Here is a 57,671-nt window from a genome sequence, read left to right on the forward strand (position 1 = left end):
TCAGAATTCCTAATTGTTTCATTTCCAATCTTCCAGTTCTTTGTTAAGCAAGCGCTGGCATGTTAAAGATTGGAAATAGCGGGGTACAACTGCGAATCACTCCTTTTTGTTATAGTTCAAGTCATAGTCGTGTAAAAATGATATACTAACTCTACAAATAGATTAAAAGGTGAACAGCGGATGAATCAGATAAACGTGAGAGTTTCGGTACGAAATTTAGTAGAGTTTGTGATGATGAGCGGTAGTATTGAAATGGGTGCTGGTGGTGCACATATTTTAGAAGAAGGCACAAAAACGCACCAGCGTTTACAACAAAATCGAGAAGACAATTACCAAAAGGAAGTAACGTTATCACAAGAGTTTGAACGAAATGGTTTTATTGTTACTGTTCATGGCAGATGTGACGGCATTATTAGAACTGAAAATGGGGTCACAATTGAGGAGATCAAATCAACATCTAGACCTCTAGTTACTATAAAGAAGAGGATCGACCGACGTACTGGGCTCAAGCGAAAGTGTATGCCTACATCTATGCCGCACAACATAACTTGGATCAGATCGATATCCATCTTGTTTATGCTAGTAGGCAAAACACAGATACTGTTACGTTTAAACAATCGTATACAAAAGAGGACTTAGATTTTTTTATTGAAGAACTTTTAGCGGATTACCTTAAATTTCAGGAAATTTTGTTCGACCAAAGAACCGCCCGCCAAGTAAGCATTCCGGCCTTATCCTTTCCTTTTTCTTCGTACCGTAACAGACAGCGTGATCTTGTGAAAGCAGTATACAAAACAATTTCTGAAAAAAAGCGCTTGTTTGCGAAGGCTTCTACTGGGATTGGGAAAACAATCTCAACCATTTTTCCGGCTGTAAAAGCTGTGGGGGAAGGGAAGGCAGAACGGATCCTCTATGTAACAGCAAAAACGATTACAAGACAAGTAGCTGAAGAGGCTTTTCAATTATTAAATACGAAGGGTCTAGTTTGGCGAACGGTGACAATCACTGCGAAGGAAAAAGTTTGCTTTCAAGATGAAGTCAACTGTTCTAAAGACCATTGTTCTTATTCAGACGGTTATTATGATCGATTAAAGGAAGGGTTAAAAGACATTTTAACGAAAGAACAAATCGTTGACCGACAAACCATCGAGTCCTATGCGAAAAAGCATTCACTCTGCCCATTTGAATTTTCATTAGATGTTGCGTTACATGCAGACGCAGTGATCTGTGATTATAATTACTTTTTTGATCCAAGAGTGAAAATGCAGCGTTGGAGCGAGCTCCATAAAGATACGGTGTTACTAATCGATGAAGCTCATAATTTAGTTGATCGGGCTAGAGCCATGTACTCTGCTTCGGTTGCGAAATCTAGCTTTTTAGAGGTAAGTAGGCTGGTAAAAGGAAAAAATCAGGAACTTTACCAACAGACAAAAAAAGTGAATGATCTGCTTTTGGAGTGGAAGAAGGAATTACTGGAGAAGAATCAATTCGATTTTCTCGAGTTACCAGAACATGTAGTTTCAGTCGTAGAGGACTTTTTAGATTTAGGTGATCGGTGGCTATCTACTTCGGGCAATCACCTCGAAGACTATTACGGAAGTGTGAAAGATCTTTTTTACGAGGCACAGGCTTTTTGTAGGGTGGCTAGTTTATATGATGATCATTTCCGCACGATGGTTACGGTTCAAAAAAGTGAAGTTCAAGTTAAGCTATTATGCTTAGATCCTTCTAGACTAATTCGTAGCGCGACAAAAAAGACGAAAGCGACGATCTTTTTTTCGGCTACGTTACATCCACTCGGATATTTTCAAACCGTGTTAGGTGGAGAAGATGTTGATTATTTTCAAGATATCCCTTCACCGTTTGATGAAAAAAACGTCGAGGTTTTAGTTAGTCCAATATCCACGAAGTATAACGACCGTCCTTCATCGGTTGAAAAAATTATTTCAGTCATAAAAGAGCAGCTACATCAGCGTACAGGTAATTTTCTTGTTTTTTTTCCGTCTTATGAATACTTATCACAAGTGCTTGCAGAGTATCAAGATGACGCTATGGATGCGAACGTTGAGTTGTTTGTTCAAGAACAAATGATGACGGAGGAAGAAAGGGAAGGATTTTTAGCTAAGTTCCAACCCTTATTAACAGGGGTGAGAATTGGTTTCGCCGTTTTAGGTGGTATTTTCGCTGAGGGAGTAGACCTACGCGGTGATCGGTTGAATGGTGTTTGTATTGTCGGAGTAGGTTTGCCTAGGATTTCAGATGAACAAGATATTATGAAGCAGTTCTATTCTTCGCAAGGCTACAATGGATTTGATTTTGCGTATGTTTATCCTGGTATGAATAAAGTTCAGCAGGCTGGTGGAAGGTTGATCCGTTCGGAAGAAGATGAAGGAGTGATCATCCTCATGGACGACCGCTATTTGTCACCAAAATATCGAAACCTATTACCAAGCGAGTGGCGTAATTTTAGAAGGATTTGAGAGAGGGGGGTCTGACCCCCAGTGCTTTAAAGCTTTAAAGGAGCGGGGGTCAGACCCCCAATAAAGAAGAGATGGTGCGTTATGAAATTTGAAATTGAAGGTAACATCATCGATTGTGATGTTCAATATGGAAAGAGAAAGAAGATTGCGATTCAAATCAGTTCGACGGGATTTATAACTGTGAAAGCGCCTAGAGAGACAAGTGAAGAAATGCTTAGAAGTGCTATTGAAAAGCAAGGGAAATGGATCCTAGACAAATTGCAGAAAATTAAGGATGCACGTGAAGCTCCAAAAACAAGGGAGTATCATGATCAAGGGAAGTTTTTGTATCTTGGTAAAGAGTACCTTCTTCATCAGTTAATTGATCATAGTGATTTGGGAGAAAAAGATCTAAAAAAAGCTCTTAAAAAATTCTATATTTCTAGCTGTAAGAAGATTGTCGGTGAACGGATCAAGATCTATCAAAAACAACTAGGAGTAAAGCCGAAATCTGTTGAAATCATAGAGTCGAAAGTCAAATGGGGCAGCTGTAGTTGGGATAAAAAAATAAGTATTAATTATCAATTAGCCATGGCGCCAATCGATGTAATAGATTATGTCATCATCCATGAACTATGTCATATTCTTCATATGAACCATGATCGCTCGTTTTGGAGGCGTGTGGGAAGTCTTGTTCCAGATTATAAAAAGAAGGAAGAATATTTAGCAAGACATGGGCAGTCTATGACGGTGTGATAATTAGCATAATTTAGGGAAAAGATTAAGGAACTAAACGCTACTAAGCTTTAGTTCTTTTTTTCTACACTTTTTAGTAAGCTTTTTTTGATACTAGCTTCAAAATGAGGCTTGGTAGATAAAATAGTAGGGAATGTTATCTTAGCCAACACAATCGAATAACAGTTCGTGAAATAAAAGTATTAATATCAGTGGTATTAAAATTAAGATCCGAAACCAAAAAAGAAATAGAATTAGTAGAATTCATGGGACAAACCAATAACAAAATTCAATTTGTTATTGGTTACTTATTTGTAATTTAAGAAAAATGTGGATTCTATTATTAAACATTGATGTTGATCTACAGGCAGTTGTTATGATGTGGCTTGCATTATCGCGGAGTCGACAAACAAGAAACTCTCTTATAGAAAATTATTTTACTATAAAACTATTTGTGATAAATGTCTTTAATAGATATAATAACTAGGTAACTTTTTTGTATTTTCACTTAAGGGAGTGAGATTTTGAATATATTAATTACAGGAGCATCCGGATTTTTAGGCTCTACACTAGCAAAACAATTACTTGAAGACAAACATAATGTCTATTTACTAGTCCGAAATAATAAGAAGTTAAACAATTTCATTAATATAAATCAAGATCATAAACAACGGATCACAATCCTTGAAGGCGAGTTAACAGAAGCGGAATTGGGTTTAAATTCTAAAATGTTAAATAGTTTAGTTGGAAAGATTGATGTCGTTTATCATACAGCTGCCTTTTTATCATTTGATGAAGGTAAAAGAGAACAAATTTTTCAAGTAAATGTTAACGGTACAAGAAATGTTCTTGAGGTAGCAGAAAAGATCGGTGTAAATAAATTCGTCCATGTAAGTACTGCCTATACCTTAGGGGTTCAAGAGAATGGACTCGAACAACTGTACCCGATAGATGGTACCTTTACTAATGATTATGAAGAAAGTAAATGTAAGGCTGAACACCTAGTTATGTCTTATCAAGATAAGTTCGCAGTCACTATTATGAGACCTGCTATTATTATCGGTGATTCGAAAACTGGAGAAGCGAGCACAACCTTTGGATTATATGGGATCCTTAGAGCTATTGAACTACTAAAGAAAAAAGTATAAAAGCTGGTCATCAAAACAAAACGTACCGATTATTAGTAAATAAGGATGCTGTTTCAAACCTTGTTCCAATAGATTACGTTGTAAAAGTACTCACTTTAGCTCTAAAATATGGTCAGAAAAGTACTGTATACAATATAACGAATCCAAATCCACCATCAAACGGGTTGGTTTTTGAAACTATCACGAAGAGTTTAGAGTTTCAGATGGTGAAGATCGCACCGTATAAACACTTGGATTTATTAACAGATGAAGAATTGATTTTCAACAAACCGCTTCAAGTATTCTCTCAATACCTAAATTGTTCTAAGTCATTTCAAGATGAAAATACAACCAGATTGTTGTTAGAAGGAAACGAAAGCTTATTAAACATGAATGCTGAAATGCTTTCAAGGATTATTACTGGGTTTTTAGAACGAAATATGATCAAGGTGTAGTTCTTTCCCACCGTGTGAAGAAATTATGCCCCGAGAATTTGGTGTTACAGGTTTAGAGGACCTATTTGTAAATCAACACTCAATACGAAAACTTTCTTATGAAAAAGGACCATTTACGTGGAAACTATCGCGTAATGAGTCCTTTTTTGTATACCTCATTGGGGTCTTACCCCCGAGGCTTTAAAGCTTTAAAGCGCTGGGGGTCAAAGCGCTGGGGGTCAGACCCCCAATCCGTTAAAGCTTTAAAGCGTCGATGGAACCTGAATATAGATCTGACTACGAAGATTCACTTTCATCAACATGAAAATAGTATAGTTTTCTTAGTAATCTATAGGAACACCTCAAATATTTTTGAATTATGTACTAGATGATTTATCGCTTAATTTTTTTGGATTTTTTTAAAGAAATATTATGAAACTACTCTAGCATCCGTCCAATTTACAATGAGAATATACTTTTGTCGTTTCAATTTCTCTTTAGCAGCATTTACTAGTAATAGTTCGATAGAAAGGGAATTGGAGGTTTTTATGAAAACGGACAAAAAGCTTTTTACTATTCTAGCAAAAAATCAGTCGAGTGCTATCCCAGTTGTCATTGTATTAAAAGATAGTGCGAGGTCATGTAAGGTTGAAGATTATTGCCGCCTTCATCCACATGACCAATTTGGTCATTCTTTATCTTCCATTAAAATGATCACGGGTAGATACTCAAAAGCAACAATACAAAGTTTACAACGCCATCAACAAGTTAAATTTATTTGTTATGATCACTCAGTGCAAGCACTATTAGACAAAGCGACTCCAGCCATTGGCGCGCACAATGTCCATCGACAACAAGGGATAACTGGGAAGGGTGTAGGGATAGCAGTTCTTGATACTGGTGTTTATCCTCATGTAGATCTAACAAGACCCACAAATCGAATTGTCGCCTTTAAGGATTTAATTAATAATAGGTTGCAACCTTATGATGATAATGGACATGGCACACATGTTGCAGGTTGTGCAGCAGGGAATGGTATTAGTTCAGGTGGGACTTATCTAGGACCGGCCCCTGACGCTAATATTATTGGTGTTAAAGTGTTAAATGACCAAGGGTCGGGGAGTATATCTACCGTTATAGCAGGTATAGATTGGGTTATTGAAAATCGTGACCGCTATCGAATTAGGATTATAAATTTGTCGCTCGGAACACGACCAACAACCTCTTATCGAAATGACCCTCTAACCCAAGCGTGTAGAAAAGCTTGGAGAAACGGTATCGTTGTTGTTGCGTCTGCAGGAAATACGGGTCCTAATGGATCGATTGTAACTCCAGGAATAGAACCATCCATTATCACGGTTGGTGCTTCGGATAATAATTCTAATGATATTAGTGACCATCGTTTAGCTAGTTTTAGTAGTCGGCCGCCTACGGTCGATACCTTAATAAAGCCTGATGTAATTGTACCCGGACAAAATATCACTAGTCTATTAGCACCAAATTCAACACTTTCCGATCGTGATTTACAGGCAAATAACTATTTGCAATTATCTGGTACATCAATGTCAGCTGGAATATGTTCGGGAGCAATTGCCCTCCTTAATGAAGCATACCCGTCCTTAAGTCCAGAAGTGATTAAAACATTGCTAAAAGAAACCTCCCGCTACTTTAACGGTAGCAATGCAGGATTACTACAAATTAATCAAGCTTTCGAGCTGGCAAGATTAAAGTTAAATGAGTGAGTACAGTTTGCTTGAGGGATCTGCCTTTTATTGGGGTCTGACCCCCGCCGCGCTAAAGCTTTAAAGCGCTGGGGGTCAGACCCCCTATTTTTCCTTTTTTTCTTCTAAAACCGATTGATCCGTTGTATGATAAATTTATTGTTATCGGCGGGGATTTAGATGCATTATGGATGGGTGGTTGTATGGCTTACATTTATTGCTGTACTTGTTGCTGCAGGGGTTCGATCGATTACTGGCGTCATTATGGTACCTCTCGAGCAGGAGTTTGAATGGAGTCGCTCGGCAGTTTCATTTGCATTTGCCATTAATCTAATTCTTTATGGATTTTCAGGTCCGTTTATTGCCGTGGGTATGAATCGTTTAGGAATTCGAAAAATGATGGCTTACGCTATGGGACTTTTGGTTATCGCGATGCTAATCAGCTTATTCATGACACAAATTTGGCAGTTACATATTATTTGGGGAGTTTTTATTGGAATTGGCTGCGGGGTATTTCTTACCGTTCTCTCAGCTCATGTGGCCAACAATTGGTTTGAGAAACGAAGAGGTTTTGTTCTGGGGTTACTGATGGCGAGCACCGCTGCAGGTCAAGTAATATTCCTACCCTTGCTTTCTTACTTAACAGAAACTTATACTTGGAGAATTGGGATGTCAGTTTTTATCGTATTAGGCATCGTGATGATTCCACTAATTCTTTTATGGATAAAAGATACACCTGCAGAAAAGGGACTGCTACCTTTTGGGGCGGTACAAAAAGAAGCAAAGCCCGCTTTAAATCAAAAAAATCCTATTGTGACAAGCTTTGAGGTTCTTTGGGTCGGGTTACGTTCTACACCTTTTTGGTTATTGTCGATTAGTTTTTTTATATGCGGTTTGTCAACAGTTGGATTAATTAGCACTCATTTTATTCCTGCCTCGGCTCACCATGGAATACCTGAGGTTCATGCTGCGAGCTTGCTGGCATTTATGGGGATCTTTAATATAATAGGAACGATGCTATCAGGATGGCTTTCCGATCGTTTCGATAATCGCTGGCTTTTATTCTGGTATTACGGCTTACGCGGACTGTCTTTGTTAATCTTGCCTTATGCCTTAGAGACCAATTCGTATGCGATGCTCATCGGTTTCGCTGTATTTTACGGATTAGATTGGATCGCCACTGTACCGCCAACGATTCGTTTGGCATCGGATTATTTCGGTAAAGACCGTGGGGTGATTATTTACGGATGGGTTTTTGCCGCTCATCAAGTAGGTGCTGGTGTGGCTGCATTTCTTGGAGGCTATTTCTATGAAGTATTTCATAGCTATACGCTTACATTTCTCTCAGCAGGGATCCTCTGTATCCTAGCGACTCTGTTTGTATTGAGGGTTAAGAAGATTGAAAAAATTGTTCCTACTACAGAAGAAAATGCAGGTTGACTATTGGTAAAAAGCTAGTGTCTACATTCGAAGTAATTCTATACTTTTTCAATTTGACTTAGAACTATGAAAACGAAAGGGGTTGTTAGAAGTGAGTAAACGAAAGGTTTTTCAGAAAAGCCACTACCAGTAGATGTGCAAGAATATCTTGAGGAACATGTAAACTTGAAAGTATGGGATAAGACTGTACCGATAACAAGAGAACAACTTTTTAAAGAACTAGAGGATGTAGAGGGTTTTATTACTAGTGGCGTTAAAGTTAATGAAGAGCTACTTAGGCAAGCTCCTAAGCTTCGAGTTGTTAGTACGATTTCAGTTGGATACAATCACTTCGATCTAGAGGCAATGAACACGTATGGTGTAATTGGTACACACACTCCATACGTGTTAGACGATACCGTCGCTGACCTAGTAATTAGTTTGATGCTTTCAGCAGCCAGACGCATTCCTGAATTGGACGCAATGACGAAGCGCGGTGACTGGAAAAAAGGGAATGCAGAACAATCGTTTGGTGTCGATGTCCACCATCAAAAATTAGGAATTATCGGTATGGGACGAATTGGTGAAAAAATTGCTCAGAGAGCGTTGTTTGGTTTCGACATGGAGGTTTCCTACTTTAATCGGAACCGCAAATATGAGGTTGAAAAAAAGTTAAATATAAAAGCTTTACCTATGGATGATTTGCTAAAGGAATCCGATTTTATCGTTTTATTGGTACCACTTACTAGTGAAACAAAACAATTAATTGGTGAAAGAGAATTTATACTAATGAAAAAGTCTGCGATTTTTATTAATGCATCAAGGGGACAAACAGTCGATGAACAAGCATTGATAAATGCTCTTAAAACAAATGAAATTCTTGCTGCAGGTTTAGATGTTTATGAACAAGAACCGATTGATCCGAATAACCCTTTGCTAAAGATGGAAAATGTCGTGACCCTTCCTCATATTGGGTCGGCAACATTGAAAACGAGAAATGCAATGGCGATGGTTGCAGCAAAAAATATCGTTGCGGCACTTTTAGGGGAAGGTTCTTTTTATCAAGTCAAGTAGTTAGACCGCAATGAAAGTTCACTTTCACCAATATGATGGAACAACCCCTATTAGATAATAGAAAGTGAACTTTCGAAGTCAAAACAATTTACAAGGTAGACCAAAGAAATCGGGAGGTGAGTTATGTCCAATATCATTTTTTCGGGGAAAGTTACCGACAAGATAGGTAATCAATTTTCTTATGAGAGACTTCGTGAAGTTTTTATGAGGGCTAGAGACATACATACCAAACTCGTATCAAGTAATAAAAAAATAGCCTATTTTTTTATTGATCCCTTACTTAATAGTTTTGAAGGAGCAAACCAATTTTATTTTGCTGTATTTGAATGTGAGAGAATTGATAAGATAAATACCTACAAAAGTGGTGCAAGTCCAGTCCAGGCGTTAGCAGATGCTAAAGAACTGATTGAATGTGGTTTATGCGATGCTGCCTTTATTTTCGGCTATGAGCCGTTACTTACAAATAGGCTGAAATACGGAAAAGAAGAGATAACAAAAGCGATGAGTATTTTTGAAAATCAAAGCATTATCAAATGTTATAACGAAATGGCGCGACTACTTTGTGTTGAATTGGGTATTTCTAAAGATCAGTTTGGTGAAATTGCTGATCAATTGTATATGAACTATTTAAGAACATTTGAACGTGAAGATAATTCAGTAGTTTTAAAAGATAGAGGAAGACGACTAGTCGATCATGGAGCGGATTTATTTAAGTTAACTGACTGCGCGAATCCGAATATTGATTTTGCAGGCGGAGTTATCCTGGCAAATGATAGCACAGCTAATCTTTTCCAAATTGCTAAAAACGAGAGAGTAAAAGTATCAGGAGTCAAATACTCAATGGTTGAAGGGGCACCTGAAAAAATAGGTGGGATTGTAGGGAAGCAGGGAAATCTATTTCCTCATCTGCGACATGCCTTTTTACAAGCGCAAAATCAGTCAAAAATTAATGTAGTAGAGCAATTAAGGAATAAGAATCTGTACTTAGACGTTTACACATGTTACCCACCAGTTCCAATCGGATTTTTAATGGCAACAGGAATGATTGATTCTATTGATCAGCTGCCGGATTTATTAGAACGACATGAAATTACTGTTTCAGGGGGGATGAATTTAGCCAGAGCCCCATGGAATAATCCTGCCTTAAATGGGGTTATCGATATGTATCATAAATTGAAAGAGGGTACTGTATCCTACGGCTTAATTCATGGTAACGGAGGTATTGGTGAAATACAAGGCGTAGTGATATTAGAGGTTATTTAAAAGAGTTCTATACTGAGGGGCGAGCGATCAACACTGATGAAAGTTCCCTTCCACCAATAAGTGATGCAATAACAGTTGAAGAAGTAGTTGGTATCGACGAAAGTGAACTTTCGAAGGGAAATCTATTTACAGGATAGAGTGCACTACTTTAAAGCTTTAACGCGGTGGGGGTCAGACCCCCAATAATAAGTCTTAAGAAATTTCAGAAAACTTATGGCATATATATTGATAATTCAAATTACTTTATGCTAATATAATATGAACTAGCAAACTATGAGTCTACTTTTTACATAAGGGACGTTTTTTGTCCAAGGTGGGACAAAAACGTTTTTAGGTAGAGACAGTCGAAGGTTAAAATGCCTGACTGATAGTTAGAAAAATAATTGGAGGGTGAAGAGATGCTAAATGTTACTGTTAATAACAATTCCCTCTTGCGGAATGATGTAAAAAAACTCGGAAATATTCTTGGTGAAATTCTCGTTCATCATGGTGGAGTTCCGCTTTTGGAAAAAGTCGAAGCCATTAGAGAGAAAACGAAAAACTTAAGAGAAAACTACAATGAGGAATTATATCAGAATTTAAAGGATGAAATTAGTAGTCTAAAGCCACCTGTACGCCAACAGGTGATCCGGGCGTTTTCGATATATTTTCACTTAGTCAATATTGCTGAACAAAATCACAGAATTCGTCGCCAACGGCAGTACCAGCTGCAAGATGAAGGTACGGTACAACCTGTTTCAATTGAAAGTGCAGTTGTTTCGTTAAAAGAAAATGAGTTCTCTGAAGATGCCATTCAACATGTGCTGAATGATTTATCACTTGAACTTATCATTACCGCACATCCGACAGAAGCAACAAAGCGGACGGTGCTAGAAACACAAAAACGAATTTCAACGTTGCTCCAACAATTTGATAACCCAATGGTAACTAAGAAACAAAGAAAAGATTTGGATGAAAGTTTATTTAATGAGGTTACAGCTCTTTGGCAAACAGATGAATTACGCGAAAGAAAGCCAACCGTTTTAGATGAGGTAAAAAACGGTCTGTATTATTTTGATCAAACATTATTTGAGGTTCTACCTGGCATTCATCAAGAATTAGAAAATCAACTACAAAGCTATTATCCTGAACATGATTGGAACGTACCGAACTTCCTTTCCTTTGGATCGTGGATTGGTGGAGACCGTGATGGAAACCCTAACGTCAATCCAGAGGTTACGTGGGAAACGTTAATCCTTCAAAGGAAATTAGTTTTAAAGAAATATAAAGCAGCGATTACGGACTTAATGAGACGTTTTAGCCAGTCGACAACTCGGGTATCGGTTAGTGCGGATTTCATTCATTCAGTTGACGAAGATGAAAAATTATACCTCGAACAAGGAGAAGTTTGGCCAATTGAAGCTGAAATCTATCGCCGAAAATTCGCGGTTATTTTAAAACGTTTACGAAACGTTGGACAATCTGAACATGGTTATCATGCGGCTGAGGAGTTGCTAGCCGATTTACGTAGTATTCTTGCAAGTGCCGAGAAACACCAACCTGCGAATAATAAGCTAAAATCTATTAGGAAACTGGTTCGCCAAGTTGAGTTATTTGGTTTTCATTTAGCTACTCTAGATATTAGGAACCATAGTGGTGAACACGAAGCAGCGGTAACTGAAATTTTAAAAGCTGTTAATATCACCGAAAACTATGCTGCTCTTGCTGAGGCTGAAAAAGTAGAAATCCTTGAAAAAATCCTGAACGAGCCAAGACCGCTTTTATTATCACAAGAAGACTATTCTAAAGAGACACAAGCAATCATAAATGTTTTTCAAATGATTAAAAAGGCTCATTCTGAATTCGGTAGCCGTTCAATTGAAGTTTACCTAATTAGTATGACACAATCAGCAAGTGATTTACTTGAGGTACTTGTGTTAGCAAAAGAGGCAGGTATCTATCGCTTGCATGCTGATGGCACCGTCGAAAGTCATTTACATGTTGCCCCATTACTTGAAACAGTCGATGATTTAATCGCAGGTCCTCGTATCATGAAAAAATTGTTTGAGATGGACGTTTATCGTAATCACATTCGTGAACGTGGAAACCATCAAGAAATCATGCTTGGTTACTCAGATGGCAGTAAAGATGGTGGAACGTTAACTGCCAATTGGGAACTTTTTAAAGCGCAAAAAGAAATTCACAATATGGCAAAGAACTTCGAGATCAGATTGAAATTTTTCCATGGTCGTGGAGGTTCATTAGGACGAGGGGGCGGCCCTCTAAATCGTAGTATTTTATCGCAACCAGCGGAAACGCTGGGGGATGGTGTAAAGATAACAGAGCAAGGTGAAGTGTTGTCGTCACGCTACTTACTTGAGGATATTGCTTATCGAAACTTAGAGCAGGCAGCATCAGCCTTACTAGAAGCTTCTGCAAATGCTTCGAAAAATTTACTTCAGGGATATGTACGAGAAAAAGCCTGGGAAGATGCGATGGAAGCGATCTCCAGACAATCATTATTAAAATATCAATCTCTAGTTTTTAAAGATCCAGATTTCTTAACGTACTTTAAGGAAGCTACACCTCTACGAGAATTAGGAGCCTTAAATATTGGTTCGAGACCAATGAGCCGTAAGGGAAGTGAGCGTTTTGAAGATCTTCGCGCGATACCATGGGTGTTCGCTTGGACACAGTCAAGACAGATGATTCCAGCTTGGTATGCAGCTGGTACAGGTTTACATTCTTTCGCAACACTTGGTGAGGAGAATTTGCAATTGCTTCAGAATATGTACGCGAAATGGCCGTTTTTTCAATCGACCATTAATAACTTGCAAATGGCTCTTTTGAAAGCTGATCTGCAGACTGCAAGGGAATACATTCATTTGGTAGAAGATAAGACGATAGCAAATCGTATTTTTCAAGATATCTCAGATGAGTACAACAGAACCAAAGAAGTGCTATTACAAATTACTGGTAACCAGGAACTCCTTGACCATTCACCAAATATAAAAGAGTCAGTAAAAAGACGTAATCCATATGTCGATCCACTAAATTTCTTACAGGTAAATTTAATACAAAATATGCGCTCCACAGATGAAGAGTCTGAAGAACTACTAACAGAAGTTCTCTTAACAATCAGTGGTGTCGCTGCCGGGTTAGTAAATACAGGTTGATGGTTCATTGGGGCTGCGTTCAGTAAACGTTCTTTTTCGCAAATGAAAATACAGTTGAATAAACTTCAAACCAAAATATTGAAAGATTCGGCCTCCAGTATATTAATACCTTACTGGAGGTAACTTTTTGTAACGACCTAATTGATCAGATGATAAGGGGAATACTGCTTGAAGGTAAAGGAACTTATAGAGAAGCTACAACAGCTAGATGGAAATTGTGAGATAAGAGTAGCCTAACGCAAAGGTTGGAGGCCTATATCTAATACAAAAGGGATCAGCGATATTATGGAAGTCATTGAGCAGGATTCTAATAAAATATTCTACTGTATTGATATTGACCTGGATAAAGACTAGTTTGCATTTAATTGTTTAATAGAGTGTTAGGTGTTCTGAATACTCTGTAAATTTCACGTACCGTACTAAAAAAGATTTGTTAAGTATAAAAAAGAGATAGTTAAGAGGGGTCTGACCCCCGCTGCACTAAAGCTTTAACGCAGTGGGGGTCAGACCCCTTTTCATGGTAGCAACCTTTCCAGCTATTCAGAAATTAAAGCAATCTTTTTTGCGGTGTTTTGAATTAAGGTGTTTATCTCTGCATAGCCATAATAGCGAACGTGGATGACTGCTTTGCCTTTAGAGGCGAACAGTTCTTTAGTCTCATCTTCTTCATAAACGATCAAAGAGTCAAAGTCAGTATGTTCGAGTTCTAGGAAAGTAGCGCCCCGATATGCAAAACTATATCTTTTAACTAAATCTGATATCAAACTATTTGCCATCGATGGAAAACGCAACTGATAAACTCTAGTATCAATACTTGGCGAATATTCACCACTGTCATCCTGCCACATCTGATTAGGGACGAGACCTTCTTCGTTCGTATCATATTGAATTGGGGCTAGTAAACTCCAACTATAACTATAGCGGTTACTCCAATCAACGTTGTTCACTATATAGGGTGAGTGGTTTAAAACAAGATGAGGATTTTGTTCAACATCTGCTAATCGGACAATAGGTAAGTCGGTAGTAACTGGTAATGTTTTTGTATCCATTTTAATAAGTTGCACAAAAGGAAGTATACTTACAAATAGTAGTACGATTATATAGAGAATTGAAATGATAGAAGCTCTTTTCTGATGCTTTCGCCATGGTGCATGATGGTCAAGCGGCTTACCTTCTAAAAGTTTTTTTCGTAATGAGCGTATTGAAACTGCCGCTTGTAAGGAAGTATAGGCCAAATAAATCATAAAAAAGGTAATAATGGTTTGTTGGACAATCATACCATCTACAAAAGCTAAAGTTGGTGTAGCATCAAGGAACCATATACTTGAATGCATGCCGACTATTAAAATAGTAGCGAAAATAGTGAGTAGGGCATTTAAGGTAAACTTTTTGTCAAGTTCCTTTAACGTATAAGCTTGCTCTGCTGGATCAGTATGTAGTTCAGGTGCGTTTAGCTCAGCCGGAGATGAGAATACATTGAATAGACCATAACTTGTAACGAAATTCCAGCCACATTCGGCGTACATTAGTTTTTGTTCAGTTGTGATTTTTTTGGTTTTTGACACATCAATACGATACTTTGTTTTTTTGGGTTCTCCTTTTACAAACTGAGCAAAATGGATCCCCATTTTTTTAAGATGCAAGCCCTCTGCAGCCATATCCGAAAACCAACACTCATGCTCACCGATTCGCCAATAATTTCTGGGGCGAAGTTTGCGAACGAATTTACCCAATGTCATCACGCTCCTCTAAAATCCTTCCATCACGTACCAAAGCAATTAATCGCTTGTACTCAGTTCGTAGAGCTTCTTCGCCATCTTTTGTAATACGATAGGTTTTTTTTCTGCCATCATCTTCCTTTAATGAAATAAGTCCGTCTTTTTGCATTCGTGAGAGGACACCGTAAAGAGTGCCAGGTCCCATTGCTAATCTACCATTTGAAACTTCTGTAATTGCTGTCATCAGTTGATAGCCGTGATTCGGATTCATAAGCGCTAATAACACATAGTACATTGCTTCTGTCATTGGACCGCCGTTATACGCCATTGCAAACATCCTTTCTATTATGTGAAGCGATATATCGTATGGCATAATAGTAACGTTTAAGGGCTACTTAGTCAATGAGAATATTAATTGAAGGGGCTTATTCTGAAGGAACCAAAATAGGACTTAGTGAAGTTACCTAAAAGAATGTGAACTGTTATATTTCCATGTCGGTTCTTCGCTACTTTAAAGCTTTAGCTCACTGGGGGTCAGACCCCCCTAATACCCTATTAGACCCTTTTTATAGGTATTTCTTTAGGTTGCTGCGCATAAAATTCATGAAAGAATGCAATTAATTGGATGGTGATTCTCGTGCATGAGATGTCTCTTATGTCGGAGATTTTAAACATAGTTTCTGAGGATGCGAAACAAAGGCGGTTTACGAAAGTCGAACGTATCGATGTGATTGTAGGGGATTTGTCAAATGTCTTGCCAGATGCTTTAGAAATGGCCTTTTTTTACATGCAAAAACAAGGGATGTGTTTAATTGACGATCAAACAGAGTTACGTATCATTCGAGAAGTGGCTAAAGCTAATTGTCAAACCTGTCAGCTGGAATTTGTTCCTGATTATCGAATAGCGCTTTGCCCAATCTGTCAACTTCCTAATGGTGTCCTCGTGTCAGGTGAAACATTTAAAGTGGAATCATATGAAGGTAAGGATGAGCATTTTTAAATAAATTTTACTTTAGATTATATGGCGCTGTCCAAGGTGACGTGTTTCGCCCTCTAGGTTTGTGCATAGGATATTGGGAATATGCCTTAAGGAGAGAAATATATGCAAAACATCGAGATGATCAGACTTCAATTGAATCACCTTATTACTCAAGCGCGTCATGATATTTATAGTCTTTCGTCTATAGATGATTTATCTAAAAAGCAACTAATTCTTCAACAGTTATGGGATACGCTATCAAGTATTCATTTTTTAAGTGAACTATTGGCAAATCAAGCTGCTAGTATACAGCAAACACTTCCTTCTGAAATACCAATTTCACCCCCACAACCCAATCAGCGGACCTTTACAATTCAAGAATTAGCTAGCTACGATGGAAAAAATGGGAGACCTGCATATGTAGCTGTTAACGAAGTTGTATATGATGTGACCAACAATAGAGCATGGGCAGCAGCAACACATTTGGATTAGTAGCTGGAAAAGATTATACAAAAGAGTTTGCGTCGTGTCATGAAGGGCAGCAATCTATTTTGGCCACACTGCCAATCGTAGGGAGGGTAACTTAATGGAACCTATTTTACCCCCAGAGGCTATGACCAACGAAGCGATAACTGCGAGATTAACGAATCAAACAAAGAAGAACATCGATAATGGCATTATTGAAAAAAGGAATCTTGTGTACTTAGAACTAAATGGTTGTTCCGGTAATATTATCTCTTTATTAAATGGGCAAAACCCTGATTTTGAGTATACGTTACAATCGATGGTCAATCTTCGCTATAGTAACAGTTTAATGGCTTCTGAGGGAGAAAAGGCGATTGAGAAACTGATGGCAGCTTTGGACGAAGATTATATCTTAGCCGTTGAAGGCGCAGTTGCACTAAAAAACAATGGTTTATACAATGTCATTGGTCGTTTGAATGGGATACCGCTTACTGGACTTCAAGCAGCAAAGATGTTAGGGGAAAAAGCATCACATATTTTAGCAGTAGGGGCCTGTGCATCACACGGAGGAGTATCAGCGGCGAAACCGAACCCATCGGAATCAGTTGGACTGCAACAAGTGCTACCTGATAAAAAGATGATCAAACTCCCAGGATGTCCTGTCCATCCAGACTGGTTTTTAGGAACTCTAGCACACCTTTTACTTTATGGTGAACCAGAAACAGACAATTTAGGTCGGCCATTAATGTTTTATAGTACACTGATTCATGACCGTTGTCCACGAAGGCCATTTTTCGATCGGGGCATTTTGCTGAAAAATTAGGGGATAAAACCTGTTTATTTAAGTTAGGTTGTCGAGGCCCAGTGACTAGAGTGGATTGTCCAACAAGACAGTGGAATGGTCATGTGAATTGGCCAATCGGAGATGATACCCCATGTATTGGCTGTTCTCAATTTGGTTTTCCTGATGCAATGGCGCCATTTATTAGCTACGATACGACGAGGGTGGTTGAGGATGAGTAAACGAAGAATTGTCATAAATCCGTTAACTCGAATTAGCGGCTTCATGGAAATCGATGTCATCGTCGATCAAAATAAAGTTGTTGATGCGAAAACAAAAGGAAACCTGTTTCGTGGATTCGAAAAAATGTTAGTTGGTAGGAGTCCGTTCGATGCGGTTTATTTCACACAACGAATTTGTGGAATTTGTTCAGCAGCACACTCGATGGCATCATCACTTGCTTTAGAGGATGCTCTCAAGATTGAACCTATTGAACAAGGGAGATATCTTCGAGACATTATTCATTGCTGTGAGTTTTTACAAAATCATATCCGTCATTTTTATCAGTATACGGTTCCTGATTTTGTAAAAATTGAACAAAACCCGCTTTTTGATTCTGATCACGATGATTTCCGATTACCCAAGGCAATAAACGAAAGAATATCTCGTCATTTTTTTGAGTCACTTGAAATAAGTCGATCAGCACATCAAATGCTTGCAGTTTTAGGAGGGAAAGCACCTCATAATCATGGTGTGTTTATCGGTGGAATTACCACCCAAGCAACAGCTGAAAAAGTGGTCCATCTCGACTCTACCTTGCAAAAAATTACTTCGTTTATTGATGAAAAAATGATTCCAGATGTATATGACATTGCCAATTATTATCAAGACTATTTCAGATTGGGTGGTGGATATGGAAATTTACTTACTTATGGATCATTTAACAATTATAAAGAGCTAGGTACGCTATATGTTGACCCACTTGTCTCAACGCCTTTGGCTGTTGAGACGTTTGACGAAACGAAAATACAAGAAAAAATTGATTACTCTTATTACTCATCAAACGAAAATGTATATCATCCTGAAACAACAGTACCAGAGCCTGATATGAATAAAAAAAGGCGTATTCATGGGTGAAGGCACCAAGGTATAATAACCTACCTTTTGAGGTTGGTCCTTTAGCTAGATTAATATTAAGTGGAAGCTATAATCATGGAATTTCTGCTATGGATCGGACCATAGCTAGAGCATTAGAAGCAAAGAAGATTGCCGAAATCATGAAGGTACTATTGCAGCAAATCATTCCAGATATAAACTTACAAAAAAAATATGAAATTCCCGGTACAGCTAGTGGTAGAGGCTTAGTTGATACAACTAGAGGAGCACTTGGACACTGGCTAAAAATTAATGAGAAAAAACTATCATTCTATCAGATTATCACTCCGTCCACGTGGGATTTTTCGACTAGAGATAATAATGGATTTAGAGGAGTCGCTGAAGAGGCTTTAATAGGCACACCGATCGAAGACCCTGACAATCCTGCAGAAATCGGTAGAATTCTGCGATCTTTTGATCCATGTATGTCATGTGCTACACATGTCTATAGTCCAGGAAAACAAGTGAAAACAATAAAGGTGTTTTAATGGAAAGGATTATTGTGCTAGGAATTGGCAATCAATTAATGATGGATGACGGGATTGGAATTTATCTTGTAGATGAGCTAAGCAAAGTAAACGTAAATACAAGTATTTCATATGTAGTTGGCGAAGCAGATATTGACTACTGTTTGAAACAAATAGAAGGAGCAACTTTTATTATTATTGTTGATGCTGTTTGTTCAGGCGGAGAACCTGGAGACTTGAAGGTTTTTTCTCTTGCCAACTTGCACGAGAGCAAACCACTTGATATATCTCCTCATAATCTTCATTTATTTCAAGTTTTATATCATCAAAGAGAAACTCTAAAAGGGTTCCTTATCGGCATAGAACCTTATCGGATTGAATTTCATATCGGCCTTAGCGAACCGTTAAAAGAAAAATGGGATCAAATCTTGAGTACCGTTCAACAGACGATAGAATGCCTAATTGATGGTTATTAATAAAGGGGTCTGACCCCCGCTGCACTAAAGCATTAACGCAGTGGGGGTCAGACCCCTTTTATTGGGTACCCTACGTTACTTTTTTCGACGCAATTCACCAAAAATACAATGTAATTGTTTCATTATATGGTAAACTAAACATAGTAAAACGATTTAAAACTAGATTAGTTCATGCTACCAACTGCTATTAAACTAAGAAATTTGTAATGTTTAGATATAGTTTCATATAAAGAGCAAACTCACTGAAAAGGGAGGACGCAAAGCTTCAGACCTAAAGGTTGAAATACCTAAGGTGGCTGGGTTACCAAGGGATAACCGGGCTAAAGTTATTTCTCTAAGAGATAGCTTTTTGTTTTGATTTTGGAAAACTGTGGGGGATTACGATGATTACAACAGGACGAATCGCGGTACTTATTCCTATTATTAATGTCCTAGTATTTTTCGGTTGGAGCTTTCTCTTTAAAGAAGATGAATGGCTGAGAACAATTGGAGCTGTTGTGTTTCCGGTGATTGGGAGTATAATCAGTTTTTTTTGGATTGCAAGAGCGTTTCAAAAGTCAACTGGTGAAAAAAGGACTTTTTGGTTACTTCTTGGCTTGGGAATCCTTTTTAATGTTAGTGCAAACTTACTTTGGTTTTATTCACTAATGATAAACGGAATTACGTTTTTCTCTAATACCTCTTACTTGTTATGGGTCCTAGGTTATATTTTCTTTTTACTTGGCTTAACGTATAAAACAAAAACAATTAGTACCTCCGTTTCCAATAGTCCCTATCTATTTAATTTGGTCGTGTTTATGACAGTGGCTATCGGTATTAGTATTCATTACCTGATTAAGCCGATTTGGCTTCTTTGGGATAATTCCTTTCTTGCTAGGATTTTAACGATATCCTATCCAGTTACTGACCTGAGTATCTTGTTTCTAATTACATATTTATATTACCTTTCTAAGTATACTAAAGAAAGAAAACTCGTATTTTTTCTTGTTGTTGCATTCTTCTTTCAGATTTTGGCTGATTCTTCTTTTCTGTATTTATTAGTTACAGATAGTTACAGAGCAGGAAGTTATATTGACTCTTTTTGGGTAATAGCGATAATGTTTATTGGATTCGCTGCTCTATATGCTCAGAAAAACACGACTGAAGATACATGGAAGTTTCAAAATAAGATTGAAAACCATGAGTCGCTTTTCCCTTATGGTAGTGCAATTATATTATTATTTTTTGTCCTTCATAGCTATCTAGGAAACTTAAATGCTTTAATCATCGGCCTAAGTCTAGCTTTCCTGATGATCATTATCCGTCAACTATTTATTATGAAGAAAAATAAAAATTTAATGAGTGAATTTGAGTATTTGGCTTATCACGACTCTTTAACTGGATTAAAAAATCGCGCAAAGTTCAATGACGATTTGTCTAAGTTAATGGAGAGAGCTAAACGATCTAATGATAGCGTCGGTTTAATACTATTTGACTTGGATCGTTTTAAATATGTGAATGACACCCTTGGTCATTATACAGGAGATATGTTACTAATAGCTGTTTCGGAGCGTTTGAAATTAAGTATTGAGGGAAATAATTGGTTTTATAGAATAGGTGGGGACGAGTTTGTTATTATCCTCCCAGGTAAGACTGAAAAACATTGTATGGTTGTTGCAGAAACCATTCTTAAACAATTCACGAGGTCTTTTATCATTGACAACCATGATATTACAATCACACCAAGTATTGGGATAAGCTTATTTCCTGACAACGGTAAGAGTAGTGAACAATTATTTAAAATGGCTGATACAGCGATGTATTTGGCAAAAGAGAATGGTAGTAATGATTATTGTTTCTATAATAAAGAACTAAATGAAACACTCTCAAGGAAAGTGAAAATTGAAAATGATTTACGAAAAGCGATCGAAAAAAACCAATTATTGCTTCATTATCAGCCGATTGTGGATTTACAGACAAGTAAAATGATTGGGATAGAAGCGTTGATACGTTGGCAGCATCCAGAAATCGGTTCAATTTCTCCAACAGAATTTATTCCAATTGCAGAAGAAACAGGGCAAATTGTTTCAATTGGTGAGTGGGTATTAAAGACGGCTTGTACTCAAAACTTGGCTTGGCAAAAAGCGGGTCACCCTTCTGTTTTTGTTTCAGTAAATGTTTCCGTTCGCCAATTCCAACATAGTAATTTTATAAAAACTGTGAAAAATGTTTTATTGGAAACTGGTCTCGATCCTTCATACTTAGAACTGGAAATTACCGAGAGTATTTTGCAAAATGTCAAAGAGTCGATAAAAGTATTAAAAGAATTAAGAGACCTTGGCGTCAAAACTGGAATTGATGATTTTGGTACTGGTTATTCTTCTTTGCATATTCTTAAAGAATTACCGATTGATACGATAAAGATTGATAAAATATTTATTGATGATGTTTCGAATACTGCAGATCACTCTATAGTGAAAGCAATCATTGATATAGGGTTAAACTTAAACCTTAGAGTAATTGCGGAAGGAATTGAACAAGAAAAACAAGCCAGCAAATTAACCCAGTTTAATTGCACTTTTGGACAAGGTTACTTATTTTTAAAACCTGTAAATGCGATGGAATTTGAAAAAATCTTGTCTTTGGAGAACTCAGAAAGTCTTTCATAATCTTTTAGGTTAATAACACTGTAGAAGGCAGTGTCAGTAAAAAACTAGCTATTGAGCTAGTTTTTTTCGATTTTTAATAGTTGATTAAGACCACTCCACCTCAAAAAACAATTTTCTACTCAACTGGTAGTAAATTAATGTATAAACATTGACAGTCTATTTGTGCTTCTTCTTTGGGATATTTTATAAATTTTATAATAAAAACAATCTTGAGGTGAACTATGACTAGCATCATATATGCTGAAAAAATAACTGAATTAGGAAGGGGTGCAACTCTCTAATCAAATCTAGAAAAAAAACGAGTCAATCGATATCCATAGAAAACTCATTTTACATAACAAAAAGGTGCTTACTCTTTATTGATTTTTTGCTAAACAGCTTTAAGTAGTTAATGAATTTTACTTTCGTGTATTTGAATGTGAATCATTTGAGAAACTTAATACTTAAAATGATAAATAATTGCATTCAAATAGCTGAATTTCTAGACTACTATGGAATAACCATTACAGGTGTTATGAGTTTGACGAGAGCAAATCCAGCCTTAAAGGGAATGATTGATATGTATCATAAGCTAAAAGATAGGCCTGTAGCATTTGTCTTAGTTCTTGGTAATGGTGGTATTGGCGAAGTACAAGGCGTACCTATTTTTGAGAAAAGGTGAAAATTATGGGAGTTGGACATTCTCCATATGTCTAATCAAAGAAAAGCTATGTATCCCCACCTAAGTGTTCGTTAAAACTAGATATTGTGAAAATCTAGAAAGATGATAAGGAGACCATACAGTGAACCCTATTACTAAGCCGATTATTGGCATATCAAGTTCTATCGAACGACATAAAAACATCCCTAGTGTTCATGTACATGAAAAGTATGCTCGTGCTGTTATTCAAGGTGGTGGGTTACCCGTGATTTTACCAATTGGTCCAATTGAGTTGGCTAAGAACTGGATATCTATGTGTGATGGTTTAATTTTGAGTAGTGGGGAAGATATTGATCCACATTCTTATCACAGAGATCCATCACCACAATTACAAAAGATAAATGGGAAACGGGACAAACTCGAAATCGAACTAATCCATCAAGCACAAAAACAACGAAAACCAATTCTCGCTATTTGCCGCGGGATTACGATGTTAAATGCTGCTTTAGGAGGAACGGTTATTCAAGATATTCCATCCATCCTCCCTAATGCAATTAACCATTTTCAGCAAGCAGAAAGGCCGGAAGCTACCCATTCCATTAAAATTGAGGTTAGTAGTCGTTTATATCAAATTTTACATAGATCAAGCATTCGCGTGAACAGCTTGCATCATCAGTGTATCGAACTTCTCGCTCCGTCTTTAAAAATAGTCGCAACAGCACCAGACGGGGTGATTGAAGCAGTTGAAGGAATTAATCATTCACCAGTTGTTTTGGGTTTTCAGTGGCATCCAGAAGAGATGGCAGTAGAAGAACCAAGCATGATGGATATTTTTAAAGAGTTTATAGCTGAGTGTAAAAAGTCATAGAAAGGTTGTATGGAAATGAGCGAGAAACAATATGTATGGTATGCAAGTTATGGATCAAATCTAAATCGCGATCGTTTTTTATGTTACATACTAGGAGGTAGACCTGAGGGGTCAGAAATTGTAGAAGAAGGCTGTAGAGATAAATCGCTACCACTCAAAGAAGGAACGTTAATTATGAACTACCCTTTGTACTTTGCCAAAGATTCTGATCGCTGGCAAAATCAAGGAGTTGGTTTTATTGGATTAAAAAAGGATTTAAGAATTATGACTTACAGTAGAAAATATTTAATTACAGCGGAACAATTTTTAGATGTGGTCAAACAAGAAAATAACGGCGCTGAATTTGAGATTGATTTGATTGAAGTAGTAAAAAAAGGTTCAAATACCTTCAAAGATTCATGGTACGGAACTATCCTGCATATAGGTGAAGAGGATGGTTGGCCTATTTTTACATTTACAGGAGATTGGGATTTAGATGTACCATTAAATTCACCATCAAAACATTATTTAAAGATGATCATCGAAGGCTTAAAGAAGTCGGTAAAACTTAATGACACGGAAATTATCAATTATTTATCTTCCAAGCCAGGAATAGAGGGTAGTTACAGTAGTGATGATATTAAAAATCTAATTTAAAGTCATTTTTCCATCATAGAATAGATTATCAATAACCTTTAATTTAGGAGTGATAATTAATGGAAGATGATAAATTGAAGCAAAAGGTAAAAACTGTATTTGGACAGAATGCAGAAAAGTATGTTTCAAGTGAGATTCATGCAAAGGGTGATGATCTACCATTGCTAGTGGAATGGTTGCACCCACAATCTGAGTGGGTTGTTTTGGATATCGCAACCGGTGGTGGTCATGTAACGAAAACTCTAGCACCTTATGTTTCTACTGTTTTTTCAACTGATTTAACAGAAAAAATGCTAGCTAACACTGCACGACATTTAAATAAGCATAAAAATATTTGGTATGTCATTGCAGATGCAGAAGCTTTACCTTTTTTAGAAGGTACATTCGATTTAGTTACATGTCGAATTGCACCACATCATTTCCCGAACCCGAACGCCTTTATTCAAGAGGTTGAAAGAGTCTTAAAACCTGGAGGAAAGTTTGTTCTAATCGATAATGTTGCACCAGAGGACAAACGTTTAGATGAATTTATGAATATGGTAGAAAAACTAAGAGATGAGAGCCATGTACGCTGCTTAACGATCGAGGAATGGAGGGAATTATTTAGCTTTTACGGCTTAAAGGAAATGCAGTCTTTGAACCGAAAAAAGACCTTTCAATTTCCTAGTTGGGTAGCACGAACAGCTACTACGAAGGAACAAATCGAAAATGTTCAACAATACATGTTAAGCGCTAACGAGGATATTAAAAATTACTTCTCAGTTATTATCGAGAATAATCAAATTTCTTCCCACCAAATCGATGAGTGGATAGTACTCTGTGAAAAAGGACGTTAAGCAGTGCCGTACAATAGAACAATAGGGGTCTGACCCCCGCTGCGTTAAAGCTTTAACGCACTGGGTCAGACCCCTATGATATAATGGAATTTAAGTAAGGGATTACCATTTTTGATTGTTAGTCTCTTAGTATTATAGAATAATGTATAAGTCTCATTGTTTTTGTATAAATAATCCTTATCTCTATTGATGTATAGCGAGGTGTTTACGATGAAAATTATTAGAGTTTATATGAACAGTTTAACCGTAAAAGAAGAACAGGCAAAAGAATATAGGCGACTCGGAGGAAGGGCACTCACTTCAAAAATCATTCATGATGAAGTCCCGCCTACATGTCACCCACTAGGATCACATAACAAACTAGTGTTTGCTACAGGTTTATTAACCGGTTCAGGTGCTTCTAGCGCTGATCGATACTCTGTTGGTGCGAAAAGTCCGTTAACCGGCGGGATTAAAGAAGCAAATGCTGGGGGAATTACGGGATTGACGATGGGAAAATTAGGCATTAAATCCCTTATTTTTGAAGGAATCCGCAATGATTTTCAAATTATTCACCTTTCACAAAACGGAGTTAAATTCATAGATGCAACTCCTATCCTTGGTAAAGATTTAAGTGAAGCTGCGAACTGGCTTCGTGACACCTTCGGAAAACATGTGGCCGTTTGGTTAATTGGTGTAGCCGGAGAACAAAAAATGAACTTAGCAGCGATTGCAGGCCAGGATAAAGATGGCGACCCCACTAGATATAATGGTCGGGGTGGACTTGGTGCTGTTGCTGGTTCAAAGGGAGTGAAAGCAATTGTTCTAGATGCCAGTGGAACAGAGAAAAATCGACCTCAAAACAAAGAAGTTTTTCGATACGCACTAAAACAATATCATAGTTGGTTAATGGAAACGCCTGGTACTGCAAAAGTTTTACCAGAGTTAGGAACCTCATCTCTAGTAGAAACAACAAATGCGTTAGGGGCGCTGCCAACTAGAAATTTTTCAGTAGGATCTATGGAAAATTATAAAAATATTACGGGTGAAACGTTGCGACAAACCATCTTAGAACGAGGTGGAGAAGGTACTCCAACTCATGCTTGTATGCCTGGATGCATCATTCGTTGTTCCAATGTGTTTGTAGACAAAGCGGGTAAAAAGGTTACTGGTCCAATAGAATATGAGAATATAGGTTTATTAGGTTCAAACCTCGATATTAGTAGTCTAGACGATATCGCAGAACTTAATCGCCTTTGTAATGAGTTAGGCATTGATACGATTGAAACAGGTGGTGCTTTAGGAGTATTAATGGCCCAAAACGTGATTGCCTTTGGTGACGCTCAAGGGGCAATGAATGCTTTAAAAGAAATTAAAACAGGTAGTCCTCTTGGACGGATAATTGGAAGTGGAGCTGACATTATTGGAAAAATATACGGCGAGCCTCACGTACCAACAGTAAAAGGGCAAACAATGCCTGCGTACGACCCAAGAGGTGTTAAAGGATTAGGTGTTACCTATGCGACTTCACCGATGGGGGCAGACCACACAGCAGGACAAACGGTAAGGGTCCAAATTGACCATCACTCACCAGAAGGGCAAGTTGAGGTTTCTAAAAAGGCGCAAACTGTTAATACAATTTGGGATCACCTCGGTATGTGTATGTTTAGTTCAGGTGCTGTTCAAAATCGTTGGGATATTTTAGGTGACTTAGTTTCTTCCTACATTGGAGAACCGATTAGTGGGGAAGATATTGTTACTATCGCTAACGAAACGTTAAAGGTAGAACACGCTTTTAATAAAAAAGCTGGTTTTACTAAGGCAAATGATAAACTACCAGACTATTTTTATGAGGAAGAAAACGCAGCTAGTAAAACTGTCTTTGACGTACCGCATGATGAATTAGAAACAATTGGCGTCGATCGTGACGATTTATAAGGAGAAGATCAATGATTATTAGGGTGCAATCCTTTATTCCTTACCTAGAGAATATTAAGAATGAGTATCATATCGAAAAACAAGTATCAATTAAACAATTCACCGATTCTCTAGGAGTAAAATGGGATGAAGACGCTTTAGTCGTTGTCAATCGAACTATTTGTTTGGATCATTCATTCATGCTGAATGATGGCGATCTTGTCGAATTACTAATACCACTATCAGGTGGGTAGATTTAAGGCGCTTGATGAACAACAAGGAAAAACCAAGGGGTCTGCCCCCCAGTGCGTTAATGCTTTAACGCGCCGGGGGTCAGACCCCTTAAGAATCCCTTACGAATCTCAAGGTATTCTATTATTAATAATCCTATAAGCAAAATCATCAATTTCATAACAAAGTAAGTCCCTTTGAATATACTAGTAAAAACAATAAAAGCTTTCTAGGAAGGGGAATTGAATATGAAAAAACAACCAGATAGAAATCTTCAAGAAATATTAAGACTACTTGGGTTACAGTCTGATACAAAAGTGCGATGCTTACTCGAGTCATTAATTGATGATTCCAGATTACTTCCAGGGTTAGAAAATAACCTAAACATTGAGTCTTTATTGAGATTCGATAGAGACAAAGCTTCTCCAAATTTCATAGATCTTGATAATCTTAGATGTATCCGTAAACAAATAGAAGAAAAAATTGAGGCTTTAATAGAGAAATTAGTATGTTTATTAGAACGGCTTCGAAAACAACGTAAATTATGCAAAGATCTAAGAAAGCACGATCCTCTAGAAAGAAAGCGTCTTCTAAAATTGGTTATTACTTTAATTAATCTGATTAATCTTAGAAGTCTCATCGATAGATTGGTATCCCTTGGTGAATAAGTAGATTGAAAAATATCTATTATAATAGTACTGTTTCAGTTTTAACTTATGTTTGTACCAGGCTTAGGTTGGACAACCGCCCAAGAAAATTCAAGAAGAGTGGAACTTTCATAGGAGTCCACACTAAAATTGTTTTTACTTCGAAAGTTCACTTTTCTTTATCAAATGGGTTGTTCCATTATATTTAGATTGTGAACTTTCTTTGGGGTCTGACCCCCAGTGCGTTAAAGCTTTAACGCGCCGGGGGTCAGACCCAATGTCATTAACTTAACTTTACAAAAAATGTAAGGGATTAAAAATAAAACATTATGTTCTCTTGACTTTTTAAAATCACCACAATAATCGATTTGAATACCAATTACTAGGTATATCTTTCGATTAAGTGGTGATTTTTTTGCGAAAAAGTAGGTTTTTAGAAGCGGTTAAATTAACTCAGGAAGTGTTGGATGATTTTATTTTCATGTGTGAAGCAAGGGCTAAACCGGGTTATTTTACTCGTGAGGGGAAAAACAAGTTAAGTTTCAAGACTACGATCCTGTTTATGTTAAATTTCGTTAGGAAAAGCCTTCAATATGAGTTGGACAACTTCTTCGAAGTAATTGATAAGGAGAAGGTTGCAATAAGCAAGCAAGGTTTTTCAGCGGCAAGAAGGAAGATTAAGCCTGAGGCATTTATGTATTTATTCAATATGATAGCAGATTGGTTTTATGAACAGGGAGGACATAAAACCTATATGGGATATCGATTATGTGCAATAGACGCTGCTATTTTAGAGATAAATAACTCAAAAAAATTAAGGGATGTCTATAACTCAGCGAAAGGCACGTCGGTCGAGCTTGCACGAGGAATGACATCCTGTATATATGATATCGAAAATAACATAATAGTTAAAGCATTAATTACAAAATGTACAGCACCAGAACGAGAAGTGGCTATACAATTGATAGAAATGTTAAGAGATAGTGGATTTAAAAACGATTTACTTCTCTTTGATCGTGGATATCCTTCCATTGATTTTTTCTTTTATTTGATGAGTGTAAACACCAAATTCGTCATTAGAATTCCTAATAAGTATTACAAAAATAAGATAGACTCATCATTATCCGATCAAACCATTAGGTTTGAGAAACAAGGAAGGGAGATTACTTTAAGGGTCATAAAGTTTGAGTTGGATTCAGGAATCGAAGAAATTTTAGTAACTAATTTAATGGACACATCGATAGATGTAAAACAATTTAAGTCACTATATTTTAAACGTTGGGGGATTGAAGTTAAATACGATGAGTTAAAGAACAAGCTAGAAATACAGAAATTCACAGGAGATTCCCAGGATACTATTGAACAAGATTTTTATGCTTCAATGTTTCTAGCAAATATGGTCTCATTGGTTAAACAAGAGGCAGATGAGTTAATAGCAATAGAACATTCGACTAAGAAGCTCAAGCATCAATATACTGTAAATATCAACATTCTAATTGGGAAAATCAAGGACAAATTACTAGAAATACTTCTAGAAAAGTTTGAGGAATTACGGTTAGTAATGTATCGAAAGATATTGGGAGAAATTATTCGAAACAAGGTCCCCCCAGGGAGATGAAAAAAATTAATTATCATCGCCCGGGCATCCTATTGTCTTTTTTAGTAATTTAATTACCGAAATAGAAACAAATATACCGTTCTGTTTCTAGAGAAATACTATTTGTAAATTTCTGTAACACTAACTTGATGACATTGGGGTCAGACCCCAATGTCATTAACTTAAGTTTACAAAAAATGTAAAGGTAAAATAAATAAAATCTTATGTTCTCTTGACTTTTTAAAATCACCACAATAATCGATTTGAATACCAATTACTAGGTATATCTTTCGATTAAGTGGTGATTTTTTTGCGAAAAAGTAGGTTTTTAGAAGCAGTTAAATTAACTCAGGAAGTGTTGGATGATTTTATTTTCATGTGTGAAGCAAGGGCTAAACCGGGTTATTTTACTCGTGTGGGGAAAAATAAGTTAAGTTTTAAGACTACGATTCTGTTTATGTTAAATTTCGTTAGGAAAAGCCTTCAATATGAGTTGGATAACTTCTTCGAAGTGATTGATAAGGAGAAGGTGGCAATAAGCAAGCAAGGTTTTACTGCGGCAAGGAAGAAGATTAAACCTGAAGCATTTATGTATTTATTCAATATGATAGCGGATTGGTTTTACGAACAGGGTAGCTATAAAACCTATATGGGATATCGATTATGTGCAATAGACGCTGCTATTTTGGAGATAAATAACTCTAAAAAATTAAGGGATGTCTATAACTCAGCGAAAGGCACGTCGGTCGAGCTTGCACGAGGAATGACATCCTGTATATATGATATCGAAAATAACATAATAGTTAAAGCATTAATTACAAAATGTACAGCACCAGAACGAGAAGTAGCCACACAACTGATAGAAATGTTAAGAAAAAGTGGATCTAAGAATGATTTACTTCTCTTCGACCGTGGATATCCTTCCATTGACTTTTTCTTTTATTTGATGAGTGTTCATACCAAATTTGTCATTAGAATTCCTAATAATTACTACAAAAATAAGATAGATTCAACATTAGCTGATCAAACCATTAGGTTTGAAAAACAAGGAAGCGAGATTACTTTAAGAGTCATAAAGTTTGAGTTAGATTCTGGGATCGAGGAAATATTAGTAACCAATTTGATGGACACATCGTTAGATGTGAAGCACTTTAAGTCACTATACTTTAAACGTTGGGGAATTGAAGTAAAATACGATGAGTTAAAGAACAAGTTAGAAATACAGAAATTCACAGGCGATTCCAAGGAGACTATTGAACAAGATTTTTATGCTTCAATGTTCCTAGCAAATATGGTCTCATTGGTTAAACAAGAGGCAGACGAGCTAATAGAAATAGAACATTCGATGAAGAAGCTCAAGCATCAATATACTGTAAATATCAACATACTTATTGGGAAACTCAAGGACAAATTACTCGTAATACTTCTAGAAACACTTGAGGAGCTTCGGCTAATAATGTATCAAAAAATTTTAAAAGAAGTTATCCGAAATAAGGTTCCGAAAAGGCCTGGAAGGAAATTTATACGTCGAAAAAGCTTAAAAGCGAACAAAAATTGTATGAACAGAAAGACTTGCATCTAACTAAAAAATAACAAAAAATAAAAGCCAGGGAGATGAAAAAAATTTAAATATCATCGCCCGGGCATCCTATTGTCTTTTTTAGTAGTTTTATACCAAATTCTTAACTAATTATCTTACTACATCTAGAGCAGCTTCTATTTGTAAATTTCTGTAACACTAAGTTGATGACATTGGGTCAGACCCCCTTTCTTTCTTTTCTTTCCCCTTTCTTTCCCTTTTTCCTATGCATGATTTGTCCAAGTTCTGAATAACTATTAGAAAGAAGTTTGAGGAAACAAGCTACGAGCTTATTATTCTCGTATCGTTTTTCGGACTCTGTTAATAGGGGGAATGTGTAGTGGTTGAAGCTATTTTAAAAATATTTACAAGTGAACAGCAGGCACAAGCGATTTTATCTAATTCGTTGATTGAGTTTATTTTCTTTGTTTTGTTTGTGACCTTTGCTGTAGCGGTAATCGTTCATTTTGTTTTGTATAGTCGATTAAATCGAATCAGAAGTTTTTTAAACACCTCAAATTCACTGGAAATTAGTCCATTAAATAGGTTTCAAGCGGAATTTGAACATAAGAATAGTCAGGAATCGCTAAAAGTAGAAACTTTTGTTCAAAAGAAGTTCTCGAGTTGGAAGATGTTTAACATTCCGGTGATTAGCCTAATAAAAATGATTCAGATGACGGTATCTGTTTTTATCTTAGTGGGGGTTTTGGGAACTTTCATTGGACTTGCGATGTCATTAGAAAGTATTGATGGCACGGGAGATCAACTTGTGGAAAATATCGTGCCCGTACTTGCTGGACTTTCTACGGCATTTTATACGAGTATTGCTGGTATGGGATTTTCGTTAATTATGACTGTGATTACTAGAGTGGCGAATACCGAATATTTGTTAACTGATATTATGTTGAAAGTTGAGTCTTACCTTGAAGAAAACGAACCTAACGACATGGCTCGTCTCATTAATGTTTCTGAATCGATCAATACATCGATTACTCAGCTACGGGATTCGTTTAGTGGATTTCAGGAGTATACCGTCGGCTTGCAGCAATCTGCTAGAGATCTAGCCTTATTTAATGAAGGGCTCTCGAAAAATCTGAAAGACTTTACAGTACTTTTTGATGGAATAAGAGAGGTAACTGCAGGCTTCGATAGCGGTGTATCAAAGTTAAATAAAAGTTTTGATCAATTATTCACGTATTTTCACAGTATGGATAAGCGAAATGATCTACTTGCCAATACATTTACTGAAACCTATAAAAAAATAAAAGAACTATCAACTTCTCAGACAGATACAATGAATCAATTCCAAGAAGCTGTCGTAGATTGGAAGGAATATATCTCCACGATTGCCGATAGACAGGAAGCGATCCATAGTTCGTTCGAACGGATGACCGTGCAGAGTGATAATCTTGTAAAAATAATGAAGGAAAACAATCACCAGTTTAAGAGTATTTTTGGAAACGATGTTAGCACGAAGCTATCAGGAATTCATGCTTCGTTACGAGATTTAAAAGGTGACTTTGATAAATTAGGTCATTCGATCGTCCGTTTACCTGAGGCACTTGATATGATTAACATTGCACAAGTAGAGTATAAAAATCTATTAAAAGACCGTTTAGATGATTTAAAACAATTCAATCAGGATTTTAATAATCATTTAAAATCGCATACAAGAGACACCCAAACTTTTGAAAAACATCTGAGTGATGCTTCACGTTCCTATGAGCAAATGGGAATAAAAAATAATCAATTGTTAAGTGAAATCAATCGTACGGTTATGCAAGTTACAGACTCGATGAATCATAGAGAAAGTCAGATTGAATCTAGTGTGGGTGTTCTCAAAGATACTCTATCTAGATATGTAGCAAATTTAGAGGGGACACTCGGGGAAAAGCTTGATAAGGTTGGTAGAAATCTTGGTGAATATGTAGTCGATATGAATGATGCAATTAAAAAAGAATTTAAGCAAATCGGTCAAATTGCAGAAGAAAACCAATTAAGAAGTGCTCGCGCTACTCAGCAAACGATAAATGACCTTAATCAAGAGTTTCAAAATCTAAATCGATTGCTTCAATCCTTCTCACAAGAGTCAGTTAGACAAACTCATCGAATAAGGGTTGGTAGCAATGATTAATAAGTATAAAAAGCTATTCAAAGGCGAGCAGGAGGAAAGTCATTTTTGGCCGTCATTTACCGATTTACTAACAGCGATTTTACTATTTTTTATTCTCATCTTTATCGTGATGATGGTGATCAAATCGTTTCAAATTGAAGAAATGAAGCGAACCATTGATCAAATCATGGGAGTTCGCGTTGATTTAATTAATGAACTTAATGCAGAATTTAGTGACTCAACGTTAGGTATTGAAATTGATGAAAAAACGGGGGCATTGATCTTTAACACCGATATTTTATTTGAGTTTGATGACTCGATCTTAAAACCAGAGGCGTTTGTGTTTTTGGATGAATTTGTTCCTGCCTATTTAGATGTGTTACTTGAAAGAGGCTACGAAGACTATATTTCAGAAATCATTATCGAAGGTCATGCCGATCAAATAGGCGGATATCTGTATAACCTAGAACTTTCGCAACAACGGGCATTTAGTGTTGCACAATATATCCTTAGCGATTCTTTTCCATATAAGAACATTCAGGCCCACTTGCAGGAAAAATTAACAGTCAACGGAAGGTCCTATACTGATGGACGTACCGATGCAGCAGGGAACTATAGTCACAAAGATTCCCGCCGAGTCGAATTCAAATTCCGCTTAAAAGACCAAGAGATCCTGGAGAAAACAAGAGAATTGTTAGGGAAGAACTAAAATAAGTAAAATAAGGGGTCTGACCCCCACTGCGTTAAAGCTTTAAAGCGGTGGAGGTCAGACCCCTTTTTTTCCTTTTTTTTACCCCTTTTTATACATACTGTCCATTTTCTGTACAATTCTTTGTGTGTTTCTGGACAGTTTAGTGTAATTACCTGTTTGAAAGTGTGATAACCTCCTAGTTCTATGCATGGTAAGCTGGCATGGAAATTGCATATCTAAAGATGTGGAATTAGCAAATGGTAGGAGGAGACTATATGAAGATACAAGATACGATTGCAGTAGTTACTGGTGGTGCTTCTGGATTAGGAGAGGCTGTAGTTAGAAACATCGTGAAGGGTGGAGGGAAATCCGTCATTTTGGACCTAGATGTTGAAAGAGGAGAAGCTCTATCAAAAGAACTTGGGGAGCAATCCTTGTTTGTTCTAACCGATGTGGCCGATGAAACGAGTGTTCAACTTGCGTTAGAGAAGGCAATTGAAAAGTTCGGGGAGATAAATGCTGCTGTAAACTGTGCAGGAATTGGGGTAGCTAAAAAGGTTTTAAGTAAAAAAGGTGTCCATGATCTTGGTATATTTTCAAAAGTCCTTCAAGTCAACTTAGTTGGAACCTTTAATGTGATAAGACTTGCTGCTGAAAAAATGACAGCAAATGAGCCAAATGAAAATGGTGAGCGAGGAGTTATTATTAACACGGCTTCTGTTGCTGCTTTTGAAGGACAAATTGGGCAAGCTGCCTATAGTGCTTCTAAGGGCGGTGTCGTCGGTTTAACGTTGCCGATTGCACGTGAACTTGCCTCTTACGGAATTAGAGTTATGACAATTGCTCCTGGCCTATTTGATACACCAATGTTTTCTTCGTTGCCAACTGAGGTTCGAGATGCGTTAGGAGCCATGACACCATTTCCATCACGCCTTGGAAAACCTAGTGAATATGCGCTTTTAGCCCAATCGATCATCGAGAATCCTATGCTGAATGGAGAAGTTATACGGTTGGACGGAGCTATACGCATGCAACCCAAGTAAATATCATTATCTTAAACAGAGAAGCAATCGATGCTTCTCTGTTTTTTGTAGGAAGAAATTTCAAAATATTCTAAAAAACAATTCCTTTTTATTGTAAAATAGAGGAAAGGGGGTAGATTAGGTGATTAACCTAAAAGAAATAATGACTCCGATAGACTGTACGATAAATGTAGAAACAACGATGCGTGAAGCTATTATGATAATGAAACAAACAAAGTGGAATGTACTTCCGGTTACTGATGAAGAAGGAAAACTGAAAGGGATTTTTACTAGAAGTGAACTATACCAAATGATGCTTGAGGAAAAAAACCTAACAGCACCGATCACTGCCTACATTAAAAAAGAAGCTGTAACGATAGATTTCAATACTTCTTATGAGACTATTACAGAAAATGTTCAAAAAAGTCGTGTCGGTACTGGAGTGGTACTCGATGAAAGAAAACGTGTGATTGGGTTGTTACAAAAAACAGATATGGTAAATGCTTTGCTGCAGTCATCAAACATGCTGAAGAAGCAGCTAGAAACAATTTTAGAAAACTCACAACTAGGTGTTCTTATGACAGATGGTGAGAAGAAACTCATCTATAGCAATGATCAATTTTTAGGGATGATCAATAAAACGAGAGAAGAGCTTCTAGGGCAGTCATTTCACGAGCTGTTTCCTCAAGTGAAAACTACTAGTAGACCATCTTTTTATGTTCCAAAAGTAACTGTCGGTAAAGAACAAACGATGCTAAGGGTTTCTTATTACCGTACAGTTGGTGGGACAGAAGGAATTATCGCTATGTTCCAAGGAGTTACTGAATTAGAACATATGGCCCAAGAATTGCAGACGGTTAAGAATTTAAAACAAACGTTGGATACTGCGATTGATCACGCGTATGATGGCATTTTAATGATTGATCAGAATCGGAAAGTGACAATGGTTAGCCAACTACTATTGGATTTATTTGACTTAAAAAAAGCTCAAGTTTTACATAAATCGATTGAACACATTTTACCGCAATTACATTTAGAAACGGTCTTTGAAACAGGTGAGGCTGAGTTAAGTGATTTTATGGAGATTAATGGAATTAAATATATTATTAATCGAATACCTATCAAACAGGACCAAGAGGTGATCGGAGCTCTAGGCAAAGTTACGTTTCGTCAATTAAATCAAGTAAGTGAATTGTATAAAAAGCTAGAAAAAGCAGAAAAGAAGGCGGCTTATTTTGAAAAGCAACTGCAGCAATCGAAAACCTCGCGTTTTAGTTGGGAACAAATTATAAGTCGAGACCCATACGTAGATAAATTGAAAAGGAGTGCAGCAAAAGCTGCCAAAGGACGTTCAACAATCTTAATTCGTGGCGAAAGTGGAACTGGAAAAGAACTGTTTGCTCATGCAATCCATAGTAGTAGTGCTCGAAACGATGGCAATTTCGTTGTCGTTAACTGTGCAGCGATACCTGAACATCTGCTTGAATCGGAATTTTTTGGCTATGAAGATGGAGCCTTTACAGGAGCAAGACAAAAAGGCAAAATTGGTAAATTCGATCTCGCCCATGGTGGCACACTTTTTTTAGACGAGATTGGAGACATGTCCTTAACTCTTCAGGCGAAATTACTTAGAGTCCTTCAAGAACGTGAATTTTATCGTGTCGGCGGTACAGAGCGAGTGCAAGTTGATGTTCGGATCATTGCGGCTACAAACCGTCATCTAGAAACAATGGTTGAAAGCGGCGATTTCCGGGAGGATTTGTATTATCGATTAAATGTGATTACGCTTCAAATACCACCTTTACGTGAGCGAAAGCATGATATTCAGCTATTAATTGAAGTTTTAATGGAAAACTTAAACCGTATTTTAGGCACGAGTATTATTGGTATACAAGACCAAGTGAAAATAGCATTGGAGAATTATGATTGGCCTGGCAATGTCCGAGAATTAAGAAATGTGCTAGAAAGAGCGATGACATTTGCAGAACATGGAAAAATTCAAATTGAGGATTTACCTGAATACATCGTTGAAAAAACACGTAAGAGTTCAACAGTTAAAATGGCAGAGTCTGCAGAACGATCAGCGATAGACAAAGCTTTATATGCAGCAAATGGGAATAAAACGAAGGCAGCAGAATTATTAGGAATTAGTCGATCAGGTCTTTATGAAAAACTAAAAAAATTCCAACTTTAAAAAGGGAAGTGTCTATTTTTTGGACACTTTCTTACATGTTGCCTACCTATTATGCAAGGTGTTTTGCTGATCAATTTCGAAGCATCTTTACTAAAGGCTCTTTTTGTAAACATTGCTCCTGCGGTTACTCGTCGCACAAAAAAACTTGTTGCTTTTTACTAAAATAAAATACCTTAGGCTGAAGATAAGATATCACTCAATAAATTAATAAGAAAAGAGCAATCTTTACTAAATTAGTGGTGAATTCTTAGTATTTTGTGTAAAAATCCGGCATTTGTGATTTTTACGAAAGCAACAAACTGTGCGAAACCAGCCTTATTAAAAAGCAATTCTATATAAATTTCGCATCACAAATCTTTTGGCACGGTACTTGCATCTAAAAAAATAGGCGAGAAGGAGGTAGTAAAAATGAATCATCCCTATTTAAATGAAGACCATGACATATATCGTAAGGCATTACGTAAATTTTTAGAGAAGGAGGCCCTCCCTTATTTTGAAAAATGGGAGGAAGATCGAATCATTCCTAGATCGTTTTGGGAGAAGATGGGGAAACAAGGCTTTCTTTGTCCAAATGTTGAGGAAAAGTACGGTGGTTCTGAGGTGGACTGGGGCTTTTCTGTCGTTATAAACGAAGAACTTGAGCGAGTCGGAACGAGTTTAGTAGGAATTGGACTTCATAATGATATTTGTGTTCCCTATATTACTTCTTACGGAACAGTGGAGCAAAAACAACGCTGGCTACCAAAATGTGTGACAGGTGAAACGATAACGGCGATTGCGATGACCGAACCCGGCGCAGGCTCTGACCTTGCGAATCTTAAAACTACAGCGGTTTTAGATGGAGATCATTATGTACTAAACGGGCAAAAAACCTTTATTACGAATGGAATTCATTCAGACTTAGTGATCGTTGCCTGTAAAACCGATGTGAAAGTAGTACCAAAGCACAAAGGGATTAGCTTGCTTGTTGTTGAACGTGGGACAACAGGTTTTACTCGGGGGAAAAAGTTAAATAAAATCGGTCTGCACAGTCAAGACACAGCTGAATTAATCTTTGAGGATTGTCTTGTCCCAAAAGAAAATTTATTAGGCCAAGAAGGAAAAGGCTTTTTATATTTAATGGATAAGCTCCAGCAAGAGCGTTTAGTTGTAGCGATTGCTGCCCAAGTGGCTGCAGAAGACATGCTTGAAATGACGCTGGATTATGTAAAAACAAGAGAGGCTTTTGGAAAACCAATATCCAAGTTTCAACATATCCAATTTAAACTAGCGGAGATGGCTACAGATATTGAAATGGGAAGAACATTTATTGATCAACTAATCGCAAAACATATGGCAGGCCAAGAAGTGGTTACTCAAGTATCAATGGCCAAATGGAAGCTTACAGAAATGGCAAAGCAAGTGGCTTCTGATTGCATGCAACTCTATGGTGGCTATGGTTATATGGAAGAATACAAGATTGCAAGACGTTTTCGAGATACACCAGTATCGGCGATTTATGCAGGTACCAACGAAATCATGAAAGTTATCATTGCAAAAAATATGGGCTTATAGCCTGTAAAACTTAATGAATTTCATAATTCACTATTTTCGTAACTACATTTAGATTGATATAGCTTGGTTAAGGGAATTGTGAAATTCACTCAAATAAATGAAGAAGGTGATTTTTAAATGAGAGAAGCTGTCATAGTTGAAGCGGTCAGGACCCCAATGGGGAAACGAAAAGGTTTGCTGCAACATATTCGTCCAGATGATTTAGCAGCAATTGTTTTAAAAGAGGTGGTCAATCGCGCAAATATATCAGCAGATTTAGTAGAGGATGTAATCATGGGGTGTGTTACGCAATCTGGTGAGCAGGCAGGGGATATTGCTAGAGTCGCAGCGCTTATTGCTGGTTTTCCAGATACTGTTCCAGGGACAACGATCGATCGTCAATGCGGATCAAGTCAGCAAGCAATCCATTTTGCTGCGCAAGCAATTTTAAGTGGTGATATGGATATTGTTATTGCCGGTGGTGTTGAAAGTATGTCCCGGGTTCAAATGGGTTCAAATTATCAAGGTGCATCACTAAGTGAGAACTTAACGAAACAATATGAGATCATTCACCAAGGCTTATCAGCCGAACGAATTGTAGATAAATGGGAGATGAGCCGTGAAGAGCTTGATCAATTTTCGTTAGAGAGCCATTTGAAAGCGGTTCAAGCACAAAAAGAGGGAAGATTTAAAAGAGAAATAGTCAAAGTTGAAGTAACCTTACCTGATGGCTCTGTAGTAACCGTTCATGATGATGAAGGGCCAAGACCAGATACGACTATTGAAAAGTTGAGTAGTTTAAATCCGGTATTTAAGAAGGATGGTAGTATTCACGCCGGGAACTCAAGCCAAATTAGTGATGGGGCCGGGGCCGTGTTAATCATGTCGAGAGAACGTGCCGAACAACTTGGATTGAAACCGAAGTTTAAGATTTTGACAAGAGTGGTCGTTGGTTCAGATCCAACACTTATGCTAACCGCCCCAATTCCGGCGACGGTAAAAGCATTAGAAAAGTCAGGATTAGCCATTGACGAGATTGATATTTTCGAAGTCAACGAAGCGTTCTCTTCAGTTCCGCTCGCTTGGTTAAAGGAGACAGGTGCCGATGCCAGCAAGTTAAATCCCAATGGTGGAGCAATCGCATTAGGACATCCTCTTGGTGCAAGTGGTGTTCGGTTAATGATTACGATGATGCATGAACTAGAACGAACAGGTGGGCGTTATGGTCTTCAAACCATGTGTGAAGGTCATGGAATGGCTAATGCCACAATTATTGAGCGTCTATAAAAAGTGATTTGGGGTGATCGTATGGAATCACCCTAAAGTTACAAAACTGAAAATTCAGTTTTATGATAACTATTAGAAGAAAGGAACATAGAACATGCTGAAAGGGATACGAATCATTGACTTTTCTCTTTACCTTCCAGGCCCATATGCAACCCTTCGTTTAGCAGATTTAGGAGCAGAGGTCATAAAGGTAGAACCTCCTGAAGGTGATCCTGCTCGTTTGTTAGGTGATAAAAAGAATGGAACTGGACTTGTTTTTTTGGCGAATAATCGCAATAAAAAAAGCATTACTTTAAACCTAAAAGATGAGAAAGATCAAAAACTAGCATTGGATTTAATAAAAGAATCAGATGTTGTGATTGAAAGTTTTCGTCCTGGAGTTGCAGAAAAGCTGGGAATATCCTATGAACAGCTTAAGAAAGTTCAACCGCAACTCATATATTGTTCAATATCAGGTTACGGTCAATCTGGAAGCATGAGTACACTTGGGAGTCATGATTTAAACTATATGTCACTTAGCGGAGCCCTTGCTCAACTAAAATCTGAAACTGGCGTACCTGTTCAGCCAACGAATACGTTTGCGGATCTAATTGCAGGAATCGCCGCAAATGAAGCGATTTTAAGCGCACTCATAGGTCTCGAACGTACAGGTGAAGGGTGTCATATTGATCTCGCTATCACTGATGTTATGGCTACATTGATGACAAACCACCTTTTAGTAGAACAAGAAAAGGGGAAGCAAGATGGGATTGCACCTCTTGGCGGAGAAACTATTTCATATAAGATTTATGAAACAAAAGCTAAACGTTTTGTGAGTCTAGCTGCTCTTGAAAAAAAGTTTTGGATAAATTTCTGTCTCGGTCTAGGTAGGGATGATTGGATCGATGCTCATCTCTCACTTGCTTCTGAAAAACATCCAATTTTTCAAGAATTGAAACAGCTATTTTTAACAAAAAGCTTAGAGGAATGGACACAATTTGGCTTAACTGTAGATTGCTGCTTAACGCCAATTTTGGAAACCGGAGAGCTTTCTAAATTCGAGTATTTTAACGAACGTGGCAGAATTGTTGATACAGACTGGGGGATAAGACAAATTTTAACACAGCCGCAAACCGTTATTGAGGATTCAACACCACCACCAGAAAAAGGTGAACATAGGGAAGAAATAGTTAATCTACTAAACTCATCTAAAGTTTTGAAAGGGGAAATGAAGTGATGATGAACGTTCCATTAACCGTAGGAGCTATGTTAGAGCGGGCAGAAAAATATTTTCCTAAAAAAGAGGTGATTTCAAGGACTTCCTCTCGTATCTCACGTTTTACGTATAAAGAAATTGGTCAACGAACACGTCGGCTTGCGAGTGCGTTAGAAACATTAGGTATTGCACAAGGTGACCGAGTGGGTACGTTGGCATGGAACCATCATCGGCATTTAGAAGTCTATTTTGCCGCACCTGGGATGGGAGCAGTGTTACACACGATTAATATTCGCCTATCTCCAGAACATATCACCTATATTATTAATCACGCAGAAGATAAAGTTCTTTTAATCGATGAGGATTTAATGCCTCTTATTGAACGAATTAAAGACCAATTGACGACCGTAAAGGCATTTATCATCATGACCGATAAGGATGAGTTACCAAATACAAATTTAACACCTGTCTACTCATACGAAGATTTGTTGAAAAAAGCAGACCCAGGTTACGAATTCGCTAGTGACATTGACGAAAATTCAGCAGCTGGAATGTGTTATACATCTGCAACTACAGGGAGTCCTAAAGGTGTCGTCTATTCCCACCGTGGCATTGTCTTACATAGCTATGCAATGGCGCTTGCTGATACGGCAGCACTTTCAGAAACTGATCGCTGTATGCCAGTAGTTCCAATGTTTCATGCGAATGCTTGGGGCTTACCGTTTGCAGCCACTTGGTTAGGGACGACACAAATTCTCCCGGGTCCGCAGTTTACACCAAAATTGCTTGCGCAGCTGATTGAAACAGAAAAAGTGACTATCACTGCAGGGGTGCCAACGATTTGGCTGGGGCTATTAAATGAATTAGAAAGTGGAAACTATGATACAAGTAGTGTTCGTGCAGTTTTATGTGGCGGTTCGGCAGCACCTCTTGGAATGATCCGCGCGTATGAGACAAAATATAACATGCCGTTTCTTCATGCTTATGGTATGACCGAAACAAGTCCACTTGTAACGCTCTCGAGATTAAAGAGTTATCAAACTGATCTACCTGAAGAGGAAAAACTACATGTTCGAGCGAAACAAGGTTTACTCGTACCAGGTCTTGAGATGAAAGTCGTCGGTGCAAATGGCGAGGTAGCTTGGGACGGAGAAGAAATGGGAGAATTACTTATTCGCGGCCCTTGGATTGCCGACAGTTATTATAATGATGATCGATCTGAAGAAGCGTTTAAAGATGGATGGCTTCATACTGGTGATGTTGTTAACGTTGATGAAGAAGGGGTTATCAAAATTGTTGACCGCACGAAGGATCTAATAAAAAGTGGTGGCGAATGGATTTCTTCCGTTGATTTAGAGAATGCTTTGATGGCACATGAAGCTGTATTTGAAGCGAGTGTCGTCGCAATTCCCCACCAAGAATGGCAAGAACGACCAATTGCCTGTGTTGTTCTAAAGGAAGGTTATCAGAATACAACCAAAGAAGATTTGCTGGAATTTTTAAAGCCTCAATTTGCAAAATGGTGGTTACCTGATGACATTGTCTTTTTGGAGGAAATCCCTAAAACATCAGTAGGAAAGTTTTTGAAACGGGCGTTAAGAGATAAAGTAAAAAATCATTTAGTCAAGTAGGAGGAGTAACCGAACGTAGTGGAGCGTTCGGTTATTTTGTATTGTGTTTCCATATACACCTTCAATTGATGGGTGCTAGGGTTCAATAATTTTTTGACTCAAGGAAGGATACATGGTGGGCGAGGTCAAATGACTTTTTTAGAGATAAAAAAATGAGTTCGCTTTTAATCTATGGGCGCCTTTTGCTTATTTTATAGATTGATTTAGATAGAATTAGAGTCCAGCAAACAATTTTTTTATAGGGTTATTCTGGCTTATGTTACAATAAGTGGAGACTGGTTGGACACTAGAAGATTACTAGAATTAGCTGTTCAGACATCGGGAAGAAAAACAATAAGGTGGTAGAGTAATGACATCTATTTTTGCTTTTGTAGAAAAATTTTCAAAGGAATTGGCTGAACTGGCTTATCGAATTGAAGAGCAATTATACGATCAACCTCAAGCTGCATTAATGCAGGGTCGTTTATTTAGTGAAGAGCTTGTGAAGCTGATTAGTAATGAAGAGGGAATTGAAGAAGTTTTTGGGCTTAAGCACGCGGAAAGAATACATAAGTTATACCGTCAAAATGCAATTGAAGAAGACCTATATATGAAATTAGAATTGGTTAGGAAGAAAGGAAATAAAGCAGTCCATGATCTCAAGGAAGCGGAAATTATCGATGTACTGCAGGTCCACCAGTACTTGTATGAGCTAAGTGTTTGGTATATGCAAGTGTATGTCAGCTACGATTTTGAAGCACCTAAATATGAGTTACCTCTAAAGAAGACTGTAGAAAACACCGATCTGGACACCTTAATTAAACCATATTTAGAACAGGCGTATCAAAAAATTGATGAGATGTGGAATGAGGTTAACCAACAACTTCAAGCGTTAAGAGCCGAAAAAGAGCTTGCAGAACCTTCAATAAAGACGAATAAAGTGCCAACGATAAAAGGGACTTTAGTGATCAAAGAGAAAGACATGTTATATAAAACGTTTTATAAAAATAATTTTATTTTAACAAACGAAACAACGAAGGCTGCAGAATTTGAGCATGGTAGTAATAAAGAAGTTGTTTACTTACTACCTAATAAAAAAATAAGTATCGTACTAAACCCAGAAACAATTGCAGAAGACCTTAAAACTAGTGAACGCGTTAGCCACAGTACGGCACTAAGAAGATTCCCTAAGCAAATAAGGAATGGAAAAACGCCGATTAGCTATGGTTATTCGTTTAAATTTAAAACGAAAATTGAATTAGATCAATTTTTACAAAGTTTTGGAGGTGCCCTTGATGAACTCAATTAAAAATATTTATTGCGTTGGGAGAAATTACGCCTTACATGCTAAGGAATTAAATAATGAGGTACCAACTTCGCCGTTTTTGTTTTCTAAACCTACACATGCTTTAGTCGAAGCAAATGGACAAGAAGTAGCGCTGCCTTGGGAAAGAGGAGCGGTTCATTATGAAGTGGAATTAGTGATAAAAATAGGAAAAGCATATGAAAAAAATATAAAGGTTGATGATATAGTCGAAAGTATGGCGATCGGCATTGACTTTACCCTACGTGATGTTCAAAGTGAGTTGAAAAAGAAGGGGTATCCTTGGCTATTAGCAAAAGGCTTTCCTAACTCTGCCTTAGTAAGCAAATTTATCGAATTTCCAGGTGAAGAGGCGTGCAAAGAGACAAATTTCGCATTGTTAAAAAACGGCGAACAAGTGCAACTAGGGAACATCAAAGATTTACTGTTTGATTTACAAACGATTATTGATTTCACTGCAGAACACTTTGGTTTAGCTGAAGGAGATATCATCTTACAGGAACACCCGAAGGAGTAGGCCCAGTTAGTGATGGAGATCAATTTTCCCTCTTGTGGGGAGAAGAAGTATTAGGAGAAAGTAGAGTTTTATTGAGGTAATATAGTACTAAAAATCTACCTTGGAAATAGTTAAACTTCGAGAGTTCACTTTCTTTTATCTAAAGAATTGTTCACTCATATTTACATCGTGTGTTTTGAAAATGAACTTGGCGAAAACCTTTCACCGATAAAAACCATTGAACAAGAAAGAAAACAACTAGTCCAAATAATAAGTAGTATACAAAAAACAAGGTTTCAAAAAAGTGACGAATGTAAGAGGTGGCATGAGTAGTTGGGGAGGTTAATCTAGCTTTCTTCTCTAGATAATGCTGCTAACGACTGATAGACTAGGTTGTTAGATATTCATTTTAAGGTCGTGAGCAGCACTTTCATTGCCAAAAATCCAACGATTAGCTAAGATGGTTTTATTTTTCTAATTGAAGGCGATTTGACCGTTTTTGTAAACTAATGAGGTGGAGGAAAATGAATTTGCCCTCCACCTCATTAGTTTACAAACTTCATGCTAATTTTGAAGAGGAAAGATGCTTGGAAATGGTCATATTGCTAATGGAATAAAAATGGCTGTTGAGACATTCTCAACAGCCTGTAATGAGGAATACCAAATCTTAGGCTTCTTAATTTACTTTAGTTCACATTAAGTGTGCCACCAATAATTTCTTGTTCTCGTGCACCTTTTTTGACATACGCAATAACTTGGTACCTTCCTTGAGATAGAGCTTGACCGTTAATAGTCATATCCCAAGTAATACCATATGAACCAGCAGATAAATTTGTGCCATGAGGTATCTCTGTTAATAATTGGCCTGTCGCTTCACTACGTACACGTACAGAGAATACGTCTGCTCCTACAGGAAGACTTACGTTACCTACAATATTCCCTCCAGAAATAGCGATATTTTGCCACGATGCTAAACTGATATTACTTGGTACTTGAACGAATAAAATTGTTGGTACTTCTACCTGTTTATTACCATAGCTCAAGAGAAATGTACCTTCATAGTAACCTGGTTTAAGGTTTTTTGCATCGACTTGAACATTAAAGTTTAGTTCCTGAGTTTTTCCTGGTTGGACCTGTAAATTATTACTCGTCATCACTTTAATTCCTTCGTGACCTTTGAAATCAATTGAGAATCTTTGACGTTCTGTTGAAATATTATGAACTGTAAAGCTTTGGTTTCTTACTTCTCTACCACCATCTTTAGTGAAGATGCCAAACGAGTGACTTCCTGGTGTAACAAGTACATCGGTATTTATTGCATCAAGTACCCGAATACTTCCAGCACCTTGACTGTTATGTGGATAAAGGTTTCCGTTTGCATCGTATAGGTTCTCGGCTGTATTCATTAATGCTGCTTTAACAAAATCTACACTCCAATTTGGGTGCGCTTCTAAAATAAGCGCTGCTGCTCCAGCGACATGTGGAGCTGACATACTCGTTCCTTGGAAGGCTGCATATCCGTGTGTATGTGGACCTGAAGAGTGGTGCAAAGGTACAGTACTTACAATCGCAACTCCAGGTGCTGAAACATCTGGTTTAATCATCCAATTCCCCATAACCGGGCCACGAGATGAGAAGTTTGCCATCGTCTCACCAACGGCCTTATCAAAAACAATGTCAAATGAAATTGTGTTGTTACCAGCGGCTAATTCAGCAAGTAATTTTTGCCCATCTTCTTGTGTCAACATAATCATCGGAATAGCAGTACCAGGAACCTCTGGTTGAACCCCTGCGACATTGTTATAGATAACGGCTCCAATTGCACCGCGATCTTTTGCGTTTTGTGCTTTGTCAACGAAAGGATAATCACCACGACTCATTAAGGCAATCTTCCCCTCAAGGTCTTTGCCTGCAAAATGAGCATCAGTTCCGGCAAGACCAACATCTACAAGTTCGTATTCACCATTATTTAAAGCGAGTAGAGCTTCTTCAGAAGGGTAGCCCATGACTGCACTACTTGGATAATTTACACCTTCAGAAGTGAAAATATCAGCACTAAATAAATTATAGGGTAACATAGTTGCTCCAACAGAAATCGCTTGACGTGAAGTACCAGGTGACCCAACAGTCCAGTCATTAGGACCACTGTTTCCGTTAGATGTTACTGCTACAACACCATCAGCCATTGCACGGTCTAGGGCAAGACTCGTTGCAAAGTCTGGGTTATTTGTAGAGTTACCTAAAGACAAGTTCATAACATCAGCGCCGTCTAACACAGCACGCTCAATTCCGGCGATTACGTTTTGGGTAGTTCCGCTTCCACCTGGTCCTAATACCCGATAGGCTAATAACGTTGCATCTGGTGCAACACCTTTAATTTTTCCGTTTCCTGCAATCGTACCAGCAACGTGTGTTCCGTGGTTTGTTCGACGACTTAAAGTTCCTGTAATCGTTTCTTGTGGATCTGCATCGTTACTCACAAAATCCCAACCTAAATAGTCACCAAAAGCGTGGGCAAGATCTGGATGTGTATAATCGACCCCAGTATCAATAACGGCTACTGTAATCCCTTTACCAGTAAAACCAGCATCCCAAGCATCATTTGCTCCAATGAAAGGTGCACTGTCCATCATCATAGGACTAAATGCTTCAGGATCCAACAGTTCTGCTTCATCAATAGAGGAAACCTGATATGTTACATTTTCATATACAGCTTTTATCCCTGAAATAGCTGAAAGATGATGTAGTTGATCTCCAGCAATTTCTAACGAAAACCCAGAAAATACATGATCGTATTCTCTGTTTACTTTTACAGAGGCTACTTTCTCAATTTGCTCAATAATGCTTTGGCGCTCAGCCTCTAATTGTTCCTTGTCTGATAAGTCCCATTATGTTTTGCTTCTAGGATAGATACTTCCTCAAGTTCCACAATTACAGTTACAAGATCAGAAGATGTTCCGTCAACTTCTAAGAAAAAATTAGGCTGAGTGGGTTGTTCTGCTCTAACAATCCCTCCTAAACTTGCAAAACTCGAGAAAATTAATGTGAAAATAATTGAGTAAATGAAAAATACATTCGGTTTTCTGATCGACATCAAAACATCTCCTTTCCATTTTTTATTAGTTCTTCAAAGGGGTTACATAAAGACAGACAGAGCAAATGTGGTGAATTTTAATAGTTATGTATATCCTCCTTTCTCGGCCAAATTCTAAACAAGCCAATGTACTATTTAAATTTATATGGAAAGGGTTAAGTCGTCAATTTATTAAGAATATTAAGAAAATTAAAAACGGGATTATCTTAAAATAATAATGATTTTCATTTGGATTGTCTCCTGAACTTCTCTGAAATGCTAATAAAATTAACTGTTAAGATTAGTTTTGGGAATTAGAATGAGAAGAAGTTACTAAAATTATAGTATTCTTAGTATAATAATAGGATTTCGAATAAAGTATTGAAATTTGTATTAAAAAAGATGATTTAAGCTAAATTTGGCTATTAGTGTAATAGGCTTTGTCGAACGTTTTTGATAAATTTACTATTTCGGTGTTAAATACCTATTTGAAAGTACCAAAATATAGGTCTTATGTATTAGCTGAATACTTCTTTTTATTGTTAAGGCTAATCAAAATGTACTAGTGTCGAATTTTAAGATAGAGTAGAGATCTTCCTAATCTACGTTAAAGCTTCACAGCGGCGGGGGTCAGACCCCGATGAGTTAATCTCAAGCCACCAACTTTTTTGAGATGAATTATATTTTTTGACAAACCTTTTGTCTGATAAATGTAAAGCTCTGGATTTGTATAATAGTTAATACAAAAAAATCCCACGTTATTCAACAATGAAATGGAAGGGAAGTAGGAAAAGTGAGGATGGTAGATTTCCCATTATTTGATATAGGGAAATAATTTCTAAAAAACAGTGGTTGGTAAAGGGAACAAAACATCGCACTTAAGTTTTTGGGATGACTATACAGAAACTAAATATGATCATGGAGAGCACACAAATAAGGATTAATCACACTACAGCAGTATAACTAATCCGTTTGCTTTTTCTATTCTTCAACCGTACATAATTTGATGGATGAGTGTGACTTCTAAAATGACATTGCACTTATACCGCTTTAAAGCTTTACTGCGGTGGGGGTCAGACCCCAAATTTATTCAATCTAACATCTTCACACAATTTTCTCTTTTCATTATCGCTTCATTAGTTTAATATTGTAAAGCGTGGCGTTAATTTCACCACCGATGACAAGGATGAGGCCACTTAGGAAAAACCAGAGCATTAAAATGATTACACCACCTAAACTTCCGTAGGTTGCTGTGTAATTGTTGAAGTTCTCTACATAGATTGAAAACCCCAGGGAAATAATTTGCCAACTAATCGTAGCCACTAACGCGCCGTAAATGACTTGGCGTGGGGCTAATTTTCGATTGGGAGCAATCATGTACAAAAGCATCAGTACGGCGGTCATTGTGACAACACCGATGATCCAGCGCAGACGATTTAAAATCGTATATGTTTGTTCAGGAAGAGCGAATAGTTGGTCAATACCATTTATAATGACATTTCCAAAAACCGGAAGAAGTAACGTTACGAAAAATACAGTTACCATTCCAAGTGTCAAAAAAATCGACATCAATCTGATCTTTATAAAAGAACGAGTTTCATCAATGTTATGGGCGCGATTTAGCGATCGAATTAGTGCATTGATACCGTTAGATGCTGTCCATATTGTAGCTAAAATACCAAAGGATAATAGGCCGCCTTTAGGTTCAACGAGAACTTCTAATACGGTTTCAGTAAATAATTCAGCTAATTCAGGAGGAGCATAGTCGTGTACAAAATTGTAAATTTGTACGGAATTCAGTGGTAAGTATGGTACTAAAGATAAAATAAAAATAAGTAATGGAAAGATTGATAGCATAAAATAAAAGGCGAGTGTAGCAGCCCAATCTTGAATAGGGTCTTTTTTTAGTTGCTCATAAAGCTCTTTTATAAATAAATGATTTGTACTCAAGGAAAAGCACCACCTTATTTCTACTATTGATTAGTAAATTCCCTAAATTTTATTTTTCATACTAATAGAAGGAGTTCATAATATGATTGTTTCTACATAAGTAGCCGAATGACCTGTTTTTATATAGTATTTAGAATATTTATAATTTTTATATTTTATTGAAGGGGATTATGCACTATAATCAATTTATGAAGTTTTTCCTTCATCTATATAGAAAGGAGTTATCATGGAGCAAAAAACATTGACTTCAATTATTAAAGAGAATTTTTCGGCATTATCCGTTGGTCAAAAAAAGGTTGCCGAATATCTAATGCTTCACCAAGATGAATCGGCGTTACTTACCGCTTATCAAATCGGTCGAAGGGTGGGCGTAAGTGAAACGACAGTTATTCGGTTCGCATATGCACTCGGCTTCAGCGGATTTTCACAAATGCAAGAAAGCATTCGTAAAGATTGGCTTACGAATAAACAGGCGATGGCAGGAGAAGGCGATCTAGCTGAAAAAGAGTGTAACGATGAAGATAAACTGTTCACGGCGGTAGTAGATCAAGAAAAATTACTTTTACAACAGCTATTGCATCAAGTGAATACAGAGGATTTATGGAAAGCAGTTGACCAGTTAATTGCAGCAGATAGAATTTTTATTGGGGGAATTGGCAGTTCTTATGCAGCAGGCTATTGGTTTTATTACACGTTAAATCAACTTCGAGAAAACGTATTCATCTCAAACCCTACTGGTTTTTTGACTGAGGATCTTTGTGAATTAACCGAAAACTCAGTAGTAGTCATTTTCTCGTTTCCACGTTACAGAAAGGAAACCGTTGAATTAGCAAACCTTGTTCAAAAAGTACAGGCAAAAATTATTGCCATTACGAACAGACAATTGTCACCAGTCGGTCAGGTTGCGGCGCTTACACTGACGACGGAAGAACAGATGGAATCAGGGCATCATTCCATTGCTTCGGTGATAAGTTTGTTGGAAATAATTATCGCTGGTATCCATAAACGTGACCATGATAGGATTAGGAAGCGACTGCAAAAATTAGAATTACTCTATAATGAACAAGAACTTTTCTTAGAATAATTTATTAGTATTTTTATATAAGGGGGTTCATTTTACATGAACGGATTAACGAAAGACAAGAGTCAAAATAAAAAAGTACAATTGCCAGCACATAGCACTCAAGATTATTTGAAATTTATTTTACCGTCATTAGTCGGTTTACTGTTATTTTTAGTGCCGATCTCTTCAGGCGATAGTGTCACGATTCCGGTTGCTTTCTTAGCGAATGAATTAAACTCGCTATTAGGAAATGCTGTTCCAACGATTACAGTGATCCTCCTTGCCGTATCCGTACTAGGATCTATAATCGCAGTTGTATTGAAACCCGATGTGATTACGAGAAATTATTTTCTAAATAATCTACTAAATGTTTCTGTTTTTTGGTTGATAGCTCGGATTTTAGGATTAATCTTTGCGGTCATCACCGTTTATACATGGGGACCAGAATGGATCTCGTCTGAATATACAGGTGGACTATTAATGTATGACTTGATCCCAATCCTATTAACTACGTTTCTATTTGCAGGATTGTTCTTACCGTTACTATTGAATTTTGGCTTACTTGAGTTTATTGGTGCTTTATTAATAAAAATAATGAGACCAGTTTTTACACTACCAGGACGTTCATCATTAGATTGTTTAGCATCGTGGGTAGGGGATGGTACGATTGGTGTTTTATTAACAACTAAGCAGTATGAAGAAGGTTATTATACGAAACGTGAAGCGGCTGTTGTAGCAACGACATTTTCAGTAGTTTCAATTACGTTTACGATTGTTATTATTCAGTATTTAGACTTAGGTCATTATTTCGGAGAATATTATTTTACGATTATTTTAGCTGGACTTGTTGCAGCGATTATTATGCCACGCATTCCACCATTATCTAAAAAAGCCAATACTGGTTACGAAGGTACTGAGTTGAAAGCTGAAAATCTAATTCCAGCCAATACCTCAATGGTCAAATGGGGTTTAAACCAGGCTATTACAAAAGCGAAGACGAACAAAAGCGCTAAGACAATTGTTAGGGAAGGGTTTCAAAATGTTATTGATATGTGGGTAGGGGTCCTTCCAATTGTAATGGCTATCGGTACGGTGGCATTAGTTATTGCAGAGCATACGCCAGTTTTTACAATTCTAGGAAAGCCTTTTGAGCCGATTTTAATGTTCCTACAAGTTCCTGAAGCACAAGCAGCCGCTCAAACGATGGTAGTTGGATTTGCGGATATGTTTCTTCCAGCCGTTATCGGAAGCGGAATTGAAAGCGAAATGACGAGATTCATTATTGCCTGTGTGTCAGTGACCCAGCTTGTTTATATGTCTGAAATGGGTGGTTTACTGTTAGGTTCAAAGTTGCCAATCAGCATCAAAGATTTAATTTTAATCTTCCTACTACGCACACTTATTACGTTACCAATTGTCGTCGGGGTTGCGCATCTTATTTTTTAATTGATGAAGGAGGTTTATTCTTTGAACTTATCAACGTTAGAAATTCGTCCCCTTCAATCGATTGAGGAATTAGAAATCGTAAAAAAATTAGAAGAACGTATTTGGAGTATAGATGATGCTGTACCTGTCAATCAAACAGCTGCAGCCGTTAAAAATGGTGGCCTCGTTCTCGGGGCCTTTATACATATGGAACTAGTCGGATTCCAATATAGTTTCCCAGGCTTTAATGGCAAAAATATATATCTTGTTTCGCATAGCTTAGGGATTCACCCCGATTACCGAAAATATGGGATAGGTGAAAAACTTAAATGGGCACAGAAAAAAATGGCGCTAGAATTAGGCTACGAGCTCATCACTTGGACGTACGACCCATTAGAAACGGTGAATGGCTATTTAAATTTGCACAAACTCGGAGCGGTTTGCTCTACGTATATAGAAAATGCCTACGGTGAAATGGCGGACAATCTGAATGCAGGACTTCCAACCGACCGTTTTTTAGTTGAGTGGGAGATTAAAAGACCATGTAATAAGAAGACTGAGCTGATAGATATTGACCAGCCATTGACAATTTCTACGAGTCTACAAGATCAATTTCTTGTTCCTGGTAAAATTGATTTGGGTCAAAATCAAGGGACAGTAGTTATACCGGTCCCAGGTAATTTTCAAGAAATGAAGAATTGTGATTTTCCGCTAGCCCTAAAGTGGCGGAACGTAACCCGAGACGTTTTTAGTCATTACTTACGTTTAGGATGGGTCGTAACGGACCTAATAAAAGATTCTAAACAGGATCATCAATATTTGTATCTTTTAGAAAAACGAGAGAAGTAAGGAGACTTTTGAATGGAGATTAAGAGCATTGTTTTAAGACATGTAAAAATGGAGCTTTTGACTCCTTTTACAACAAGTGTAGGGACAGAGGTTGATAAGGATTTTCTTATAGTTGAGGTTATCTCTAAAAGTGGTTTATCTGGTTGGGGTGAGGCCGTCTCAATCATAGAGCCTATCTATAATGAGGAAACAGTAAAGACGAATTGGCACATGTTAGAGGATTTCTTAATTCCACTAGTTTTGAAAATGAGATAGATCACCCTGATCAAATTTCGGACCTATTTAACCCGATCCGTCGAAATTATAATGCTAAAGCAGCTCTAGAATGTGCCATTTGGGATCTTTATGCCAAAGAGAATAATTTATCTTTAGCTAGTGCGCTTGGTGGTGTCAAAGACAAAATCGAAGTAGGTGTTAGTGTCGGGATTAAAAATTCTCTTGAAGACTTACTACAGCAGGTAAAGGTGTATGTGAACGAAGGTTATAAACGAATTAAAGTGAAAATTAAACCAAGCTGGGATGTTAAGGTTATCAAAGCTATCCGACGTGAATATCCGAATATCCAGCTGATGGCGGACGCAAATTGCGCATACACTTTAGCCGATATTGAGCATCTACAAAATTAGATGAGTTTAAGCTAACGATGATAGAACAACCTTTGGACAGCGATGACATTATTGATCATGCAAAACTTCAAGCTGAATTACAAACTCCTATTTGTCTTGATGAAAGCATTCATACTGTGGAAGATGCCCGAAAAGCGATTGAACTTGGAAGTTGCAAAATCATTAATTTAAAAATTGGTCGTGTTGGCGGTTTGACGGAGACGAAGAAGATTCACGATTTATGTGAAAAGCATCAAATCCCAGTTTGGTGCGGTGGAATGCTTGAAGCTGGAATTGGTCGCGCGCACAATATTGCGATCACATCCCTTGCTAACTTTACACTGCCGGGCGATACCGCCCCTTCAGCACATTACTGGAAACAAGACATTATTACACCGGAAGTTACTATGCAAGATGGCTACATTCATGTACCAACTAGCCCTGGAATTGGCTATGAACCAAACCGCAAACGAATAAATGAGCTAACACTCCATAGTAAAACGTTTATGTAATTTATATTGGAAAGAAAAGGGGTCTGACCCCCACTGCGTTAAAGCTTTAACGCGCTGGGGGTCAGACCCCTTTTCTTCTTCTATTTCACTCGGAAGTGGCATACCTTGAATTAAAAATATACCACCAACAGGGAATTGGATCAGGGGGGAACCGATATGAGAACATTTTTATTGGTGGAGGACGAACGGATTTTAGCTAAAAACATCGCATTTTTCTTGGAGCGGGAAGGCTATCAGGTTGATATAGTTTATGATGGAGAGGCTGGATGGAAAGCTGTAGGCTCAAAAGCATATGATTTGATTTTGTTGGATTGGACCATCCCGAAAAAGGACGGTTTAGAATTGTGTAAACAAATCCGAAAAGAGTCTAATGTGCCGATAATCATGATTACTGCTAAAGGTGAAATATTTGATAAGGTCATCGGATTAGAAGTAGGTGCAGATGATTATATTGTAAAGCCATTCGACCAACGGGAATTATTGGCTAGGATTCATGCTTTATTACGACGGAATGACACGACACGTGCTGACCAACGTAGCGAACAGTGGCTACATTATGAGGGAATAAATTTGGACCGTGAAAAACTACTGATCAGTTTTAACAATCAAACGATTCCACTTACTGCGAATGAGTATAAACTATTAGAAATTATGATCAAGAAACCAACGAATGTTTATTCAAGAGAATTTTTATATGAACAGGTCTGGGGAGGGATACTAGCGTATAGTGAACGAACTGTTGATGTGACCATTAGTCGCTTGCGTAAAAAAATACTGGAGCTTACAGGTGAAAAATATTTTTATGCCATCAGAGGTATGGGGTACAGATTTGTGGAAAGTCATGAAAATTCAATACCAATTGTGGTTAATTTACTCCTGTGTATTTATCTGTGTGACTCTTGTCGTATACATGGTTGTATCAAGAACGTATGAGCATCGTTTACAAGTAGGGTACGAGCAAGTCTCGATTACTCAAGGCACAACTATTCTTAATCAATTCAAAGAAACATATCCTTATTCTCCTAATCGCAGTATTGGGTATCTTCGAACGTACAGTGAACAGATAAATAGTAGGTTGATCATGTTGGACGAAGAAAAAAAGGTGTATGTGGACAGTTTTAATCAACTTGTTCCAAATACAATTTTACATCTGACGATACTAAAAAAAGAAACTGTTCCTGGTTCAATTTTTTCAAACACAGAAGCATTCGGCTATGTTCAATATACATTACTTCCTTTTCAGACAGGAGAGAGTAAGGGATATCTTTTAATGGTTCAAGATGCAAACGAATTGTTTGCTGAGGTAACGTCTTTTCAGAGATGGATGATCCAAACGTTACTAATTGCAGTTTTTTCCTTCTTCATGATTTCCTATATTGTCTCAACTTGGTTCTCAAAACCCATCCGTCAAATTATTACTCAACTAAAAAAAATCACCCCACAAAAAAGAGTCTTTTCAGTAAAACATCAGCGCCAAGACGAAGTTAAAGCATTAATTGATGCTATTAAAAATATGGTTGAAGAATTAAATTTATATGATGATAGACAAAGACGATTTTTGAGTACTTCATCACATGAACTTAAAACGCCTTTAACCACCATGCAGCTAATCGTGGAGAATTTACCCTATGTACGCGAGCAAGAAGCATTATATGGTGAATTTGTACAAGACCTTGCCTTCCAAGTTAAAAAAATGCAACGCCTAGTTGACCAATTACTAAGGATTAATTCTATTTGGGACGATAAATGCAATAAAGAATTGATAAATATACATGATATACAAGAACATCTCCTAGATTCCTTTCAATATATAGCCCTTGGAAATGAAATCGAGTTAAAATTTGACCTTGAACCTCTCGAATTTTATGTCGATCGTGAATTATTTTATCGCGCACTTGAAAACCTCGTTTCAAATGCGATTCGATATTCACCAAAAGGGAGGCAAGTAAAAATCACTTCGAAACGTGAAAAAGGATGGAATAAGATTAGTATATGTGACCATGGAATAGGTATAGGAACAGAAGATCTCCCTCATATTTTTGAACTGTTTTTCCGGTCGAATGATGCAACGGAATGGAATCAAGATGGTACAGGTTTAGGGTTAACGATCGTTAAGCAAATAGTGGATTTGCATAATGGGAGGATAGAAGTTTATTCTTTGAAAAATCAGGGGACGTGTATCAATTTGTTTTTTAACTAGGCTGTTAACGGTGAAATATGGTTTATTAAATGATTTATTTTCCATAAGGCCACTATGTTAACGAAAAAATTCTTTAAGTAACAAAAATGTTACATTCAATAAACTTTCATGATACAAATCGAAACTATAGTATAAGTAGGATAGCTTATAGCTAATCTATACATCTTACAAGGGGGTTATTATAAGTGAAAAAATTAATTTCCTACCTACTAATTACTCTATTATCTAGTCTTTTGTTACTATCGGCTTGCGTGCAGGAAATTCCTGCTCCAGATCCTGATGTAAAGGATCCAGTAGAGGAAAATCCAGGTCAAGACTCGGATAACGTACCAGAACCTGAAGTAGAGGAACCAATTGACGAAGGGAATTTGTCTCCAACACCTGAAGAAAAATACGAAGCTCATCAAATTGTACTCTATTTTTCAGATAATGATTTAATGGGGACTTATCGAGTTGAAAAAGAAATAGTTGTTAGGGAAGGCGATCAAATCGAAAAGGCTGCACTTGAAGCTTGGTTAAAGGGACCTGATCACGATGAGTTAATGGGATTAATCAACTCAAAAGTTATTATTGAATATATAGAAAATTTTGGTGGAGTTGCTCATGTTAGTTTTTCAAAAGAGATAACAGAACTGAATTTAGGCTCAAGTGGGGAATTATTGTTTGCTGAACAGCTAGCGATGCTCATGCAACAATTTGGATTTGAGCAAACACAAATTTTAGTCGAAGGAAGAGTCGGTGAAAGCTTACTAGGACATCTTTATACAGGCGAACCAATTGCCGCCAATGACCCTGAGAGCTACTTATGGGTAGACGAAAAAATTTCTCGAGAGATTGTATTACAGAACGTCGCTTTCCGTATTTTTGAACCTAGCCCAGGAGCCGAAGTGAAAGATCGCATAGTAGTAAGGGGATTAGCTAGAGTTTATGAAGGGACTATCATGTACGAATTTGAGGATGGTCACTTTATTTTAGCAGAAGGTTTTACAACTGCTAGTGAGGGTGCCCCAGGCTGGGGAGAATTTGAGATTATCATTGAGTTAGACGAAGTGTCTAAATATTCAGGAACGGTCATTCTCTATGAAGAAAGTGCCAATGACGGATCAAGAAGGCATGAACTAAAAATACCAGTGAAGGTAAAATAAATTAGGGAATGAGGGGGTCTTTTTTGGGGTCTGACCCTCACTGCGTTAAAGCTTTAAATCACTGGGGGTCAGACCCCAAAAAAGACCAAAAACACAAAAAAACAAAAAGAAACTGCTCCTAATCATTAGGAACAGTTTCTTTTTGTTGATTTATGTAAATCGCAAACCTAGGTACGAACTAATCATCCTTGCGTTACTCCTTCAACGACTCAGAAAAAGTGGCCCTTTACACAAGAAAAGTGTCCTCCTTATGGCTGCTTCCTTCCGGATCTGACCCGTTCGTAGGTTTTTCTTTGTAAAAGATTTTTTCGTCAACATCACATCCAAAGTACTGACCAAACATGATTAGACCTTCTCTAGGAATTCGACCCTGCTATA

The 57,671-nt window shown here is 37.4% G+C and carries 45 protein-coding genes, 1 other RNA gene, 3 pseudogenes and 1 riboswitch (1 of these 50 only partly in view); of the genes and pseudogenes, 44 read left to right on the top strand and 5 right to left on the bottom strand.

Features of this window, described 5'->3' with window-relative positions:
- The first annotated feature begins 180 nt into the window (after positions 1–180).
- From H1D32_RS16865 to ppc, 10 genes are all read left to right on the top strand, one after another.
- Positions 181–639 (top strand): hypothetical protein, encoded by a 459-nt coding sequence (locus H1D32_RS16865; protein WP_261179444.1) that lies wholly within the window; start codon positions 181–183, stop codon positions 637–639.
- The gene (locus H1D32_RS16870) at positions 549–2,480 is read left to right on the top strand and encodes an ATP-dependent DNA helicase (protein WP_261179445.1); all 1,932 of its coding nucleotides are present in this window, start codon (positions 549–551) and stop codon (positions 2,478–2,480) included. Before H1D32_RS16865 ends, H1D32_RS16870 begins: the two co-directional genes overlap by 91 nt.
- A gap of 81 nt (positions 2,481–2,561) precedes the next feature.
- A complete protein-coding gene (locus H1D32_RS16875) occupies positions 2,562–3,215 on the top strand; it encodes a M48 family metallopeptidase (RefSeq protein ID WP_261179446.1) in 654 nt (217 codons plus the stop codon).
- Positions 3,216–3,718: 503 nt separating this feature from the next.
- Positions 3,719–4,342, top strand: coding sequence for an SDR family NAD(P)-dependent oxidoreductase (locus tag H1D32_RS16880; protein ID WP_261179447.1), 624 nt, complete (start codon positions 3,719–3,721; stop codon positions 4,340–4,342).
- Between the two features lie 203 nt (positions 4,343–4,545).
- Positions 4,546–4,776 carry a hypothetical protein gene (locus H1D32_RS16885; protein WP_261179448.1) on the top strand — a complete coding sequence of 77 codons (231 nt, stop codon included), beginning with the start codon at positions 4,546–4,548 and terminating at the stop codon, positions 4,774–4,776.
- A 527-nt stretch (positions 4,777–5,303) separates the two neighbouring features.
- Entirely contained in the window at positions 5,304–6,497 is a 1,194-nt protein-coding gene (locus H1D32_RS16890; RefSeq protein ID WP_261179449.1) for a S8 family peptidase, read from the top strand.
- A 159-nt stretch (positions 6,498–6,656) separates the two neighbouring features.
- The gene (locus H1D32_RS16895; protein ID WP_261179450.1) at positions 6,657–7,916 is read left to right on the top strand and encodes an MFS transporter; all 1,260 of its coding nucleotides are present in this window, start codon (positions 6,657–6,659) and stop codon (positions 7,914–7,916) included.
- A 135-nt stretch (positions 7,917–8,051) separates the two neighbouring features.
- Positions 8,052–8,969 carry a 2-hydroxyacid dehydrogenase gene (locus H1D32_RS16900; protein WP_261179451.1) on the top strand — a complete coding sequence of 306 codons (918 nt, stop codon included), beginning with the start codon at positions 8,052–8,054 and terminating at the stop codon, positions 8,967–8,969.
- Between the two features lie 123 nt (positions 8,970–9,092).
- On the top strand, positions 9,093–10,232 hold the full coding sequence (locus H1D32_RS16905) for a hypothetical protein (protein WP_261179452.1): 1,140 nt from the start codon (positions 9,093–9,095) through the stop codon (positions 10,230–10,232).
- A gap of 398 nt (positions 10,233–10,630) precedes the next feature.
- A complete protein-coding gene (gene ppc / locus H1D32_RS16910; protein ID WP_261179453.1) occupies positions 10,631–13,387 on the top strand; it encodes a phosphoenolpyruvate carboxylase in 2,757 nt (918 codons plus the stop codon).
- Positions 13,388–13,923: 536 nt separating this feature from the next.
- Here ppc and H1D32_RS16915 read toward each other — a convergent pair.
- The gene (locus H1D32_RS16915; protein ID WP_261179454.1) at positions 13,924–15,120 is read right to left on the bottom strand and encodes a DUF2812 domain-containing protein; all 1,197 of its coding nucleotides are present in this window, start codon (positions 15,118–15,120) and stop codon (positions 13,924–13,926) included.
- Positions 15,113–15,433: a PadR family transcriptional regulator gene (locus H1D32_RS16920; RefSeq protein ID WP_261179455.1), complete on the bottom strand. Its 321-nt coding sequence runs from the start codon at positions 15,431–15,433 to the stop codon at positions 15,113–15,115. Before H1D32_RS16920 ends, H1D32_RS16915 begins: the two co-directional genes overlap by 8 nt.
- A gap of 297 nt (positions 15,434–15,730) precedes the next feature.
- On the opposite strand from H1D32_RS16920, the gene H1D32_RS16925 reads away from it, so the two are divergent.
- The 27 genes and pseudogenes from H1D32_RS16925 (at position 15,731) to H1D32_RS17055 (ending at position 44,572) form a co-directional block, all read left to right on the top strand.
- The gene (locus H1D32_RS16925; protein WP_314733437.1) at positions 15,731–16,105 is read left to right on the top strand and encodes a hydrogenase maturation nickel metallochaperone HypA/HybF; all 375 of its coding nucleotides are present in this window, start codon (positions 15,731–15,733) and stop codon (positions 16,103–16,105) included.
- 102 nt (positions 16,106–16,207) lie between these two features.
- Positions 16,208–16,576, top strand: coding sequence for a cytochrome b5-like heme/steroid binding domain-containing protein (locus H1D32_RS16930; RefSeq protein ID WP_261179457.1), 369 nt, complete (start codon positions 16,208–16,210; stop codon positions 16,574–16,576).
- 94 nt (positions 16,577–16,670) lie between these two features.
- Positions 16,671–17,372: a hydrogenase small subunit gene (locus H1D32_RS16935; RefSeq protein ID WP_261179458.1), complete on the top strand. Its 702-nt coding sequence runs from the start codon at positions 16,671–16,673 to the stop codon at positions 17,370–17,372.
- On the top strand, positions 17,324–17,572 hold the full coding sequence (locus H1D32_RS16940) for a hypothetical protein (RefSeq protein WP_261179459.1): 249 nt from the start codon (positions 17,324–17,326) through the stop codon (positions 17,570–17,572). The genes H1D32_RS16935 and H1D32_RS16940 overlap by 49 nt, the downstream gene beginning before the upstream one ends.
- A complete protein-coding gene (locus tag H1D32_RS16945) occupies positions 17,565–18,467 on the top strand; it encodes a nickel-dependent hydrogenase large subunit (protein WP_261179460.1) in 903 nt (300 codons plus the stop codon). Before H1D32_RS16940 ends, H1D32_RS16945 begins: the two co-directional genes overlap by 8 nt.
- A complete protein-coding gene (locus H1D32_RS16950) occupies positions 18,464–18,973 on the top strand; it encodes a nickel-dependent hydrogenase large subunit (protein WP_261179461.1) in 510 nt (169 codons plus the stop codon). The genes H1D32_RS16945 and H1D32_RS16950 overlap by 4 nt, the downstream gene beginning before the upstream one ends.
- Positions 18,973–19,428 carry a hydrogenase maturation protease gene (locus tag H1D32_RS16955; protein ID WP_261179462.1) on the top strand — a complete coding sequence of 152 codons (456 nt, stop codon included), beginning with the start codon at positions 18,973–18,975 and terminating at the stop codon, positions 19,426–19,428. Before H1D32_RS16950 ends, H1D32_RS16955 begins: the two co-directional genes overlap by 1 nt.
- A gap of 222 nt (positions 19,429–19,650) precedes the next feature.
- Positions 19,651–19,737: riboswitch (cyclic di-GMP riboswitch) on the top strand.
- Between the two features lie 74 nt (positions 19,738–19,811).
- Complete coding sequence (locus H1D32_RS16960; protein ID WP_261179463.1) at positions 19,812–22,076, top strand: putative bifunctional diguanylate cyclase/phosphodiesterase; 2,265 nt, start codon at positions 19,812–19,814, stop codon at positions 22,074–22,076.
- A 427-nt stretch (positions 22,077–22,503) separates the two neighbouring features.
- The gene (locus H1D32_RS16965; protein ID WP_261179464.1) at positions 22,504–22,737 is read left to right on the top strand and encodes a hypothetical protein; all 234 of its coding nucleotides are present in this window, start codon (positions 22,504–22,506) and stop codon (positions 22,735–22,737) included.
- 121 nt (positions 22,738–22,858) lie between these two features.
- Positions 22,859–23,584, top strand: coding sequence for a gamma-glutamyl-gamma-aminobutyrate hydrolase family protein (locus tag H1D32_RS16970; RefSeq protein WP_261179465.1), 726 nt, complete (start codon positions 22,859–22,861; stop codon positions 23,582–23,584).
- 15 nt (positions 23,585–23,599) lie between these two features.
- Positions 23,600–24,220 (top strand): hypothetical protein, encoded by a 621-nt coding sequence (locus tag H1D32_RS16975; RefSeq protein ID WP_261179466.1) that lies wholly within the window; start codon positions 23,600–23,602, stop codon positions 24,218–24,220.
- Between the two features lie 59 nt (positions 24,221–24,279).
- A complete protein-coding gene (locus H1D32_RS16980) occupies positions 24,280–25,056 on the top strand; it encodes a class I SAM-dependent methyltransferase (RefSeq protein ID WP_261179467.1) in 777 nt (258 codons plus the stop codon).
- Positions 25,057–25,266: 210 nt separating this feature from the next.
- The gene (locus H1D32_RS16985) at positions 25,267–26,973 is read left to right on the top strand and encodes an aldehyde ferredoxin oxidoreductase C-terminal domain-containing protein (RefSeq protein WP_261179468.1); all 1,707 of its coding nucleotides are present in this window, start codon (positions 25,267–25,269) and stop codon (positions 26,971–26,973) included.
- Positions 26,974–26,984: 11 nt separating this feature from the next.
- Positions 26,985–27,206, top strand: coding sequence for a hypothetical protein (locus tag H1D32_RS16990; protein WP_261179469.1), 222 nt, complete (start codon positions 26,985–26,987; stop codon positions 27,204–27,206).
- 225 nt (positions 27,207–27,431) lie between these two features.
- A complete protein-coding gene (locus tag H1D32_RS16995; protein WP_261179470.1) occupies positions 27,432–27,851 on the top strand; it encodes a hypothetical protein in 420 nt (139 codons plus the stop codon).
- A 394-nt stretch (positions 27,852–28,245) separates the two neighbouring features.
- Entirely contained in the window at positions 28,246–29,448 is a 1,203-nt protein-coding gene (locus tag H1D32_RS17000; protein WP_261179471.1) for an IS4 family transposase, read from the top strand.
- 280 nt (positions 29,449–29,728) lie between these two features.
- A complete protein-coding gene (locus H1D32_RS17005; RefSeq protein WP_261179494.1) occupies positions 29,729–31,009 on the top strand; it encodes an IS4 family transposase in 1,281 nt (426 codons plus the stop codon).
- A gap of 337 nt (positions 31,010–31,346) precedes the next feature.
- Complete coding sequence (locus H1D32_RS17010; RefSeq protein ID WP_261179472.1) at positions 31,347–33,140, top strand: MotA/TolQ/ExbB proton channel family protein; 1,794 nt, start codon at positions 31,347–31,349, stop codon at positions 33,138–33,140.
- Positions 33,133–33,828, top strand: coding sequence for an OmpA family protein (locus tag H1D32_RS17015; RefSeq protein ID WP_261179473.1), 696 nt, complete (start codon positions 33,133–33,135; stop codon positions 33,826–33,828). The genes H1D32_RS17010 and H1D32_RS17015 overlap by 8 nt, the downstream gene beginning before the upstream one ends.
- A gap of 257 nt (positions 33,829–34,085) precedes the next feature.
- On the top strand, positions 34,086–34,853 hold the full coding sequence (locus H1D32_RS17020; protein WP_261179474.1) for a 3-hydroxyacyl-CoA dehydrogenase: 768 nt from the start codon (positions 34,086–34,088) through the stop codon (positions 34,851–34,853).
- A gap of 121 nt (positions 34,854–34,974) precedes the next feature.
- Positions 34,975–37,026, top strand: coding sequence for a sigma-54-dependent Fis family transcriptional regulator (locus tag H1D32_RS17025; protein WP_261179475.1), 2,052 nt, complete (start codon positions 34,975–34,977; stop codon positions 37,024–37,026).
- Positions 37,027–37,434: 408 nt separating this feature from the next.
- Positions 37,435–38,580 (top strand): acyl-CoA dehydrogenase family protein, encoded by a 1,146-nt coding sequence (locus tag H1D32_RS17030; protein WP_261179476.1) that lies wholly within the window; start codon positions 37,435–37,437, stop codon positions 38,578–38,580.
- Between the two features lie 117 nt (positions 38,581–38,697).
- Positions 38,698–39,846, top strand: coding sequence for a thiolase family protein (locus H1D32_RS17035; RefSeq protein ID WP_261179477.1), 1,149 nt, complete (start codon positions 38,698–38,700; stop codon positions 39,844–39,846).
- Between the two features lie 94 nt (positions 39,847–39,940).
- Entirely contained in the window at positions 39,941–41,062 is a 1,122-nt protein-coding gene (locus H1D32_RS17040; protein WP_261179478.1) for a CaiB/BaiF CoA transferase family protein, read from the top strand.
- Positions 41,062–42,672, top strand: a complete 1,611-nt coding sequence (locus H1D32_RS17045; RefSeq protein WP_261179495.1) for a long-chain fatty acid--CoA ligase — start codon at positions 41,062–41,064, stop codon at positions 42,670–42,672. The genes H1D32_RS17040 and H1D32_RS17045 overlap by 1 nt, the downstream gene beginning before the upstream one ends.
- Before the next feature lie 349 nt (positions 42,673–43,021).
- Positions 43,022–43,960, top strand: a complete 939-nt coding sequence (locus tag H1D32_RS17050) for a DUF4145 domain-containing protein (RefSeq protein WP_261179479.1) — start codon at positions 43,022–43,024, stop codon at positions 43,958–43,960.
- Positions 43,947–44,572 (top strand): annotated as a pseudogene (locus H1D32_RS17055) (fumarylacetoacetate hydrolase family protein). The gene H1D32_RS17050 and the pseudogene H1D32_RS17055 overlap by 14 nt, the downstream one beginning before the upstream one ends.
- Positions 44,573–45,157: 585 nt before the next feature.
- On the opposite strand, the pseudogene H1D32_RS17060 reads toward H1D32_RS17055, so the two are convergent.
- A pseudogene (locus tag H1D32_RS17060) lies at positions 45,158–47,565 on the bottom strand (S8 family serine peptidase).
- Positions 47,566–48,669: 1,104 nt separating this feature from the next.
- Positions 48,670–49,494, bottom strand: coding sequence for a YihY/virulence factor BrkB family protein (locus H1D32_RS17065; protein ID WP_261179480.1), 825 nt, complete (start codon positions 49,492–49,494; stop codon positions 48,670–48,672).
- Positions 49,495–49,720: 226 nt separating this feature from the next.
- Here H1D32_RS17065 and H1D32_RS17070 point away from each other — a divergent pair, with 226 nt between their 5' ends.
- The 7 genes and pseudogenes from H1D32_RS17070 to H1D32_RS17100 all read left to right on the top strand — a co-directional run bounded on the left by H1D32_RS17070 (position 49,721) and on the right by H1D32_RS17100 (position 57,293).
- Complete coding sequence (locus tag H1D32_RS17070; RefSeq protein ID WP_261179481.1) at positions 49,721–50,578, top strand: MurR/RpiR family transcriptional regulator; 858 nt, start codon at positions 49,721–49,723, stop codon at positions 50,576–50,578.
- Between the two features lie 36 nt (positions 50,579–50,614).
- Positions 50,615–52,003 carry a YjiH family protein gene (locus H1D32_RS17075; RefSeq protein ID WP_261179482.1) on the top strand — a complete coding sequence of 463 codons (1,389 nt, stop codon included), beginning with the start codon at positions 50,615–50,617 and terminating at the stop codon, positions 52,001–52,003.
- A 21-nt stretch (positions 52,004–52,024) separates the two neighbouring features.
- Positions 52,025–52,831: a GNAT family N-acetyltransferase gene (locus H1D32_RS17080; protein ID WP_261179483.1), complete on the top strand. Its 807-nt coding sequence runs from the start codon at positions 52,025–52,027 to the stop codon at positions 52,829–52,831.
- Positions 52,832–52,843: 12 nt separating this feature from the next.
- Positions 52,844–53,948, top strand: a pseudogene (gene menC / locus H1D32_RS17085) (o-succinylbenzoate synthase).
- A gap of 156 nt (positions 53,949–54,104) precedes the next feature.
- On the top strand, positions 54,105–54,881 hold the full coding sequence (locus tag H1D32_RS17090) for a response regulator transcription factor (protein WP_261179484.1): 777 nt from the start codon (positions 54,105–54,107) through the stop codon (positions 54,879–54,881).
- A complete protein-coding gene (locus tag H1D32_RS17095) occupies positions 54,778–56,148 on the top strand; it encodes a sensor histidine kinase (RefSeq protein WP_261179485.1) in 1,371 nt (456 codons plus the stop codon). The genes H1D32_RS17090 and H1D32_RS17095 overlap by 104 nt, the downstream gene beginning before the upstream one ends.
- A 185-nt stretch (positions 56,149–56,333) precedes the next feature.
- A complete protein-coding gene (locus H1D32_RS17100; RefSeq protein ID WP_261179486.1) occupies positions 56,334–57,293 on the top strand; it encodes a Gmad2 immunoglobulin-like domain-containing protein in 960 nt (319 codons plus the stop codon).
- A gap of 159 nt (positions 57,294–57,452) precedes the next feature.
- On the opposite strand, the gene ffs is transcribed toward H1D32_RS17100, so the two are convergent.
- Positions 57,453–57,671, bottom strand: an RNA gene (ffs, locus tag H1D32_RS17105) — signal recognition particle sRNA large type (it continues 46 nt past the right edge of the window).

It is taken from the genome of Anaerobacillus sp. CMMVII, assembly GCF_025377685.1.
Classification (GTDB): Bacteria; Bacillota; Bacilli; order Bacillales; family Anaerobacillaceae; genus Anaerobacillus.

Bases quoted from the DNA above. Each gene is read 5' to 3' on its own strand.
- H1D32_RS16865 (WP_261179444.1), top strand. From the start codon at position 181: ATGAATCAGATAAACGTGAGAGTTTCGGTACGAAATTTAGTAGAGTTT.
- H1D32_RS16875 (WP_261179446.1), top strand. From the start codon at position 2,562: ATGAAATTTGAAATTGAAGGTAACATCATCGATTGTGATGTTCAATAT.
- H1D32_RS16885 (WP_261179448.1), top strand. From the start codon at position 4,546: ATGGTGAAGATCGCACCGTATAAACACTTGGATTTATTAACAGATGAA.
- H1D32_RS16890 (WP_261179449.1), top strand. From the start codon at position 5,304: ATGAAAACGGACAAAAAGCTTTTTACTATTCTAGCAAAAAATCAGTCG.
- H1D32_RS16895 (WP_261179450.1), top strand. From the start codon at position 6,657: ATGCATTATGGATGGGTGGTTGTATGGCTTACATTTATTGCTGTACTT.
- H1D32_RS16905 (WP_261179452.1), top strand. From the start codon at position 9,093: ATGTCCAATATCATTTTTTCGGGGAAAGTTACCGACAAGATAGGTAAT.
- ppc (WP_261179453.1), top strand. From the start codon at position 10,631: ATGCTAAATGTTACTGTTAATAACAATTCCCTCTTGCGGAATGATGTA.
- H1D32_RS16920 (WP_261179455.1), bottom strand. From the start codon at position 15,433: ATGGCGTATAACGGCGGTCCAATGACAGAAGCAATGTACTATGTGTTA.
- H1D32_RS16925 (WP_314733437.1), top strand. From the start codon at position 15,731: ATGGTGATTCTCGTGCATGAGATGTCTCTTATGTCGGAGATTTTAAAC.
- H1D32_RS16930 (WP_261179457.1), top strand. From the start codon at position 16,208: ATGCAAAACATCGAGATGATCAGACTTCAATTGAATCACCTTATTACT.
- H1D32_RS16935 (WP_261179458.1), top strand. From the start codon at position 16,671: ATGGAACCTATTTTACCCCCAGAGGCTATGACCAACGAAGCGATAACT.
- H1D32_RS16945 (WP_261179460.1), top strand. From the start codon at position 17,565: ATGAGTAAACGAAGAATTGTCATAAATCCGTTAACTCGAATTAGCGGC.
- H1D32_RS16955 (WP_261179462.1), top strand. From the start codon at position 18,973: ATGGAAAGGATTATTGTGCTAGGAATTGGCAATCAATTAATGATGGAT.
- H1D32_RS16960 (WP_261179463.1), top strand. From the start codon at position 19,812: ATGATTACAACAGGACGAATCGCGGTACTTATTCCTATTATTAATGTC.
- H1D32_RS16975 (WP_261179466.1), top strand. From the start codon at position 23,600: ATGAGCGAGAAACAATATGTATGGTATGCAAGTTATGGATCAAATCTA.
- H1D32_RS16980 (WP_261179467.1), top strand. From the start codon at position 24,280: ATGGAAGATGATAAATTGAAGCAAAAGGTAAAAACTGTATTTGGACAG.
- H1D32_RS16985 (WP_261179468.1), top strand. From the start codon at position 25,267: ATGAAAATTATTAGAGTTTATATGAACAGTTTAACCGTAAAAGAAGAA.
- H1D32_RS16990 (WP_261179469.1), top strand. From the start codon at position 26,985: ATGATTATTAGGGTGCAATCCTTTATTCCTTACCTAGAGAATATTAAG.
- H1D32_RS16995 (WP_261179470.1), top strand. From the start codon at position 27,432: ATGAAAAAACAACCAGATAGAAATCTTCAAGAAATATTAAGACTACTT.
- H1D32_RS17015 (WP_261179473.1), top strand. From the start codon at position 33,133: ATGATTAATAAGTATAAAAAGCTATTCAAAGGCGAGCAGGAGGAAAGT.
- H1D32_RS17020 (WP_261179474.1), top strand. From the start codon at position 34,086: ATGAAGATACAAGATACGATTGCAGTAGTTACTGGTGGTGCTTCTGGA.
- H1D32_RS17030 (WP_261179476.1), top strand. From the start codon at position 37,435: ATGAATCATCCCTATTTAAATGAAGACCATGACATATATCGTAAGGCA.
- H1D32_RS17035 (WP_261179477.1), top strand. From the start codon at position 38,698: ATGAGAGAAGCTGTCATAGTTGAAGCGGTCAGGACCCCAATGGGGAAA.
- H1D32_RS17040 (WP_261179478.1), top strand. From the start codon at position 39,941: ATGCTGAAAGGGATACGAATCATTGACTTTTCTCTTTACCTTCCAGGC.
- H1D32_RS17045 (WP_261179495.1), top strand. From the start codon at position 41,062: ATGATGAACGTTCCATTAACCGTAGGAGCTATGTTAGAGCGGGCAGAA.
- H1D32_RS17050 (WP_261179479.1), top strand. From the start codon at position 43,022: ATGACATCTATTTTTGCTTTTGTAGAAAAATTTTCAAAGGAATTGGCT.
- H1D32_RS17070 (WP_261179481.1), top strand. From the start codon at position 49,721: ATGGAGCAAAAAACATTGACTTCAATTATTAAAGAGAATTTTTCGGCA.
- H1D32_RS17075 (WP_261179482.1), top strand. From the start codon at position 50,615: ATGAACGGATTAACGAAAGACAAGAGTCAAAATAAAAAAGTACAATTG.
- H1D32_RS17090 (WP_261179484.1), top strand. From the start codon at position 54,105: ATGAGAACATTTTTATTGGTGGAGGACGAACGGATTTTAGCTAAAAAC.